Annotated in this window: 44 protein-coding genes, 1 tRNA gene and 1 pseudogene (1 of these 46 only partly in view); 29 read left to right on the top strand and 17 right to left on the bottom strand. The window is 58.6% G+C overall.

Translation table 11 applies throughout. From position 1 onward, the window contains the following. From carA to GC177_04440, 4 genes are all read left to right on the top strand, one after another. The coding region (gene carA / locus GC177_04455) for a glutamine-hydrolyzing carbamoyl-phosphate synthase small subunit (protein ID MBI1275204.1) at positions 1-1,033 on the top strand (1,033 nt) is incomplete at its 5' end. Then, a complete protein-coding gene (locus GC177_04450) occupies positions 1,026-1,445 on the top strand; it encodes a hypothetical protein (protein MBI1275203.1) in 420 nt (139 codons plus the stop codon). The genes carA and GC177_04450, both read left to right, overlap by 8 nt. A gap of 4 nt (positions 1,446-1,449) precedes the next feature. Beyond that, a complete protein-coding gene (carB, locus tag GC177_04445) occupies positions 1,450-4,725 on the top strand; it encodes a carbamoyl-phosphate synthase large subunit (protein MBI1275202.1) in 3,276 nt (1,091 codons plus the stop codon). A gap of 16 nt (positions 4,726-4,741) precedes the next feature. Beyond that, positions 4,742-5,026 (top strand): DUF427 domain-containing protein, encoded by a 285-nt coding sequence (locus GC177_04440; GenBank protein ID MBI1275201.1) that lies wholly within the window; start codon positions 4,742-4,744, stop codon positions 5,024-5,026. 7 nt (positions 5,027-5,033) lie between these two features. Here the strand turns inward: GC177_04440 and GC177_04435 are convergent, their stop codons facing one another. From GC177_04435 to GC177_04425, 3 genes are read right to left on the bottom strand one after another with little or no spacing between them, the layout of a single operon-like run. After that, the gene (locus tag GC177_04435) at positions 5,034-5,927 is read right to left on the bottom strand and encodes a hypothetical protein (protein ID MBI1275200.1); all 894 of its coding nucleotides are present in this window, start codon (positions 5,925-5,927) and stop codon (positions 5,034-5,036) included. Positions 5,928-5,974: 47 nt separating this feature from the next. Beyond that, positions 5,975-7,030 carry a glycosyltransferase gene (locus tag GC177_04430; GenBank protein MBI1275199.1) on the bottom strand — a complete coding sequence of 352 codons (1,056 nt, stop codon included), beginning with the start codon at positions 7,028-7,030 and terminating at the stop codon, positions 5,975-5,977. A gap of 32 nt (positions 7,031-7,062) precedes the next feature. Next, on the bottom strand, positions 7,063-7,338 hold the full coding sequence (locus tag GC177_04425) for a Usg family protein (protein ID MBI1275198.1): 276 nt from the start codon (positions 7,336-7,338) through the stop codon (positions 7,063-7,065). 88 nt (positions 7,339-7,426) lie between these two features. On the opposite strand from GC177_04425, the gene GC177_04420 reads away from it, so the two are divergent. The 10 genes and pseudogenes from GC177_04420 (at position 7,427) to GC177_04375 (ending at position 17,413) form a co-directional block, all read left to right on the top strand. Beyond that, on the top strand, positions 7,427-8,191 hold the full coding sequence (locus GC177_04420) for an ABC transporter substrate-binding protein (GenBank protein ID MBI1275197.1): 765 nt from the start codon (positions 7,427-7,429) through the stop codon (positions 8,189-8,191). After that, the gene (locus GC177_04415) at positions 8,179-9,141 is read left to right on the top strand and encodes an iron chelate uptake ABC transporter family permease subunit (GenBank protein MBI1275196.1); all 963 of its coding nucleotides are present in this window, start codon (positions 8,179-8,181) and stop codon (positions 9,139-9,141) included. Before GC177_04420 ends, GC177_04415 begins: the two co-directional genes overlap by 13 nt. Continuing rightward, positions 9,138-9,893 (top strand): ATP-binding cassette domain-containing protein, encoded by a 756-nt coding sequence (locus GC177_04410; GenBank protein ID MBI1275195.1) that lies wholly within the window; start codon positions 9,138-9,140, stop codon positions 9,891-9,893. Before GC177_04415 ends, GC177_04410 begins: the two co-directional genes overlap by 4 nt. Then, the gene (locus GC177_04405; GenBank protein ID MBI1275194.1) at positions 9,706-11,304 is read left to right on the top strand and encodes a transglycosylase SLT domain-containing protein; all 1,599 of its coding nucleotides are present in this window, start codon (positions 9,706-9,708) and stop codon (positions 11,302-11,304) included. The genes GC177_04410 and GC177_04405 overlap by 188 nt, the downstream gene beginning before the upstream one ends. A gap of 50 nt (positions 11,305-11,354) precedes the next feature. After that, the gene (locus GC177_04400) at positions 11,355-11,537 is read left to right on the top strand and encodes a zinc-finger domain-containing protein (GenBank protein ID MBI1275193.1); all 183 of its coding nucleotides are present in this window, start codon (positions 11,355-11,357) and stop codon (positions 11,535-11,537) included. Between the two features lie 281 nt (positions 11,538-11,818). Further along, a complete protein-coding gene (locus GC177_04395; protein MBI1275192.1) occupies positions 11,819-12,460 on the top strand; it encodes a hypothetical protein in 642 nt (213 codons plus the stop codon). Positions 12,461-12,520: 60 nt separating this feature from the next. Continuing rightward, positions 12,521-15,346: pseudogene (gene polA, locus GC177_04390) on the top strand (DNA polymerase I). A gap of 143 nt (positions 15,347-15,489) precedes the next feature. Beyond that, positions 15,490-16,929, top strand: coding sequence for a nitronate monooxygenase (locus tag GC177_04385; GenBank protein MBI1275191.1), 1,440 nt, complete (start codon positions 15,490-15,492; stop codon positions 16,927-16,929). Between the two features lie 39 nt (positions 16,930-16,968). After that, on the top strand, positions 16,969-17,184 hold the full coding sequence (locus tag GC177_04380; protein ID MBI1275190.1) for a DUF4177 domain-containing protein: 216 nt from the start codon (positions 16,969-16,971) through the stop codon (positions 17,182-17,184). A gap of 10 nt (positions 17,185-17,194) precedes the next feature. Continuing rightward, complete coding sequence (locus tag GC177_04375) at positions 17,195-17,413, top strand: hypothetical protein (protein ID MBI1275189.1); 219 nt, start codon at positions 17,195-17,197, stop codon at positions 17,411-17,413. 63 nt (positions 17,414-17,476) lie between these two features. Here the strand turns inward: GC177_04375 and GC177_04370 are convergent, their stop codons facing one another. The 3 genes from GC177_04370 to GC177_04360 form a co-directional block, all read right to left on the bottom strand. Continuing rightward, positions 17,477-17,803 carry a hypothetical protein gene (locus GC177_04370; protein ID MBI1275188.1) on the bottom strand — a complete coding sequence of 109 codons (327 nt, stop codon included), beginning with the start codon at positions 17,801-17,803 and terminating at the stop codon, positions 17,477-17,479. A 108-nt stretch (positions 17,804-17,911) separates the two neighbouring features. Next, a complete protein-coding gene (locus GC177_04365) occupies positions 17,912-18,454 on the bottom strand; it encodes a DUF2892 domain-containing protein (protein ID MBI1275187.1) in 543 nt (180 codons plus the stop codon). Between the two features lie 43 nt (positions 18,455-18,497). After that, positions 18,498-18,779 carry a metalloregulator ArsR/SmtB family transcription factor gene (locus tag GC177_04360; GenBank protein ID MBI1275186.1) on the bottom strand — a complete coding sequence of 94 codons (282 nt, stop codon included), beginning with the start codon at positions 18,777-18,779 and terminating at the stop codon, positions 18,498-18,500. A 101-nt stretch (positions 18,780-18,880) separates the two neighbouring features. Here GC177_04360 and GC177_04355 point away from each other — a divergent pair, with 101 nt between their 5' ends. Both GC177_04355 and GC177_04350 read left to right on the top strand, forming a co-directional pair. Continuing rightward, positions 18,881-19,243 (top strand): carboxymuconolactone decarboxylase family protein, encoded by a 363-nt coding sequence (locus GC177_04355; GenBank protein MBI1275185.1) that lies wholly within the window; start codon positions 18,881-18,883, stop codon positions 19,241-19,243. Between the two features lie 63 nt (positions 19,244-19,306). Further along, the gene (locus tag GC177_04350; GenBank protein MBI1275184.1) at positions 19,307-19,687 is read left to right on the top strand and encodes a VOC family protein; all 381 of its coding nucleotides are present in this window, start codon (positions 19,307-19,309) and stop codon (positions 19,685-19,687) included. Here GC177_04350 and alkA read toward each other — a convergent pair. After that, a complete protein-coding gene (gene alkA, locus GC177_04345) occupies positions 19,684-21,135 on the bottom strand; it encodes a DNA-3-methyladenine glycosylase 2 (protein ID MBI1275183.1) in 1,452 nt (483 codons plus the stop codon). The two genes, GC177_04350 and alkA, sit on opposite strands and share 4 nt — an antisense overlap. 155 nt (positions 21,136-21,290) lie before the next feature. On the opposite strand from alkA, the gene GC177_04340 reads away from it, so the two are divergent. Next, entirely contained in the window at positions 21,291-21,779 is a 489-nt protein-coding gene (locus GC177_04340; GenBank protein MBI1275182.1) for a methylated-DNA--[protein]-cysteine S-methyltransferase, read from the top strand. Between the two features lie 3 nt (positions 21,780-21,782). Here the strand turns inward: GC177_04340 and GC177_04335 are convergent. After that, positions 21,783-21,872 (bottom strand) — tRNA-Ser (locus GC177_04335). 111 nt (positions 21,873-21,983) lie between these two features. Here GC177_04335 and GC177_04330 point away from each other — a divergent pair. Further along, positions 21,984-22,457, top strand: coding sequence for a VOC family protein (locus GC177_04330; protein ID MBI1275181.1), 474 nt, complete (start codon positions 21,984-21,986; stop codon positions 22,455-22,457). Positions 22,458-22,888: 431 nt separating this feature from the next. Here GC177_04330 and GC177_04325 read toward each other — a convergent pair whose 3' ends face one another. From GC177_04325 to GC177_04305, 5 genes are all read right to left on the bottom strand, one after another. Continuing rightward, positions 22,889-23,116 carry a helix-turn-helix domain-containing protein gene (locus GC177_04325; protein ID MBI1275180.1) on the bottom strand — a complete coding sequence of 76 codons (228 nt, stop codon included), beginning with the start codon at positions 23,114-23,116 and terminating at the stop codon, positions 22,889-22,891. A 390-nt stretch (positions 23,117-23,506) separates the two neighbouring features. Next, complete coding sequence (locus GC177_04320; protein MBI1275179.1) at positions 23,507-23,851, bottom strand: mRNA-degrading endonuclease; 345 nt, start codon at positions 23,849-23,851, stop codon at positions 23,507-23,509. Further along, positions 23,845-24,090 carry an AbrB/MazE/SpoVT family DNA-binding domain-containing protein gene (locus GC177_04315; protein ID MBI1275178.1) on the bottom strand — a complete coding sequence of 82 codons (246 nt, stop codon included), beginning with the start codon at positions 24,088-24,090 and terminating at the stop codon, positions 23,845-23,847. The genes GC177_04320 and GC177_04315 overlap by 7 nt, the downstream gene beginning before the upstream one ends. Positions 24,091-24,223: 133 nt before the next feature. After that, the gene (locus tag GC177_04310) at positions 24,224-24,853 is read right to left on the bottom strand and encodes a DUF1989 domain-containing protein (GenBank protein ID MBI1275177.1); all 630 of its coding nucleotides are present in this window, start codon (positions 24,851-24,853) and stop codon (positions 24,224-24,226) included. After that, complete coding sequence (locus GC177_04305; GenBank protein MBI1275176.1) at positions 24,829-25,500, bottom strand: YqcI/YcgG family protein; 672 nt, start codon at positions 25,498-25,500, stop codon at positions 24,829-24,831. The genes GC177_04310 and GC177_04305 overlap by 25 nt, the downstream gene beginning before the upstream one ends. Positions 25,501-25,644: 144 nt before the next feature. Between GC177_04305 and GC177_04300 the strand changes: the two genes are divergently transcribed. From GC177_04300 to GC177_04275, 6 genes are all read left to right on the top strand, one after another. Further along, a complete protein-coding gene (locus GC177_04300; GenBank protein MBI1275175.1) occupies positions 25,645-25,899 on the top strand; it encodes a hypothetical protein in 255 nt (84 codons plus the stop codon). A gap of 83 nt (positions 25,900-25,982) precedes the next feature. Beyond that, entirely contained in the window at positions 25,983-26,717 is a 735-nt protein-coding gene (locus GC177_04295) for a glutaredoxin (protein ID MBI1275174.1), read from the top strand. A gap of 59 nt (positions 26,718-26,776) precedes the next feature. Then, positions 26,777-28,666 (top strand): heavy metal translocating P-type ATPase, encoded by a 1,890-nt coding sequence (locus tag GC177_04290; protein ID MBI1275173.1) that lies wholly within the window; start codon positions 26,777-26,779, stop codon positions 28,664-28,666. Positions 28,667-28,817: 151 nt separating this feature from the next. Beyond that, positions 28,818-29,897 (top strand): hypothetical protein, encoded by a 1,080-nt coding sequence (locus GC177_04285; GenBank protein MBI1275172.1) that lies wholly within the window; start codon positions 28,818-28,820, stop codon positions 29,895-29,897. A 7-nt stretch (positions 29,898-29,904) separates the two neighbouring features. After that, positions 29,905-30,468 carry a DNA-3-methyladenine glycosylase I gene (locus GC177_04280; GenBank protein ID MBI1275171.1) on the top strand — a complete coding sequence of 188 codons (564 nt, stop codon included), beginning with the start codon at positions 29,905-29,907 and terminating at the stop codon, positions 30,466-30,468. A gap of 88 nt (positions 30,469-30,556) precedes the next feature. Further along, positions 30,557-32,335, top strand: coding sequence for an SLC13 family permease (locus GC177_04275; protein ID MBI1275170.1), 1,779 nt, complete (start codon positions 30,557-30,559; stop codon positions 32,333-32,335). A gap of 5 nt (positions 32,336-32,340) precedes the next feature. On the opposite strand, the gene GC177_04270 is transcribed toward GC177_04275, so the two are convergent. Then, positions 32,341-34,902, bottom strand: coding sequence for a matrixin family metalloprotease (locus GC177_04270; protein ID MBI1275169.1), 2,562 nt, complete (start codon positions 34,900-34,902; stop codon positions 32,341-32,343). A gap of 66 nt (positions 34,903-34,968) precedes the next feature. Then, positions 34,969-35,865: a LysR family transcriptional regulator gene (locus GC177_04265; GenBank protein MBI1275168.1), complete on the bottom strand. Its 897-nt coding sequence runs from the start codon at positions 35,863-35,865 to the stop codon at positions 34,969-34,971. 100 nt (positions 35,866-35,965) lie between these two features. Between GC177_04265 and GC177_04260 the strand changes: the two genes are divergently transcribed. Genes GC177_04260 through GC177_04250 form a run of 3 tightly spaced genes read left to right on the top strand, consistent with a single transcriptional unit; the run spans position 35,966 to position 40,039 of the window. Continuing rightward, on the top strand, positions 35,966-37,018 hold the full coding sequence (locus tag GC177_04260; protein ID MBI1275167.1) for an HlyD family efflux transporter periplasmic adaptor subunit: 1,053 nt from the start codon (positions 35,966-35,968) through the stop codon (positions 37,016-37,018). Positions 37,019-37,040: 22 nt separating this feature from the next. Next, positions 37,041-38,612 carry a DHA2 family efflux MFS transporter permease subunit gene (locus GC177_04255; protein MBI1275166.1) on the top strand — a complete coding sequence of 524 codons (1,572 nt, stop codon included), beginning with the start codon at positions 37,041-37,043 and terminating at the stop codon, positions 38,610-38,612. A 2-nt stretch (positions 38,613-38,614) separates the two neighbouring features. Continuing rightward, positions 38,615-40,039, top strand: a complete 1,425-nt coding sequence (locus tag GC177_04250) for an efflux transporter outer membrane subunit (GenBank protein ID MBI1275165.1) — start codon at positions 38,615-38,617, stop codon at positions 40,037-40,039. On the opposite strand, the gene GC177_04245 is transcribed toward GC177_04250, so the two are convergent. Further along, positions 40,023-41,483 (bottom strand): alginate export family protein, encoded by a 1,461-nt coding sequence (locus GC177_04245; GenBank protein ID MBI1275164.1) that lies wholly within the window; start codon positions 41,481-41,483, stop codon positions 40,023-40,025. The genes GC177_04250 and GC177_04245 overlap by 17 nt on opposite strands. 125 nt (positions 41,484-41,608) lie before the next feature. Here GC177_04245 and GC177_04240 point away from each other — a divergent pair, with 125 nt between their 5' ends. Beyond that, positions 41,609-42,814 carry a Bcr/CflA family efflux MFS transporter gene (locus GC177_04240; protein ID MBI1275163.1) on the top strand — a complete coding sequence of 402 codons (1,206 nt, stop codon included), beginning with the start codon at positions 41,609-41,611 and terminating at the stop codon, positions 42,812-42,814. 152 nt (positions 42,815-42,966) lie between these two features. Then, a complete protein-coding gene (locus GC177_04235; GenBank protein MBI1275162.1) occupies positions 42,967-43,425 on the top strand; it encodes a hemerythrin domain-containing protein in 459 nt (152 codons plus the stop codon). 52 nt (positions 43,426-43,477) lie between these two features. On the opposite strand, the gene GC177_04230 is transcribed toward GC177_04235, so the two are convergent. Further along, positions 43,478-44,933 carry the 3' portion of a hypothetical protein gene (locus GC177_04230; protein MBI1275161.1) on the bottom strand. The gene runs 296 nt beyond the window's last position, so the window shows 1,456 of its 1,752 coding nt (coding positions 297-1,752); its start codon lies off the right edge, out of view; its stop codon occupies positions 43,478-43,480.

Genomic DNA, 44,933 nt, shown 5'->3' with positions numbered 1-44,933 from the left:
CCCATCCTATGCCGGGCAGATCATCACCTTCACCTTTCCCCATATCGGCAATGTCGGCACCAATGGCGAGGATATCGAGGCGAAGGAGCCGCTGGCTTCCGGCCTGATCCTGCGCGATCCCATCACGCCGCCGGACAATTACCGCGCGGTGGATGATTTCAATCAGTGGCTGGTGACGAACGGGCTGACCGGTATTTCCCGCATCGATACCCGCAGGCTGACGCGGCGCATCCGCCTGAAGGGCGCGCCCAACGGGGTGATTGCCTTCCGCAAGGGCGGGTTTGATGATGCCACCATCGAGAAACTGAAGGACAAGGCAAAGAAGCACCCTAGCCTGAACGGCATGGAGCTGGCCAAGGATGCCTCCACCACCGCACCGCTGGACTGGACGGAAACACGCTGGGCATGGAACCATGGCTATCGCAGGCAGGAAAAGCCGAAATATCACATCGTGGCCATCGATTACGGTGCGAAGATGAATATTCTTCGCCATTTCGCCGAGCGTGCCTGCAAGGTGACCGTGGTGCCCGCCGATTATCCCGCGGAAAAGATTCTGGCCTTGAAGCCGGACGGAGTGTTTCTTTCCAACGGCCCGGGCGACCCGGCGGCGACGGGTGAATATGCGCTGCCGATTATTAAAAAGCTGCTGGAAAGCGGCATTCCCATATTCGGCATCTGCCTGGGCCATCAGCTGCTTGGTCTGGCGCTTGGCGGCAAGACGGAGAAGATGAAGCAGGGGCACCGCGGCGCGAACCATCCGATTCAGCAGCTGGATAGCGGCCGCGTGGAAATCACGGCGCAGAATCACGGTTTTGTGGTGAACCCCGACAGCTTGCCCAAAGGCGTGAAGGTGACGCACAAATCCCTGTTCGACGGCACATGCGCCGGGCTGGAAGTGACCGGCAAGCCGGTGTTTGCCGTGCAATATCACCCGGAGGCATCGCCGGGGCCGCATGATAGCGGCTATCTGTTCGACAAGTTCGTGCAGATGGTTTCAGCACATACAAAAACAGGGAAAAAGAACCATGAATAAAGACGAGTTGCTCGCATGTATCCGGGATTCCGAGAATGCATTCGTTCACCGTTATGAAACGGTGATGCGTGAAAAACTCGGGCAAGCCGCCAATGCCAATGAGGCATTGCGATGGATGTATTACCTGGCCAGCATGGAATCGCATACGATGCTGATGGCGGCTGAAAAGCTTGAGCAACTTGGCAATGCCCGCTCCGATGAAACGCTGCGCAAACTGATGCTGGATAACAGTGCCGCCATTGACGAGAGCGTGGAGAACGCCATTGAGAAGCGCGCGGCGGATGGCATGCTGTACCTGCATAATCCCGCCCGTGCCGCACTGGAAGTGCTTGGTGCGTTTGAATACGGCATTATTTTCGACGAAGCCAAACGCTCCGCCACACAGATTCAACAACAGATAAGAGCAGCGTAACACCATGCCCAAACGCACCGACATCAAGAGCATCCTCATCATCGGCGCGGGGCCGATCGTCATCGGGCAGGCGTGCGAGTTCGATTATTCCGGCACGCAGGCATGCAAGGCGCTGCGGCAGGAAGGCTACCGGGTGATATTGGTGAATTCCAACCCGGCGACGATCATGACCGACCCGGAAGTGGCGGATGCGACCTATATCGAGCCCATCCTGCCGGAGTTTGTGGAAAAGATCATCCTGCGCGAGAAGCCGGACGCACTGCTGCCGACCATGGGCGGGCAGACGGCGTTAAACTGCGCTAAAGCGCTAGCGGAAAGCGGCTTTTTGAAGAAGCATAATGTCGAGCTGATCGGCGCTTCACTGGATGCCATCAACAAGGCCGAGGACCGCGAGCTGTTCAACGAGGCCATGAAGACCATCGGGCTGGAATGCCCGAAAAACGCCATCGTCCGCAGCATGCAGGAAGGCTGGGACGTGCTGGAACAGGTGGGGCTGCCCGCCATCATCCGCCCGAGCTTCACCATGGGCGGCGCGGGCGGCGGCATTGCCTATAACCGCGATGAGTATGAGCAGATCATCCGCAGCGGGCTGGAAGCATCGCCTATCGGCCAGGTGCTGGTGGATGAATCGGTGCTGGGCTGGAAAGAATACGAGATGGAGGGGGTGCGCGACAAAAACGACAACGCCATCATCATCTGCTCGATTGAGAATGTGGACCCGATGGGTGTGCATACGGGCGACAGCATCACGGTTGCGCCGGCGCTGACGCTGACGGATAAGGAATACCAGATCATGCGCGATGCCTCGATTGCAGTCCTGCGCGAGATCGGTGTGGAAACAGGCGGTTCCAACGTGCAGTTCGCCGTCAACCCGGCGGATGGGCGCATGGTGGTGATTGAGATGAACCCGCGCGTGTCGCGTTCCTCGGCGCTGGCATCCAAGGCCACGGGTTTCCCGATCGCCAAGGTGGCGGCGATGCTGGCGGTGGGTTATACGCTGGATGAGATCACCAACGACATCACGGGCGTGACGCCGGCATCCTTCGAGCCGACGATTGATTATGTGGTGACGAAGATTCCACGGTTCACCTTTGAGAAATTCCCCGGGTCGGACGATACGCTGACGAGCGCGATGAAATCCGTCGGTGAGGCGATGGCCATGGGCCGCAACTTCCAGGAAAGTGTGCAGAAGGCACTGCGTTCGCTGGAGACGGGCTTGACCGGCTTTAACGAGATTGAGGTGCCGGGTGCGCGCAATGAGCATGGCGAGGTGCAGCTGGATGCCTACCGCGCGGCGCTTTCGCGCCCGACGCCGAACAGGCTGCGCATTGCCGCACAGGCCCTGCGCGATGGCATGAGCGTGACGGAGCTTTGCCGCATCACGCATTATTCCCCATGGTTCATGCACCAGATTGAGGGCATCATCAAACAGGAAGCCCTGTTACGCACGCACGGGCTGCCAAAGGATGCGCTGGAGCTGCTGCGCTTGAAGCAGATGGGCTTTTCTGACGCGCGCCTGGCGCAGCTGACCGGCAGCACGGCGGAGACGGTGATGCACCGCCGCCATGATCTTGGTGTGCGCCCGGTTTATAAGCGCGTGGATACCTGCGCGGCGGAATTCGAGGCGCGGACGCCATATATGTATTCCAGCTACGAAGGTCTGGCGGGTGAGGCCGAGTGTGAATCACGCCCAAGCGACCGCAAGAAGGTAGTAATCCTTGGCGGCGGGCCGAACCGTATCGGCCAGGGTATTGAATTCGACTATGCCTGCGTGCATGCGGCCTATGCCATGAAGAAGGCCGGCTATGAATCCATCATGGTCAATTGCAACCCGGAGACGGTCTCGACCGATTACGACACGTCCGACCGGTTGTATTTTGAGCCGCTGACGGCGGAAGATGTAATCGAGCTGATCCGCAAGGAGCAGGAAAGCGGTGAGGTGGTCGGCGTGATTGTGCAGTTCGGTGGGCAGACGCCGCTGAAGCTGGCGCATCATCTGGAGCGTGCGGGCATTCCCATCGTCGGCACCAGCCCGGACATGATCGATCTGGCGGAGGACCGCGAGCGCTTCCAGCAGCTGCTGCAGAAGCTGAAACTCAAGCAGCCGGAAAACGGCATTGCCCGCGACGCGGAAGAGGTGATTTCCAAGGCGGATGCCATTGGATACCCGGTGGTGGTGCGCCCGTCCTACGTGCTGGGCGGCCGCGCGATGGCCATCATTTATTCCACCGAGCAGCTGAAATCCTACCTGGTGGAGCTGAAAAACCTGTTTGGTGACGGGCCGATATTGCTCGATAGTTTCCTTAACAACGCCATTGAGCTGGATGTGGATGTGCTGGCCGACGGTAAGGACGTGTTTGTGGCCGGTGTGATGGAGCATATCGAGGAAGCGGGCGTGCATTCGGGGGATTCCTCCTGCAGCCTGCCGCCTTATTCGCTGCCCGCCAGACTGGTGGATGAGGTGAAGAAGCAGTCCGAGGCGCTGGCCCGCGCGTTGAACGTGGTGGGGCTGATGAATGTGCAGTTCGCCATCAAGGATGAGGAGATCTACATCCTGGAAGTGAACCCGCGTGCCAGCCGCACGGTGCCGTTTGTGGCCAAGGCAACCGGCGTGCCTGTGGCAGCAATTGCCGCGCGCCTGATGGTGGGCGAGCCGCTGGCCGGCTTTGCGCTGAAAGAGAAGAAGCTTGACCATGTGGCGGTGAAGGAGGCGGTGTTCCCCTTCGCACGGTTTGCCAATGCGGATACGATCCTCGGGCCGGAGATGAAATCCACCGGAGAGAGCATGGGGATCGACCGCGATTTCGGCCGGGCGTTCGCCAAGGCGCATCTGGCCGCAGGCGGCGGGCTGCCGCAGGAAGGTACGGTGTTCCTTTCCGTGAAGGATGGCGATAAACCTGCGGCGGTGCAGATGGCCAAGGAATTGCTTTCACTCGGATTCAATCTGATTGCCACCCAGGGCACGGCGGATTTTCTGCAGTCCAAAAATATCGAGGTGAGCCCCGTCAACAAGGTGATGCAGGGCCGCCCGCATATCGTGGATTACCTGAAGGACGGCAAGGTGCAGCTGGTGATCAACACCACCGAAGGCCCTCAGTCGGTGGCGGACAGCTATTCCATCCGCCGTACTGCCTTGATGGAGCGCATCCCCTACAGCACCACGGTGCCGGGCGGGAAGGCGATCATCGCCGCCGTTCGCGCGATCCAGGAAGATAAGAGCCTGGGGGTGGAATCCATCCAGGGGTATTTCACCAAGCAGAAGGCCAGCAAGGCGGCCTAGCTTACAGGAGCGGCGTATGGTCAAGGCCATCTGGAACGGTGCGGTGATTGCGGAAAGCGATGCCTGCGTGGAAGTGGAGGGAAACCAGTATTTTCCGCCGGAATCGGTGAAGCGCGACTATCTCCAGTTGAGCGAGACGCATACGGTGTGCGGCTGGAAGGGCACGGCCAGCTATTATACGCTGGTGGTGGATGGAAAGACCAATGCGGACGCCGCGTGGTATTATCCCGAGACCAAGGAAGCCGCCAATAAGGTGCGTGGTTATGTTGCCTTCTGGAAGGGCGTGGAGATTCAGAAGTAGCCTCAGTCTACTGCGCTAATCCCGTCATTCGACCTAGTTGCTTGATAACACTCAAGATGCACCCATCCGCTTCAATGCTGCGATTGGCATCATGTATTACCGTGTTTATCAAGCTGGCATCTAGCTTTGAAATTGAAGATGTCAGTTCATCCTTTTCCGCAGCAGTAAACAAATCCTCATACCGTTCGATAAGGAAATTTTTCCTATTTATGATGGTTGTGGCCAATTCGGCTTTTTCCCGGGCATTTCCGGGGCCATATGCCTGTGTGGCCCGAAGAATAATCTCATCGGGAATGGCAGCAATTGCTTTGATGCCGGTTTTGATGTGCTCATCGGTTACGTATTTGAACCAGCGTGATGCCACCCAGTTGACGTTGGGGTTACGGAAATTATCCGGCTCAGTTGAATCATTGCCGAAATAAGGGCCTTTCGGGTCGCCGAAGCCACGGAACAGCAGTGCGCCGCCAGTGTCCATCCGGTAGGCTTTGCCATCCATATCGGCAATATTATCCGCTTCGGGGCCGTCTGAACTGTAACCTCCGATGACGTCCCAGTTGGCTAGCCAGCAATCCACGATAAAGCCGTTCAGGAATTCATCGGCGTGGCCTGATACCACCGAATCCATGTTGAGTTTCCGGATATTGTCGCCCAAATATTCCGCTGCTAATGCCGGGGCATGGCTATCCGGCAGGTTCGTTGCTTCCATTTTAGGCGTGAGAACACCGGCCAGTTCATACAATACCTGCGCGAGATGGGCATTCTGGGTATGCGCCGCGCTACGCATTTCCTTCACCAGATGAAATTTGCCGGTTTCCACATCCCTGCATAATTCCAGGCGCATGTGTTTGGCTGCGTCACGGTTATAGCGGGTACCAAGCGAGCGGATGGATTCAAGTTGCATATCAAGCTCCCTTTTCCTAACGGAGCTTAACATGTTAATGTTACGATTTATTTGTCGGCAATCTGCCTCAACAACGTGATGAGCCGCTGGCCGACCATATCCATGGCGTAGCTGCGTTCCACCGTGTGGCGGGCGTGCATGCCGATTTTTACAGCCATTTCGGGGGCCTGCAGCAGATCATTGAGGGCCGTCATCAGGGCGCGGGCATCGTCGGGGCCGACGACGAGGCCGTCCTTGCCGTGATGGAGTATCTCACGCGGGCCTTCGCTGCTGGTGGAAACCACCGGCAGTCCATAGCTCATGGCTTCCAGCAGCACGATGCCGAAGGGCTCATGCAGCGAGGGCAGGCAGAAAATGTCGATGCTCTGAAAGAAATCCTCTTTATTCTCCACCCAGCCGAGCCAGGTGATGTGCTTGTCGAGTTTCAACGCGGCGGCCTGGGCTTTCAGCTTTTCCAGCTCTGGCCCTTCGCCCCCGATATGGGCATGAAAGGGCGTGCCCTGGGTCACAAGCATGGACAGCGCTTCCAGAAAGCGATGGAAGCCCTTTTTGGTGACCATGCGGCCCATGGTGCCGATGACGGGTGGTTTGTTCCAGGGGCGGCTGCTGAGCGAATCCAGCTCCGGCAGGCGCACCATGTTGGGGGCGTGGTGGAGGCGGTCGGCTTTCACGCCCTTCTGGCCGAGCAGTTTTTTGAGATCGCGCGTGATGGCGATGGCGCCGTCCAGCCGGTTGAAGCGCTTGATGCGGTAATTATGCGCCACGCCGACCACGGGGCAGGGCATGGATGCCAGCAGGCGGACCGGCAGGCTGGTGGTCAGCGCGATGGCGCGGTTGCCGTGGCCGACGATAACATCGGGCCTGATCTGCTGAAGCAATTGCTTGAGGCGACGGGCGGCGCCGATATCCCACGGGCCATGCTGGCGGAGGGTGTGCACGTTCACGCCCAGTTCGCGCAGGTGCTGCAGATGCGGGCATTCGGGATCGGCAATCGCATGCACCTGGGCGCCCTGGCGCAACTCGGCTTCGGCATGGTCGACAAATGCCTGTTCCAGCCCGCCTTTGCCTTTGGCGAACATGAGGTTGGCGATAGTAAAGGGCATGGTCTTCTCCCCAGCGTGTGGGGAGAGTTTAGTTAGTGAATGAGGAACTGTCCATTCGCATAGACGAAATCACTCGGTGACAGATGATCGCAGCGCGTAACGCGGATGGAATGGAGTTTGCCGTCGATGGAATGTTCCCAGAAATTGAGGAAGCGTTTCAGTTCCGGAAAATCCGGGGCGATATCGAGATGCTGCCAGAGGAACCATTGCAGCAGGGAGGGGTGATCGGGCAGGTGATAGAAGATCTGGGCGGTGGTCAGGCGGTAATCCTGAAGCATTTTTTCCAGGTCACTCGTTACCAGATGCATGGTGTGAATCCGCTTGTTTTCCTTGATTTCAGCCTAGCATAGCCGGGTTAATCCATTCTTAAATTTTGCCCGCCATACAGACAGGTTTATGTGGAAAGCTCTCTTGATTGCGACACTGGCGCTGGTGGCTTTTCCTGCCACGGCCAAGCCGCGCGTGGTTTCCTTGAGCCTTTGCGCGGACCCCTGGGTGATGGTGATGGCCGACGGGCCGCAAAAGACGGGTTTCTCCAGGCTTTCCACGGATGCGCGTTACTCACCGGCCTGGCGGTTGTTCCGGGAATATTCCACCGTGCCCGCGGAAATGGAGCCGCTGCTTGCGCTCAAGCCCGACCTGGTGGTGCTGGACAGTTTCGGCCAGTCCGCGCTGGCCGATATGTTGAAGAAAGCTGGAATCGCCACCTACACCATGCCCGTTGTGGAGCATCTGGCCGACGTGCCGGATATGGTGATGGCGCTTGGGCATGTGCTGGAGCAGGATGAAAAAGCCGTGTTTTTTGCCTCCCTCTGGCAGGAGCGCTGGGTGAAGGAGGATAAATGGGGAAATAATGCCCGGCCCGTTCCCGCCTGGTATGTTCAGCCGGGTTATGCCGCCATGCCGAACTGGGTGGGTGAGGCGTTAACGCGCGAAGGGTATGACGCGCAACCCGCTTCCATGGATGTGGAGAGATTTCTGACACAGCCGAAGCCGCTGCTGGTGGTTGGCTATGAGGGGGCGTCCCTGGCACAGGAGTGGGGGCGTCATCCGGCGGTGGCGAATGCGGGAATTGCCATGCGTGGCATCAAAGGGAATGCGGTGCTGTGTCCGCATCCCGACATGATCGATGAGCGGGGGTGGAAGCCATGGGCCGATTGAGTGTGCTACTGGGCGTGGTTGCCGTGCTGGGGCTGGCCGCGGGGCATGGTGGCTGGCACTGGGATTACCTGACCCATGCGGGGGAATGTTTCGCGCCCAGGGAAATCCCCGCGGTCATTCTGTGCGAATTGCGGTTGCCGCGCGTGGTGCTGGCCATGGTTATCGGGGCCGGGCTGGCATTGGCGGGGGCCGCCATGCAGGGGTATGCGCGCACGCCGCTGGCGGAGCCGGGCGTGGCAGGCGTCAGCGCCGGGGCGGCGCTGGGCGGCGTGGCGGGGTTCTATTATCTTTCCGGCTTTATGTGGGCGGTGCCGCTGCTGGCGATTGCGGGGGCGCTGCTGGCGGTGCTGCTGGTGCTGGCCGTGGCGGGGCGCATGCGTGGCGCGGAATATTTCCTGCTGGCGGGCATCGGCATATCCAGCCTGTGCGGCGCCGGGGTGGCGTTGCTGCTCAGCCTTGCGCCGAACCCGTTTGCGCTGGCCGATATCACCTACTGGCTGATGGGCGGCCTTGCCAACCGCAGCTGGCAGCATGTGTGGCTTGCCGTACCCGGACTGACAGTGGGGATGGCGGTGTTGTTCGGTTGCCGCCATGCGCTGGCGGCGCTGTCGCTTGGTGAGGATGTGGCCGCGAGCCTGGGGGTGAGCGAAGCGCGTATGCGCTGGCGGCTTGCGCTCGGCACGGCGCTGGTGGTGGGAAGCGCGGTGGCAGTGAGCGGCATGATCGGTTTTGTGGGGCTGGTGGTGCCGGCGATGGTGCGCCAATGGTATGGGGAACATCCGGCGCGGGTGATGCTGCCCTCCGCGCTTACGGGGGCGGTGCTGCTGGGGCTGGCGGATATGGCGGTGCGTGTGTGGCCACTGGAAAGCGGTGAGATGCGTTTGGGCGTGGTGACGGCATTGCTCGGCGCTCCGGTATTTTTGTGGCTGTTGTTGCGGAGGCGGGCATGAAGATGAAGCTGACGGGCGTGACGGTGCGTCATGGCGCGTTTGCACTGGGGCCGGTATCGGCGGAAGTGCCTGCGGGCATCATTGGGCTGATGGGGCCGAACGGGGCGGGCAAAAGTACCTTGCTGAAAGCCATGGCGGGCGCCTTACCCATGCAGGGTGAGGTGCAGGCCGATGGGCGCGATTGGGCGCGCATGGAGGCGCGCAAACGGGCGGGGCTGGTCGGGTATCTGCCGCAGCATCCGCAGCTGTCATGGGATATGAAGGTTGAGGACGTGGTGGCGCTTGGGCTGTTGCCGATGCACGGCATCGCGCCTGCCGAGAGGCGCCGCTTTGTGCTGGAGGCATTGGCCCTGTGCCAGGCGGAAAGCTGGGCCGGGCTGCGTTACGGCCAGCTTTCCGGCGGGCAGAAACAGCGGGTGATGCTGGCGCGCGCGCTGGTGGGCAAGCCCGCGCTTTTGCTGCTGGACGAACCCTGCGCAAGCCTGGACCCCGCGCAGCAGCTGGAGTTGATGGCGCTTTTTCAGCGGTTGTTTAAGGAAGGCTTAACCCTGTGGGTGGTATGTCATGATCTGGCCTTTGCCAGCCGGTTTTGCCACCATATTTTGCTGTTTGAGGGTGGAAGGCTGGTGGCGGAAGGCCTGCCTAAACAAGTGCTTGATAAGGCTAATCTCAAGCGTTGTTTCGGTATCGAGGCAAAAACAGTTGGAAATGCTTCCGAAAGCTGTATCCTGCCTTGGAAAACCGCCGGTTAAACCCTATTGCGCAGGTGTTTACATAAGTATGGTAGGCAAGCACCTAAAAAAACGCCTGAAACCACTATATCTGGTGGCTATGCTCAGTTGTGTTTCGCCTGCCGCGTTTGCTGCTTCTACCGCGCCCCATGATTTTTCCGAACAAACGGCGCAATGCGGCGCATTGTTTTCACGCTATGAACGGCTGAACGCCATTCCGCACCATCTGCTGCGGGCGGTGGCCATGACGGAATCCGGCCGGTCCAGCCCCGATGACGGGCGCGTGCATCCCTGGCCGTGGGCGGTGAACGCCAATGGCAAAGGCTATTATTTCGATAATAAGGAGCAAGCGGTGGCGGCCGTGCGGTCCTGGATGAAGCAGGGCGTACGCAGCGTGGATGTGGGCTGCATGCAGGTGAGCCTGCTCTATCACGGCCAGGCGTTTGACAGTATCGACCGGGCGTTCGACCCCGAGGCGAACGTGGCCTATGCGGCGCAGTTTCTGCGCAGCCATTACGACCGTACGCAAAGCTGGCGCAAGGCGGTGGCGGCCTATCATTCGCAAACGCCGGAGCTGGGGCAGGATTATGCCTATAAGGTGGTGCGTCACTGGTATGGGCTGGTGGCCAACCGTAATGATGACCGTGCATTGCTTGCCGGTGTTTCTCCGCGTGAGGCGCGGGACGACTGGGCCTATCGCAATGGCGCGGCGGCCGTGCAGGTGGCCAACGCGGCAACCAGGCCGGTGGTGCTGCCGAATGACAAGCCGATAGAGGTGAGCGCGGCGAATGCGGAAAATCGCGTGTTTCAGGATTCCGGCCAGGATCTAGTGAAGGCGGTGCTGGCGGAAAAACGCGGCGCATTTGGTGGCAATGGGGCCGCCACCCTGCAGATGGTGAACGGCAAACTGGTGAATATCGACCATAAGCAGCCGGTGCAGGTGCCGGGCCAGCCCATGGCTACGCCGGCGCAACAGGTGGCGCTGGCGCAGCAAATGCCTGTGCCGACGGCCGGTCAGCCCGCGCAGCCAGACGACCAGCCGCCCGCTGTGGCCGATGCGCCGCATATGGACGGTGTGTGGCAGATTAAAAAGCCGATCCCCGCCGGGGCGGTGCCGCTGCAGGTGATGCAGCCGCAGCAGCCCTATGCCTATGCGGTGCCGATGCAGCCGACCTATCCCGTGGCACCGCGACCCGAGGATATTTACCTCGGCATGCGTGCCATGCCGCAGGTGATGCCGCAGCAGGCGATGCAGCAGCCGCAGGCTGCGCCGCCACAGCAGGCCTATACGATGCCCGTGCCGCAAGCCGCTCCGGCTGAGGCGCAGATGATGCCCGCGGTGGCGCAGTTTGCTCCTGCAGGGGCAGCCCCGGTAAAGCGGCAGGGCTCGCTAGCGTTGAGCCCAAACACCAACATGGTGTTTCGTTATTGATGCTCCCGTTTTACCTGTAGTATAAGCAGGCCGGTAACAGGGAGTTCCGCATGACCACCTATTTCGAAAGTTTCGATGTCGACAGCCCAAGCGTTGCCTGCGATGGCGGCAAAGGGCCGCTCGGGCATCCGATGGTGTATCTGGATGTGGCCAAGCATGGCGAGGTGACGTGCCCTTATTGCAGTCGGCATTATATTCTCAGCGGAAAGCCGCTGATCAAAAAACCGGAATAGTTTTTGGCCTAAAGGTGCCTGAAAAACCGTATTTTTCGCGGAAATTCTTAATTTTCTGCGTGATTCCTTAGGAAATATTAACCTATCGCGTGCTACTATTAACTGTGGGCATCCGGCTGTTTGCCGGGATTTCAGTGATGGTGGCGGCAATGCGTGAAAAGGGTTTTTTAGGAAGTTCATTCATTCTTTTGTTAAGTTTATGCGCGTGTGAAGGGGTTCAATCCTATGCCCCGCCAGTTACCAAGGATAATGATAAAGGCCTGACCTGCTCGCAGCTTGAAATGGAAATCAACGAAGCGGAAACCTATCGCCATCAGGCGGTGGAAAACCGGAGCTTCTCGCTTACCAATCTTGTCAGCCCGTTCCGCTATCCCTCCACGGCCATGAATGCGGACAAGGCGATTACTGCGACCGAGCAGCGCTCGGCCTATCTGAAACAAATTTACGGCATCCGCCGTTGCGGCAGCCCGGAAACCAAGCTGCAGGAAGCACGTATGGCGCAGCCGCCCTATGTGCAGCCCCAACAGGCTTACATGCAGCCGCAGCAGGCACATATGCCGCCGCAGGCGGTGATGCGCGGCTATGCGCCCGCGCCTTATAACCAGGCGCCGTATCAAGCGAATACCTTTAACGGCCAGAATGCGATGCAGATGGCGGCACCCTCCAGCGCCCCTCCTGCCAACTGGCCGGCACCGCCACCGCCGATAGGGGCCTATCCACCCGCCGGGGTGCCGGTGCAACCTGCTTCTCCTCCGCCGATGGCGCAGGCCCCTGTGGCGCCCCCGCCGGTTGAACAGGCGGCCGCCTTGCCCATCCAGCCGGGTGGCAATGCGCCCTCCGCCGAGCTGACGCCGCCGGATGAGGCGCAGCCCGTGGATGGCGTGCCGGTTCTGCGGCAGCAGCCGGGGTATATGGAGTTTTGATTTTAGGGTGACTTGTCAGAGGCAGGTCCTTACACTCATGTTCCCTATCCGGAGCATGAGATGACCGCCTTGGCACAGACGCAACCTCCCCAGACCGATTCCACCGCCGCCCCGCACCTGCTGCTGGTGGATGCGTCGGGTTTCATTTTCCGCGCGTTCTATTCCCTGCCGCCGCTGACGCGGGCTGATGGCACGCCTGTGGGCGCGGTCTACGGCTTCTGCAACATGCTGGTGAAACTGCTGACGGACATGCATGCCGACCATATCGCCGTGGTGTTCGATGCCGGGCGTTACACGTTCCGTAACGAGCTTTATTCCGGCTACAAGTCCAACCGGCCCGAGACGCCGCCGGAGCTGATTCCCCAATTTCCGCTGGTGCGGGAAGCCACAAAGGCATTCAACCTGCCCGCCGTTGAGCTGGAAGGCTTCGAGGCGGACGACGTGATGGCGAGCTATGCCTGCGCTGCGGCCAAACAGGGGTGGAAGGTGACGCTGGTTTCCTCCGACAAAGACCTGATGCAGCTGCTGACCGAATCGCATATCGGCATGTATGACCCGGTGAAGCAGAAGCCTATCGGCACGGCGGAAGTAATGGACAAGTTCGGCGTGGCGCCGGACAAGGTGATCGAAGTGCAGTCGCTGATCGGTGACAGTACGGATGCGGTGCCGGGCGTGCCGGGCATCGGCCCCAAAACGGCGGCGGAGCTGATCAACCAGTTCGGCACGCTGGAGAATCTGCTGAGCCGACTAGATGAAGTGCCGCAGCCCAAGCGGAGGGAGACGCTGAAGGCGAATATCGACAATGCGCGGATCTCTCACCAGCTGGTGACGCTGAAGACAGATATCCAGCCATTGCCGCAACCGCTTGAGGAGCTGAAGCGGCCTGAGAAACCGGCGGAGCATCTGGAGGCTTTCCTGAAGGAAAACCGCTTCAACAGCTTGCTCACACGATTGACGAATAATGGCTTCATGCAGGGGCAGGCGCTTGCGTCCAAGCCTACATTGGCCGCCGTAGAGGCGGTGGAGCAGCCGGTTTCGGCAGCCGCTGCCGTGGTGAATTACACACTGGTGCAGGATGAAGCCACGCTGATGCAATGGATTGCCAGGGCCGTGGCAAAGGGCATGGTGGCGTTCGATACGGAAACGACCTCGCTGGATGCGATGCGAGCGGAGCTGGTCGGCATTTCCCTGGCCGTTGATGAAGGCGAGGCCTGTTACATCCCCGTCGGCCATCGCGGAAAGGGGGAGGGCACGCTGCTGGCAATGGAGCCCGCCGTGCATCAGCTGACACCGGCGAAGGCCATAGCGCTGCTGAAGCCGTTATTCGAAAACCCTGCGGTGCTGAAAATCGCGCATAATATGAAATATGACTGGCTGATGCTGAAACGTTACGGCGTGGAACATCTGCACCCGGTGGCGGACACGATGGTGATGTCGTATGCGCTGGATAATATCAGCGCGCGGCACGGGCTGGACGATTTGTGCCAGCAGCATTTCGGCCATACGAACATCACGTTCGAGCAGGTGATTAAAAATGCCGAGGGCAGCCAGAATTTCGCCGATGTGCCGCTGGATAAGGCGCTGGCCTACGCGGCGGAGGATGCCGACATGGCATGGCGGCTCTATCATCTGTTCGACAAGCGGCTGCAGGCCGAGCATATGAACCGGTTCTATGAAAGCTGTGAACGGCCGCTGGTGGAGGTTCTGACCTCCATGGAATATCGCGGCGCGGGGGTGGACCTTGCACGGCTGAAAGAGCTGACAGAGGATTTTAAAAAGCGCATGCAGGTGCTTGAAAGCAGCATCTATCAGCAGGCCGGGCAAACATTCCTGCTGTCATCCCCCAAGCAGCTGGGGGAGATATTGTTCGACAAGCTCGGCATTCCCGGCGGCAAGAAGACCAAGACCGGGGCTTATCAGACCGGGGCGGATATTCTGGAGGATCTGGCGTCGCAGGGGCATGTGATTGCCAGCGACATCGTGGCATGGCGGCAATTGTCCAAGCTTTGCAACACCTATACGGAAGCCCTGCCGCAGCAGATCAACCCCAAAACGGGGCGGGTGCATACGTCCTATAACATGTCGGTGACATCCACGGGGCGGTTGAGTTCCAATAACCCGAACCTTCAGAATATTCCCATCCGCACGGAGGATGGAAAAGCGATCCGCAGCGCATTTGTCGCCGCGCCGGGGTATATGCTGATTTCGGCGGATTATTCGCAGATTGAGTTGCGACTGCTGGCGCATATGGCCAATATCGGCCCGCTGAAGGAGGCGTTTAAGCGAAATGAGGATATTCACCGGCTTACGGCCTCGCAGATATTCAACGTGCCGCTGGAGCAGGTGGACGGTAACCTGCGCCGCAACGCCAAGATGATCAATTTCGGGATCATCTATGGCATGAGTGCCTTTGGGCTTTCGGAGAGGCTCGGCATCGGCCGAAAGGAGGCCGCCGAGTTCATCGAGGCCTATTTCCGGCAATATCCCGGTATCAAGCATTATATGGAGGCCACCATCGCCGATACGCGCGCCAAGGGCTATGCCAGCACCGTCTATGGCCGCCGCTGCTATGTGCCCGGCATCAATGACCGCAACGGCAGCATCCGCACCAATGCGTAGCGGGCGGCCATCAATGCGCCCATTCAGGGAACGGCGGCGGATATCATGCGCATGGCGATGGTGGCGACCTACCGCGCCTTGAAGGATATTGGCATGGAGCAGTGCCTGCTGCTGCAGGTGCATGACGAACTGGTGCTGGAAGTGCCGGAGGAAAAGGCCGAAGCCATTGGCAAGCTGGTGCAGGATTGCATGCAGCAGGCGGCCAATCTGGATGTGCCACTGCTGGTTGAGGTGGGAACGGCCAGGAACTGGGAAGATGCGCATTGATCTATGTTTGCTTTGTAACGCCAGCGTGACCTATTGTTGCATTCACAGGTGAGGCGGGCTGCGCAATAGCAGAAAACCGTTAATCAGCTTGCGATAATCACCAGAATGCTTATGCTCATGTCCTCGCAGACTTAGAGTATTCAATGGTGCAGACTTTGCTTACAGCCGTGCAGCCTTTCAACGCTACTAAAATCAAACCCGTCATTATTTCCGGCAAGGAAGTGCATCCCCTGATCGAAGGGGGCAAGGGCATTGCCGTGACCAATGGCGAGAGCTCCGGCGCGTTTGCCGCGGCCGGCGCGGTGGGAACGTTTTCCGGCGTGAATGCCGACAGTTACGACGAGCAGGGCAATATCCTGCCGCAGAACTATCAGGGCAAGACGCGCCGCGAGCGCCACCTGGAGCTGATCGAATACGGCATCCGCGGCGGGGTGACGCAGGCGCGGATCGCGCATGACGTGTCCGGCGGCGAAGGCCGCATCCACATGAACGTGCTGTGGGAAATGGGCGGGGTGGAAGCCATTGTCGAAGGCATCATGGACCGCACCAAAGGACTCATCCACGGCATTACCTGCGGGGCGGGCATGCCGTACAAGGTCGCCGAGATCGCCGAGCATTACAATGTCTATTACTACCCGATCGTCTCTTCCATGCGGGCGTTCCGCGCGCTTTGGAAGCGCTCGTTCAGCAAGCGCTCCAAGCTGCTGGGCGGGGTGGTGTATGAAGACCCCTGGAAAGCGGGCGGGCATAATGGCCTTTCCAACGCCGAGGACCCGCTGCTGCCGGAAGACCCTTACCCACGTGTGCTGGAGATCCGTCAGTTCATGAACGAGGTTGGCCTCAAGGACGTGCCGATCATCATGGCGGGCGGCGTGTGGCACATCGCCGAATGGGAGCATTGGCTGGATAATCCGGAAATCGGCCCCATTGCCTTTCAGTTCGGCACGCGCCCGCTGCTGACAAAGGAAAGCCCCATTTCCGACAAGTGGAAACAGCGGCTGCTGACGCTGAAACCCGGCGATGTGGCGTTGAACCAGTTCAGCCCGACGGGTTTTTATTCCTCCGCCGTGCGCAATGATTTCATCGACGAGCTTTATGCCCGTTCCGAGCGGCAGATTCCCTTCGTTACCGAGCAAAATGCCGAATTCAGCGAGACGTTGCTATTCGGCCCGCGCAAGCGGCCCATCTATGTGAAGCCCGAGGATAAGCCGAAGACCGAGGCATGGATTGCGGCAGGTTTTGACCATATGATGAAAACGCCGGACGATACCGTCATTTTCATTACCGAAAGCAAAGAGAACCAGATCGTTACCGACCAGATCGAGTGCATGGGTTGCCTCAGCATGTGCCGCTTCAGTAACTGGGCGCAGAACGAGGAAGGCACCACCGGCCGCAAGGCTGATCCCCGCAGCTACTGCATTCAAAAAACGCTTCAGCACATCGCGCATTCCGACAAGGATATTGAGGATCAGCTGATGTTCTCCGGTCATAATGCCTTCCGGTTTGCGGATGATCCGTTTTACGCGAATGGTTTTATCCCCACGGTGAAGCAGCTGGTCGACAGGATGATGACGGGCTATTAGCGCCTGCGCGGCGATGCGCATTGTGAGCGAGAATGCATGATGAAAGAATACAGGGTGATTATCTACCGCGAGTCGCTTCTGGGATCGATCATCCTGCGGGAATCGAAAGTGAACCCGGAGCGGTTTTCCGAATTTCTCAATAACCATGCAAGGCAGGGTTGGCGTGTGGTGACCATGGAGCGTGAGCGCCGAAGGGAATTGCTGTTTTTCGCGCGTGAGGCATTCATGGTGATTCTGGAGCGCGACGCGGCTTAAAGGAGGGGGTATGCTCAAGCGTTATTGCATGTACAGTATCATCGGCATTGCCGCGGTGGCGGCGCTGACGTTCCTGGCATCCCTGTGGTTTGACCTGTTCACAGATGCGACGGTGTGGAAAATCCTCATCAGCTGCTTCGTGCTGGCCGCGCTGGTGGGCGTGGTGGTGGCCGTGAAGGAACACCTGCAGGAAGAAGAGCGCCAGCGTAAGGACGGGTTGCTTAATTAGGCAAAAAAAGGGGATGCGCGAAGCATCCCCCAATTCTGTCCTGTTATTTTTTAGTCGTGGTTTTTAGTCGCGGCGGTCATGGCCGTATTTATGGCCTTTGCCATTCATGCTGTGGTAGCTTTTATTTTCCACCGTCGTATCGGAGCGTGCAGCCGCTGCGCTATTGTCCGCATCGACCGAGGTTCTTACATCCGTGGTGGCGGTGTTATCGCCAGTGGAAACGGACGCATGGGGAAGGACCTTGGCCTTACCCGACAGGGAAATGCCCGAATCCTGCGAGGTGTTTACACCGGTGGAGACATCGGTGTTCGTTGTGGCGGTTGCATCGATTGCGAAAGCGGGGGCGGCAACGAAGGCTGACAGCGCCAGCATGCTGATGAGTTTTTTCATGGTAGGTTCCTTGTGTTTACGTTTTCAAACACATGGAACCTAGGGAAATGCGTGTAAGGCAGCGATAGGCAAAGGCGGCTTTAACCTAACTTCGCCGTCATGTTCGGTTTAGGTTGCGCAGCAGCGGTTGCTTCTGCCCTGCTGGTTCCAGGGCATTCTGGCCATGATCATGGCCAGGCCACAAAAGCCGGTAAGGCCTGCAAAGGTGAGGCCCGCGCCGAAAAAACCGGTGAACAGGAAAAAGAGCGGACTCACGACATACCCGAGGATGCTCCCTGTTAATACGCATAGGCCGATGGTGAGCTGAACCTGTCTGTCGAGCGGCAGGATACGCCTGCCCGAGGTTTTTATCGGCAGACCGGCGCTCTGCCATGCCTGGATGCCGCCTTCCAGATTATAAATCTCGAGCGAAGGGTCTTCCGCCAGCAGCCTCTCGCAGGCGGAAGTGCCGCGCCCGCCGCGCTGGCAATGGATGACGAGGCGTTGTCCTTCTTTCAGGTTCAGGCTTTGTTTGCTGAGTTTACCAAGTGGCATCAGGTGTGCGTTGTCGATGCAGCAGGCGGCATGTTCCGCTGGCTCGCGCACATCCAGCAGCAGGGCTTCCCCCTTGTCGAGCCATTGTTTGAGCGTGGCGGCGTCGATGGTTTTCATGGGCATGGTTAACTCCTGATTTATTAGGTATTTCTAATATATTCTATTCATTGCAGAACATGAGATACAGGGTGGAGAGCAGGGCCTGAGCCTCCACGCTGCTGATGCGATAATAAACCTGCTGGCCTCGCTTTTCAGCATTCACCAAACCAGCGGCACGCATTTTGGATAAATGCTGAGACAGGGCGGATTGAGATATACCCAGCATTTCCATGAGCTCTGAAACGGTTTTTTCCCCCGTAACAAGGTTGCACAGCACCAGCAGCCTGTGACGGTTGGCCATTTGCTTGAGCATGGCTTCCGCCCTGGCGGCGTTGCGCTGCATGGTTTCCAGAGGCATGGAGGTGTGTTTGCTGTTCATGTTGACAATATATTAGATTATGCTAATATAAGCAAGTGGAATTCACATGTTTACAGGAGAAAAAGATGAGCAAGAGCTATCCCGAAATTACCGCAAGGATTTCCGCCAACATGAAAGCGCTGCGCAAGGATATTGCCGAGACCATGCAGGGTTTTTCCGCCATGGCGCAGGCGGCCACCAAGGATGGGGCGCTGGATAAAAAAACCAAAGAGCTGATCGCGCTGGCTATCGGAGTATCCACCCGTTGCGACGGCTGTATCGGCTTTCATACCGAAGCCCTCGTGCGCCTTGGCGCAACACGTGAAGAGGTGGAGGAAACCCTGGGTATGGCGGTGTATATGGGGGGCGGGCCGTCGCTCATGTATGCGGCCGACGCCATCATGGCCTATGAGCAATATAAAACGAAGGCCGATGCGGCCGCGGCCTGAGGCGCTTTGTATGGCTAATTTATTCACCCAATGTTTTGATGCGGTTTTTGACAGGAGAGCGGGATGCTGGGAACAGAGGATGCGGTAGCTAACATCGCAGTGAAGGACCTGGACAGGGCGCGCGATTTTTATGAAGGAAAGCTGGGTCTCAAACTGCTGGAACAGGTGAAGGATACGGTGCTTGTGTTTCAAAGCGGAGGCACCAGCATCTTCGTGTATAAATCGGCTTATGCAGGCACGAACAAAGCCACAAATGTGAGCTGGCCGGTGAAGGACGTGGAAAAAACCGCGAAGCAACTGAAGGCCCTAGGGGTTGAGTTCAAGCATTATACCATGCCCGGATTGACCTTGAAGGGCGATGTGCATGTGGCGGATGACGACCATATGCAGATTGCCTGGTTCACAGACCCCGAAGGCAATATCCTCAGCCTGGTGAACGGCTAGGCGGTCATGCTTTTCCAGAGGTGAAGCACGGCATAGCTTCGCCATGGGCGCCACGGCTGAGACCGTTCCTCCGCCTGTTTCGCCGTCATGCCGCCCAGGCCCTTGCGCAGGGCGATGTCTTCCTTAGGAAAGGCATCCGGCCAGCGCAGGCCGCGCATGGCGATGTAATGCGCCGTCCATTGGCCTATGCCGGGCAGGGTGGTCAGGTAACGGATGGCGTTATCCGGGTGAATGCCAGCTTCCAGCCGCACATGGCCAGCCAGCTGTGCTTTGGCCAGGGCAATGATGCTTCTGGCGCGGGCACCGATGATGCCAAGGGAGGTGATTGCCTCTTCCGAGGCAGCGGCCATGCGTTCTGCCGTGGGGGACAGGCGAGACAGTTCCGGCCATGGGGTTTCAGCCCTTTCGCCAAAGGCTTCAGCCATACGGCAAGCGATGGTGGTTGCCGCTTTCACGGTTATCTGCTGGCCGAGGATGGCGCGCACGGCCATTTCAAACCCGTCAAACGCACCGGGCACGCGCAGCCCCGGGTGGGCCATCACCGTGTTTTTCAGCAGGCTGTCTTTCATGAGATGCGCGGAAATGACATCCGGCCGCGCGTCCAGATCAAACAGGTTGCGCAGACAGCGAAGGAGGTTGGGCAGCACCGGCAGCAGGGAATGGGTGAATTCCACCATGAGCGCATGTTTCTCCGGCTTGTGCGTCACCTTGATCCAGCCTTTGTGCTCGCCCACCCTGACGGTGCGCGCATAGCTTTGCCCGGTGATGTGCTCAATGCCCCTGAGCGCGCGTGCCTGAAGAAATTCCAGCATGGAGGCCCAGTCATATGGCGGGCGGTAGGTGAGTTGCAGGGTGGAGCTGTTCGTTGTGCTTGAGGGCGCGTGGCTGGCGGCTTCTTTTCGCAGCCGCGTGGGGGGCATGCCGTAATGCGTGCGAAAGGCATCGTTAAAGCGCCGCAGGCTGGAAAAACCGCTGGCAAAGGCGATTTCCGTAACGGGCAGGCCTGTTTCGGTGAGCAATTGTTTGGCCAGCAGCAGGCGGCGGGTCTGCAGCAGTTCGATGGGCGATACGCCAAGCTGGCTGGTGATGATGCGCCGAAGCTGGCGTGGGCTCAGTTCAAACTGGGCGGCGATTTCCTCCAGCCTGCCGGTGCCGTCCATCATGCCCTGGTTCACACGGTGAGCAAGAAGATGGGCGATGCGCATGGCATCGTCCACGGGGGCGACGCCGGGGGCGAGTTCCGGCCTGCAGCGCAGGCAGGGGCGAAAGCCCGCTTTCTCAGCGGATTCGGGCGTGCTGAAAAAGCGGCAGTTTTTTTGCTGCGGGGTTTTGACCGGGCAAACCGGGCGGCAGTAAATGCCCGTGGACGTAACGCCGACAAAGAAGATGCCGTCGAAGCGAGGATCGCGCGAGGTCAATGCGTCATAGGCAATGGCTGGCTCTATCATGGGGGTTCCTGAATCTTTTGGCCGGTTTAGCAGGGGGTGCGGCCTTCGCTCGCCATTTTCGGACATGGGGTTAATCTAATGGCCATGTCCGAAAATGGCGAGTAATGTTTGCCCGGGCTGGCATGGATGGTGCGAACCGTCTGAAAGGAAACGCCATGGGTTATCGATTCAACAGGATGCAATCCCCCGTGGGGGAATTGAAGCTGATTACCGGCGACAACGGCCTGGCCGCTATTTTATGGGAGCAGGACGCGCCCCAGCGCGTGCCCCATGTGCAGGCCGCGCGGGAAGACCGGCACCATCCCCTCCTGCTGCAAGCGGAAGCGCAGTTGAAGGAATATTTCGCCGGGGAGCGCAAGGCGTTCGACCTGCCGCTGGATTTCACCGGCAATGAGTTCAGCCGCCGGGTGTGGAACGCGCTGCTCGCCATTCCTTACGGCGAAACGCGCAGCTATGGGCAGATTGCCCGGCAGATGGGCCAGCCGAACAGCGCGCGCGCCGTGGGTATGGCCAATTCCAGAAACCCCATTTCCATCGTCGCGCCGTGCCACCGGGTGATCGGCGCCAATGGCAGGCTCACCGGTTTTGCGGGCGGGCTGAAGGCCAAGGCCTATCTGCTGGAGCTGGAATCGTGCAGAGCTTAACTATGGCGGATGGGGTGGGATTCGAACCCACGGTGAGCTTGCACCCACGCCGGTTTTCAAGACCGGTGCCTTAAACCACTCGGCCACCCATCCTTCCGTTACGGGCGCTTTATAGCGGATGGCACGGCCCGGGGCTAGTGTTTGATATTGGATTCATGGACGAAAGCAGCTAGCCTGCGCTACCGGTGTGAAAAGGAGACCGCCATGAACAAGAACACGCTCTGCCTTTGGTACAACCATGATGCGGAAGAGGCGGCGAATTTTTATGCCGGTGTGTTCCCCGACAGCAAGGTGGTGAAGGTACACCGCGCGCCGGCGGATTATCCCGGCGGCAAGGCGGGGCAGGTGCTGACGGTGGAATTCACCGTGTGCGGCGTGCCCTGCATAGGCCTCAATGGCGGGGATATCTTCAAGCATAGCGAGGCATTCTCCTTCCAGATCGCCACCGAAGACCAGGCGGAGACCGACCGCTACTGGAACGCCATCGTGGGCAATGACGGGCAGGAGAGCCAGTGCGGCTGGTGCAAGGATAAATGGGGCCTCTCCTGGCAGATCACCCCCCGCGTGCTGACCGATGCCATGGCGCAGGGCGGCGAGGTGGCCAAACGGGCGTTTGCGGCGATGATGCCGATGAGGAAGATCGATGTGGCGGGGATTGAGGCGGCGGTTAGGGGGTAGGGCTGTCAGTACAGTTATAAACATTAGCCATGGTGAAGCCCTACTTTTCTAATTTGCCAAGACGCTCCGTTAACGTGCGAATCTGCTCTTGAATATGCTTTTTATCAGAAAGGTAAGCGTATCCAGCAACGAGAACAAGTAAGCCTCCAAGCGCCTGAGCTAAGTGAAAGTGCCGGTGGACTTGTAAGCTGGTCTGTATGTTCATAAATGGCCAGAGACGGCTAACTTTTCTAGTCGTCATTCCAGCGAAGGCTGGAATCCAGTTTCTTAGCTTATGAGCCTCTGGTTTTCTTGCTTCCTGAATTGGGTTTTGGGCAGCAATAGAGGCTAGTTTCTGTTGTCACCCCAGCTAAGCTGAGGTGTAGTTATTGTGAAAGGACTGGATTCCAGCCTTCGCTGGAATGACGGCGGGGGTGTGGCTGGGGCGAGGGCTATATCATGAGCCCTTGGGTTTCTATTTGTAGGACGCAAGCAATCTTGAGCATCTCATCCAGCCTAATCTCATTCTTCCCCAGCTCATAATGGTCCAGCAGCCGCTCCGGGATACCGGTTAGACGGGAGAGTTTGTGGAGGGGCATTTTTTGTTGGGTGCGGTGGTGGCGGATGTTTTGGCCGATGGTGGCTCGCATGTGGCGCAGCAGGTGGGTGGTGTAGTGCATGTTTTCCTCCTCAAGTGTCGGGAGTCTAGAAAACACGGTATAACGCGTGTGTGATGGTTTCCCCTTGCGGGTATTGTATCGCACCACACTCCCGACATAGGAGATTTTGCGCCGGGCGCAGCCTAAGCTGCGGGCACAAAAAACCCGCCCTGTCGTGAGCGGTGGACGGTTATACTTGCGTTTTCTAGACGCAGGGGCAGGGTAGCAGAATGCGGGGCTTTTGCAATCGGGCAGGATGGGTGCGCGTGGGTGGGGGAGTGGTCACCCCAGCTTTGCCGGGGTGTGGCTTTGCGAAGAGACTGGATTCCGGCCTGTGCCGGAATGGCGGGGAGGGGAGGGCTGGATTCCAGCTTTCGCGGCAATGGCAGAGGGGTGGGTGATGTAGAGGGATTATGCCTCGAACAACAGGGCCTGCACGTTATCCAGTACGGCTTGCAGGGTTTTTCGGGGGGCTTTGGCGATGAAATCCGCTTTGCGGATGTGCCAGTCGAAGGATTTTATCTGGTCGGATTTGATGCCCCCCCTTTTTTTATCGATGGCAACCGGGATTTCAAAATCATGCCCCTTGAGTTGTGAGGTGATGGGGCAGAGAAGGCAAAGGCCGGAGATGCGGTTATAAGCTTTGGGTGTCAGCACCAGAGCGGGCCTGCGCTTCATGATTTCTTTGCCCGATTGGGGATCGAAATCGATCCAGATCAAATCGCCCTTATCGGGGCAATGGGGCTGCTTTACCATTCAGCCGCCTCGTTACCCATTTCACCCCCAGCTGGGATTTCCTGTTCCTTGCCGGTGGTTTTCATGGAGGCAAGCAAATGCTTCAGGCTGGGTTTGCGTTTTGCCGGAGTGACGACAATACGACCGTTATCCAGCGTAATATCCGCAAGGCTTCCCTGCGAGATGCCCAATTCCTTCGCCATCTGGCTGGGGATGCGAATGGCCAGGCTATTGCCCCATTTGTTGAGTTCGGCTTGCATGATGACCTCGTGTTTATACAATGTATAAACGATAGCAGCGATGGATGCAAGTTATATCCAACAGAGGGGCTGGATTCCGGCCTTCGCCGGAATGACGGGGATGGTGGCGTCCTTTACGGGAATGACGGTGGTGTTAGAACGGGGCGGCCTTGGATGTGGTGTAGCCGATGGGTTTGAAGCGGCCATTGTTGGATTGTTCGGCGGAGCAGGCGGTGAGGCCGACGATCAGGTCCATCTCCGCGCGGAGGGTGAGGCTGTCGCCTGCTTTGCTTTTGGGGGGCAGCACCTTGATGCGGCCGGTCTCGCCGTTCACATCCACATGCATGAAGACGTTGAAGGTGACGGGAATGTCGTCGCTTTCGATGCCATAAGGGGCGAGGGCCTGGCACAGGTTGCCGTGGCAGCCCCGGTGCGGGTGCTCGTGGCCGTAGATGATGCGGAACGTGTCCCTGCTGCAGGGGGTGAGCAGGAAATCATGCCGGCCCACATCGTCCCGCACGATGGTGAACATGATGTTGCTGCGGTTGGAATAAAGAGGGTGGCCGGTGGTGAGGAAGAGCGTCTCGGCATAATCCAGCGTGCGGCCGGAGGAGAGGTATTCCCCCGTGTCGTCGGCATTGTAGCAGAGCAGATCGGCCACCTGTTCGCCCTCGATATCCGTGATAGTGAGGTATTCGCCCTTTTTCAGCGTGAGCGATGCGCCGCTGCGCGGGGGGATGATGGTGAGGGCGGGGGATTCTAGCGGTTGGGCTTGAAGGGGCATGTCCAGGTTTCCTTGTCGAAATGGCGGCCGCTATATTGCGCGGCTTCGGAGGAGGCGCCGAAATCCTCCAGCATGGGGTTGGTGCTGCCGGAATAGGCGACGTCACGCGCGCGGATTTTATCGCGCACTTTGGTGTAGGTGCCCATCTGGCGGAGCTTTTCGAACTGCGAGTGCAGGTTGAAGACGAGGGTCGGCTTGTCCGTCCGCCGGGCCTTGCGGCTGGCCAGGGGGTGCATGCCGATGATGTAGAAAGCTTCCTCATGCAGGCTGAAGCTGTAACCCGCGGAGTGGGGGTCGGATTCCACGGTGGAATCCCATTGGTAGGTTTTGCTGTCCATATCGTGCAAGGCCTGGAGGTAGGCCCATAGCAGCGTCTCGAACTGATGCTCGCAACGGATGGCGGGCGTGGCGAATTCCAGGATGATGCTGTGGTAGCCGCGCGTTTCGCCCTTGATCGCTTCCAGCGCGGTGTAGATGCGTTGCAGGGTATCGGCAATGGCAGGGGTGGAGAGGTCCGCCATATCCGCGCAGGCAATGCGGTGGGCATGGTTGTGGCTGAACACGGTCTTGGCCATCATGCAGGGGAAATCCGGCAGGGCGACCATGTGCTTAATCGAATCGGGCGAGATGTGTTGGGTGTGTTCCATCCGCCCACTATGGGCAGGGAGCGGGTTTTTTAACGATGTTCCGACAGGGCAAAAATCATAAATTGATGGTTAGAGCGGTTCTAATAAAGCAGGCTTTCGCAGCTAGGGTGATGATGTTAGGATTCAGGAAACCAGAGGTTTTGCATGATTGCAGCCGGTACCGTTCATTCCATGCCAGATGATTTGCGCGATAAGCTGATGGGCGACCCAGCCGCGCTGAGCACATGGAAAGATATTACGCCGCTGGCGCGCAACGAATGGATCTGCTGGGTGACATCCGCCAAAAAGGCGGAGACCCGAAACAAACGAGTGGAATGGGCGCGCGAGAACCTCGCCGACGGCAAGCGGCGGCCCTGCTGCTGGCCGGGGTGCCCGCACCGGGAAAAGAACGGTGCCTAGCCCGGCTGGTAGGTGGGTTATCCCGAACGGCATCCTTACATAAGAACGGGTATGCTCCTGTTTTTGCAGCGCAGGAGGTGACGATGAGCAAGCTGGCGACGCTTTACCGCATGGTGATGGAAAAACACATCTGCCCCTATGGCATCAAATCCAAATACTGGCTGAAAAAGGAAGGCTACGAGGTGGAGGACCGCTGGCTCACCACACGAGAGGAGACGGATGCCTTCAAGCAGACGCATGGGGTGGAAACCACGCCGCAGACCTTCATCGACGGGGAGCGCATCGGCGGGTATACGGATGTGCGGCGGTATTTCGGCAAACCCCTGCCGGATGCCGATGCCACCCGTTACCGCCCGGTGGTGGCCGTGTTTGCCATGGCGGCGCTGCTGGCGCTGGCGGTGAGCCATGCGATGTTCGGAACCTTCCTCACACCCCGCGCGGTGGAGTGGTTCATCGCCTTCAGCATGTGCATGCTGGCGATGCTGAAGCTTCAGGATGTCGAGACATTCTCCACCATGTTTCTGGGCTATGACCTGCTGGGAAGAAAATGGGTGCCCTATGCCTATCTCTACCCCTATCTGGAAGGGCTGGCCGGGGTGCTGATGGTGGCCCACGCGCTGACGTGGCTTTCCGTGCCCGTGGCGCTGTTCATCGGGGCGGTGGGGGCGGTGTCGGTGTTCAAGGCCGTTTATATCGACAAGCGGGAGCTGAAATGCGCCTGCGTGGGCGGCGGCAGCAAGGTGCCACTGGGTTTTGTGTCGCTCACCGAAAACCTCATGATGATCGGCATGGGGCTTTGGATGCTGATGAAGGCCTAACAGGTTTTAGGCACAGGTTTTAGGCGTTCATTTTTCGCAAAGCGGTGTAAGCTGGGCGGATGGAAAGGTTCCGTTCGTTTGCTGCTTGCGCCAGAGGGGTTGCCGTTCGTTGGGAATGGTGGCTGATGGCGCTTTCGCTGCTGGCTATTGCGCTGCATTTTCTGCTGCGCTGGGCCGGGTGGGAAAACTCATGGCCGCTGCTGCTGGCCATGGTGGTGGGCGGCGTGCCGCTGGTTGCGCAGATCATCCGCAAATTGCTGCGGGGCGACTGGGGGGCGGACCTGCTGGCCGCGCTGGCGCTGGTGACGGCCGCATGGCTCGGGGAATATCTGGCGGCGGTGCTGATTGTCCTCATGCTTTGCGGCGGGCAGGCGCTGGAGGGCTATGCCATGCGCAAGGCGTCCTCCGTGCTGCATGCGCTGGCGGAGCGTATGCCCAGCATCGCCCACCGCAGGCTGGCCGACGGCAGTATGGAGGATGTGCCGCTGCGTGCCATCGGCATCGGGGATGAGGTGGTGGTGTTTCCGCATGAAACCGCAACCGTGGACGGCGTGGTGCTGGAAGGTAACGGCTCCATGGATGAATCCTACCTGACGGGGGAGCCGTATCGCATGTCCAAGGCGCCGGGGGCGGAGGTGCTTTCCGGCGCCATCAACGGCGAGGCGGTGCTGGTGATCCGCGCGGAAAAGCTGGCGGAGGATTCCCGCTATGCCCAGATCATGCAGGTGATGGGCGAGGCCGAGCAGAAGCGCCCCACCATGCGGCGGCTGGGGGACATGATCGGCGCGGTGTTCGCCCCGCTGGCGCTGATGCTGGCCATCGGCGCCTATTGGCTGACGGGGGATGTAACGCGCTTTCTCGCCGTGCTGGTGGTGGCCACGCCTTGCCCGCTGCTGATCGCCATTCCCATCACGCTTATCAGCGCCATTTCCATGGCGGCCAGGCGGGGCATCGTCATCCGCGACCCCACGGTGCTGGAACGGCTGCCCACCTGCCGCACCGCCATTTTCGACAAAACCGGCACCCTGACCTATGGGCGGCCGAAGCTGACGGAAGTGATCGTGGCCGCTGGGGAGAATGAACAGGACATCCTGCAACTGGCGGCGAGTCTTGAGCATTATTCCAAACATCCGCTTGCCAGCGCCATCCTGCAGGCGGCGGAGGCCAAGGGGCTGGCGGTGATGGAGGCCGTTGAGGTTTCCGAAAAGCCGGGGCAGGGGTTGAGTGGCAGGGTTAACGGGCACGAGATCCGCGTGACGCATCGGAGGAAATTGCTGCAACAGCAACCGGCGCTGGAGGCTATCCTGCCCCCCAATGCCGCAGGGTTGGAATGCATCATTCTTAAAGATGGGAAATATGCGGCGACGCTGCGGTTTCGCGATGCACCGAGGGCGAACGGAAAATCCTTCATCCACCATCTTGCGCCTTCGCACCAGTTCAGCAAGGTGATGCTGGTTTCGGGCGACAGGGAATCCGAGGTGAAATACCTGGCGGAGCAATTGGGCATCCGAGAAATGCGCGCATCCCAAAGCCCGGAGCAGAAGGTGGCGATTGTGCGTGAGGAGGCGGGCAAGGCGCCGACGCTCTTTATGGGGGATGGCATTAATGACGCGCCCGCGCTGGCCTCCGCCACGGTGGGCATCGCTTTTGGGCAGCATAGTTCCGTTACGGCGGGGGCGGCGGGGGCGGTGATCATGGAGAACTCGCTGGTGAAGGTGGATGAACTGCTGCATCTTTCCGCCGCCATGCGGCGCATCGTGCTGCAAAGCGCGATTGGCGGCATGGCGCTCAGTGTGGTGGCCATGCTGTTTGCCGCGGCGGGGGTAATCACCCCGGTAATGGGGGCGCTGCTGCAGGAGCTGATCGATGCGATGGCCATCGCCAATGCCTTGCGCATGACGCAGGCTAAGGGTATCGACGCGGACCTGAAGGAGCCCGACCATGAGTGAGAAGACACGCTGCGCGTGATTAGGTGTATTACCTAATTCCCAGTCAAGTTTTGCTACCGCTTGTTTAGGTTTGGCGTTAAATTGTTTCCAAACAGATAGGTGGCATATGAAAAGAAGTTGTTGGTTGTTTGCCATTTTGAGCTGCGTGGTTATGGCCAGTTCTAAGCCGGTTGAGGCCGAGCAAGATCGCATAAAAAACATGATGGCAATCATTAATGCCTCAGAAGATAAAGAGGCAAAAGAACAAACGGAATTGGAGAAAGCAAAAAAAGATCCGAAAAATTTGTGTAATCGGATTGCTCATGACCCAGAGCTAGAATTATTTTTTGCAGAAAATCAAAAACAAAAAATTGAAGTGCAAACGCCTGATAAGAGAGTCGCTACTATCGAAGTGGTTCCTGATGATGGAAGGGGAACATGCCATGGTTATGATGTGGTCTATAAAGAGGGTGATAAACCCGCGAAGCCCTATTCATTTAATTGCAGCTATAATGGCTGCACCTTTGGAAGCGGCATTTCTATCGTTCAACGAGGAAGCAAGATTTATTTTCTGACAAAACGTCAGTTAGATATTGAGGATGATTTTCCTGCCTGGAAAGGAATGTCTGCCCATGAGAAGGCAAGGTTAAGGTTTCGAAACACTGTGACGGAGCTTTATGAAGCGCATCCCGGTGGAACCGCAATTAGCGTATGTGAATCTTATGGTGTTTATCCTGAGAAATATTACTCAAGATATGCTGTAGCCAACTCGACCGCATGCAAAAGATTAAACGATATGAAACTTACCAGTGTTTTTCCTGAACGCCAACGCAATGGTAGCCCAAACTCTCTTCCTATCGGATCACAATCAATTCGCGGTGGCACTTACAATGCCGACCTAAATCGGGCGGTTGATCTAGATATTGGCGGAGGTATCAGGGTTGCGAAAGGTTCTGCAGATTCTGGAGCGGGGTGTGGCTGTAGTATTAACACTATTAATTTGCTTGATAAAGAGAACCGAGAAGCCATTCCTGCCAATGATTTTCAAAAACAACTAGCTAATTTATTAAGCAGTGCAAATTGCGGCGATCATCTTGATATCCTAACCGCTGAAGGGCAGTATTACCTGGAAAGAAAGAAAAACAGAGGAGCAATTCGTGAACTTTTCCCTTTATCGGGTGATAAGCCGTTTAAAACTGTCTGTTCTTATATCAATAACGCTACGCTAGGCTGGTATCCTGTATTGCCATGAGCGCTATATGACCAAAACCCGCTGCGCCTGGTTGCCGCAAGGCAAGGAGGATTATGCCCATTATCACGATACGGAATGGGGCGTGCCGGTGCATGACGACCGGGTGCTGTTTGAGATGCTGATCCTCGAAGGGGCGCAGGCGGGGTTGAGCTGGTATACGATCCTGAAGCGGAGGGAAGGGTATCGCGCGGCGTTTAAAGGGTTTGACGTGGCGAAGGTGGCGGCGATGACGGATGCGGAGCTGGAGGAGGTGCTGGCGACGGGGGATATTATCCGCAACCGGCTGAAGGTGTTTTCCACACGGAAGAATGCGCGGGTGTTTCTGGAAATTCAACAGGAGTTCGGCTCATTCGATGCCTATCTGTGGCGGTTTGTCAGCGGTAAGACAAAGGTGAACCGGCCGCAAAGCATGAAAGAGGTGCCCACCCGCACGGCGGAATCCGACGCGATTTCCAAGGACCTCAAGAAACGCGGGATGAGCTTTGTCGGCTCCACCATCATCTATGCCTATATGCAGGCCATCGGCATGGTGGATGACCATATGGCCGGGTGCTTCAAGGCCAGGGGCTGAAGGCCGTTTATCCAAACACATTGCCCGCTTATGTGCGCCTCTGTATCCGCTTGGTTGCATAAACCATTGGAAAAGGGCGCAGACTCTTATGACCACCGAGCAGATGATTGTTTTCGGGATAATCGGACTGGCGATCATCTTGTTCATTTGGGACAAGTGGCGGTATGACATCGTAGCATTGCTGGCGCTGTTCCTCAGCGTGGTGACGGGCGTGGTGCCCGTAAAAGAGGCTTTCAGTGGGTTCAGCGATCCGGTGGTGGTGACGGTGGCGGCCATTCTGGTGATCAGCGCGGCCATCAGCCGGTCGGGCTTTATCGATTACGCGCTTTCATTGCTTTCGCGCTTTGCGGAAAAGCCGTCCTTGCAAATCACCGTGCTGGTGCTGATGGTGATGGTGCTTTCGGCCTTCATGAACAATGTGGGGGCGCTGGCGGTGTTTCTGCCCATTGCCATCAGCTTTGCCCGCAAGGTGGATAGAAAGCCGTCTGAATTGCTGATGCCGCTTTCGTTCGGCTCGCTGCTTGGCGGGCTGGTGACACTCATCGGCACACCGCCTAATCTGCTGATTTCACGCATCCGGGCAGAGATGGTCGGCGCGCCTTACCATATGTTCGATTTCGCGCCGGTCGGGCTTGGCATTTGTGCACTTTCGCTGATCTATCTCAGTTTCGGCTGGCGGCTGCTGCCCAAGGACCGGCGCGGCAAGCCCTCCGCCGAAGACCAGTTCGCCATTCAGGATTATGTGAGCGAGCTGGCGGTGCCGGAAAAAGCCGCCATCATCGGCCAGACCGTGCAGGAGGCGGAAGCCATGGTGGAGGAGGAAGTCTCCATCGTCGGGTTGATCCGCAATAGCTATAAACGGCTGGTTCCTTCCTTTCGCATGAAGATTGCCGAGGGGGATGTGCTGCTGGTGGAAGGCGACACGGTGGCGCTGAAGGGCTTCATGGATAAATCCGGCACGGAACTGGTGGGAAGCGAAGAGACGGAGACGCTTTCCGTCACTTCCGACGAGGTGGGGATTGCCGAGGCGGTAATCCGGGAGGATTCAGAGCTTATCGGCATGAATGCGAAACGGGCGAGGCTGCGCTCCCGCTTCGGCGTCAACCTGCTGGCCATGCGCCAGGCGGGCACCAGCCTGAAGCACCGGCTGAACGAGGTGCGCTTTCGCAAGGGCGATGTGCTGGTGCTGCAGGGCAACCTGGATGCGATGCCCGAGACCCTGAGCGAACTGGGCTGTCTGCCGCTGGCGGAGCGCAGCCTGCAACTGGGAAGGCAGCGGCAGACCTTCATGCCCGTTGCGATTCTGGCGGCGGCGGTGGCATTGACGATCATGAATGTTGTGCCGATCTCCATTGCGTTTCTGGGAGGCGTGCTGCTGATCGCACTGCTGCGCATCATGCGGCCGAATGAGATGTATGCGGCCATTGACGGGCCGGTGCTGATATTGCTTGGCGCCATGATACCGGTGACGGCGGCGCTGCAATCCACCGGCGGGACGGAGATCATCGCCGGGGCCATTGCCGCCATCACGGGTGGGCTCTCCGCGCCGATGATGCTGACGGTGATTCTGGTGGCCTCCATGCTGATCACGCCGTTTTTGAACAATGCCGCAACCGTATTGCTGATGGCGCCCATTGCCGTAACGCTGGCCCATAAGCTTGGGCTGCAGCCCGATCCGTTTTTGATGGCGGTGGCGCTTGGCACTTCATGCGACTTCCTAACGCCGATCGGGCACCAGTCCAACACGCTGGTGATGGGACCGGGGGGATATAAGTTCAATGATTACTGGCGGCTCGGGCTGCCGCTCAGCATCCTGGTGGTGCTGGCGGGGGTGCCGCTGATCATGCATTTCTGGCCGCTGCGTTAGGCGGTCTAGAAATAGAAATCGCTGTTATGCAGCGCAATGTTGCCGGTGAGGTAGAGGGCAAAATCGGTGCCTGGGCCATCGGTGATGATGGTGAGGTTGAAGGCGGCGTTATAGACATAGTTCAGCAGGGTGCCTACGGCGGCGGCCGTTGAAATGCCGGTATAGCCCAGCCCGGTGAGGTCGATATGGTCCTGGCCGACGATGAAATCCTTAATGGTGTCGGTGGAGCCGACTTTGGAGAAATTGATGTTGTTGAACAGGAACACGTCGTTACCCTGGCCGCCGATCAGCATGTCCACACCCAGGCCGCCTACGAGCGTGTCGTTGCCATAATAACCCCAGATGGTGTCGTGTCCGTCGCCACCGACGAGGTAATCGGCGCTGCCGGCAACGTCGTTAGTGGCTTCGCCGTAGAGAATGTCGTTGCCGTTTTCGCCATAAATGGTGTCGGAACCCTGACCGCCGATCAGCGTGTCGATGCCGTCGCCGCCATACATCAGGTCGTTGCCGAGGCCGCCTTCGAGCCAGTCATTGCCGAGGCCGCCGTTCAGGATGTCGTCCCCGCGCAGGCCGTAGAGACGGTCGTTGCCGTCGCCACCCATGATGGAATCGTTGCCGCCCGTAAGGTCGGTGCCGAGTTCGCCCAGCAGAATGTCGTCGCCATTGCCGCCGATGAGCGTGTCCTGGCCAAGGCCGCCATAGAGGCTGTCGGCGCCGTCGCCGCCGTCGATGGAATCGTTGCCGAGACCGCCTTCGATGGAATCGTTGCCAAGGCCACCGAGGAGGGTATCATCTCCTACTAGGCCGAAGATGCGGTCGTTGCCGTCGCCGCCGTCGATGGAATCATTGCCGGGGGTGGTGTCGTTATTTAGCTCACCCATGATGTAGTCGTTATCGGCGCCACCAAGGAGGGTATCCGCACCGAGACCGCCATAGATGCTGTCGGCGCCGATGCCGCCGTCGATCCAGTCGTCGCCGGCCTCGCCTTGCAGGTTGTCGTTACCGGCATCGCCGGAGAGGCTGTCATTGCCGACACCGCCATAGATGATGTCGTTGCCGTCGCCGCCGAAGGCCGTGTCGTCACCGATATAGCCGTAGATAATGTCGATGCCGCCTTCGCCATACATCAGATCATGGCCGAGGACGGTGTCGCTGGCAAAGTCACCTACGATGGTGTCGTTGCCATCGCCGCCCCAGATGGTGTCGGTACCGGCCGCGCCGCGCAGCGAATCGTTGCCGATGCCGCCGTAGAGCAGGTCGTTATCCACGCCGCCGTCAAGCCAGTCGTTGCCATCGCTGCCGTTGATGGTGTCGTTTCCGATATGGCCGTATATGGTGTCGTCGCCCGTGTTGCCCATCAGGCTGTCGGCGCCGCCGATGGTGGCGGCGAGGTTGTCGCCATAGATCACGTCGGCATTGGTGCCGCCGTCGATTGTGTCGTTGCCCGCCGCGCCGTAGAGCGTGTCGTTTCCGGCATAGCCGTTGATGACGTCATCGCCGCCGTTGGTGTTGATGTTGTTGGCCAGGTCATTGCCCTGAACCGTATCATTGCCTTCACGCGTGACGGCGTTTTCGATGTTGGCGTTGTAAGCGGTCCATACGTCCGTCTGGCCAAGGTGAGTACGGTTATCGAGACCGGCGCGCAGGTCGATGGTGACGTTGCCGACATAGTTCTGCGCAACGGAATACGTGTCCACCCCACCGCCGTCCCAGATGGTCTTTTTGTACATTGAGCCGTCGAAAATGTAGAAATCATTGCCGGAATGGTAGGCGGTATTGGCGCCATAGACCGATTGCAGCGCGGCGATGTCCAGAATCTGATAGCCCTGCGGAGCGCTGTTCTGATAGGCGCCGTTGACAATGCCCTCGCTGGCATATTGGCCACCATTGTAGGACATGACGGTGCCGTCCATGGTGTAGGCGGGGTTGTCGCCCACATTGCCGGGGTGGCTGAGGCCCATGGCGTGGCCGATTTCATGCGTCATCACCGCGTAGTTGAAGCTGCCGATGGCATAATCCGTACGGCGTTCGGCCACGTTGTCCATCGTGATGTCGGTACCGCTGGAGCTTGGGAAATAGGCAACCCCGATGGTGCCCCACTGTGAGCCGTAATTATCCAGGTCGCCGGTCCAGAATTTCATGGCCGCGGTGTTGGTGCCGGTTTCCACGAAATGAACGTTGATGATGCTTTCCAGCTGGGCGAGCACGGAGCGGGCAGCGGCCTCCTGCTGGGCGGTCATGACCGTGCGGCCATGCGCGGCGATTTCGGTGTCGTAATTGGCCTGGTTGGTGGTAGTGGCGTCGAAACTGTAAGTGATGTTGATTTTGCCGCTGGAGGAGGTGACGCCAGGCATGCCGACGGTCCATTTGTTACTGTACATCCGCAATGCGGCGATGTCGTCGCTCAGAGAAAATTGCGGGCTGTTGCTCCAGTTGCCGTCGTTTGTGTCACGGTCTGGGGGCGTGCTGGTGGATGGTGACGTGGTCCCCGTGCCTTCAGAGCTTACTAGATTATAATATGGATTTCCCGGGCCATAATGGTTGTTTTTACCACACAAAATGCACATTTATCCGGTTCCCTGTTTTATTCCGGTTTATCCTTAATGTTTTCATAAAGATGTTAATAAATGATTTTATGAGGACGCTGCCTTCAAAAACTCGCTGAAAAGCTTGAGCGGCACGGGCAACTGGTGGCGGCTGGCATAGTAAAGATAATAGCTGTGGTGGGCGGATGACCAGTCCAGCAGCAGGGGCACCAGAATACCTCTGGCAATATCCTCGCGGATATAGGCCTCCACCATGTAGGCAATGCCCAGACCATCGCGCGCGGCCTGCATCATCAGGCCCACATCGTTGACGATAAGGGGGCCGTCTACGGCAATTTCCACTTTCTTCTTATGCCGCTCAAACTCCCAGTGCATGGGTTGCGACTCATCTCCGCGGCGGAAGCGGATGCAGGCGTGGCGCTGGAGATCTTGCGGGGTTTGCGGCGTGCCGTGCGTGGCGAGATAGGCCGGGGAGGCCACGGCGATCACGCGGGATTCGGGGCTGGCGCGAACCACCACCATGTCCTGCGCGATGCGGCGGCCGTAATGGATGCCCGCGTCAAACCGCCCCGAGACAATGTCACGGATGTTGTTATTGACTTCAATATCCAGGGTAATGGCAGGATAGGCTTCCATGAAACCCTTGAGCATGGGGGCGATGATCATTTGCGCGGGAATGGTGGAGATGCTCAGGCGCAAGGTGCCGGTGGGGGTATCACGAAAGTAACTGATGGAATCCACAGCGCTTTGCACCTCGGCAAAGGCAGGGCGAATGCGCCCCAGCAGGCGTTCGCCCGCTTCGGTCAGGGAGACGCTGCGTGTGGTGCGGTGAAACAGGCGAATGCCGAGCCGGTCTTCCAGCGAGCGTATGGTCTGGCTCAAGGTTGAGGGGGCAATGCCCAGTTGCCGGGATGCCTTGGCAAAGCCGCCCGTGTCCGCAATGGCGATAAAAGCGCCCAATTCGGCGTATTCGCTGCCGCGCATTATTCGTTCCTGACGAATAGTTCATGCGCATTATATGGTATTATCAATGGAACCGCAAGCGGTTACACTGGCTGAAACATTAAGGTAGACGAGTTGTGCCATGAAAAATGACAAAAACAACTGGCTGAAGCGTAACCGCCGCGGATTGCTGATTGGCGGGCCCGTGTTGTTTTTGCTGATTGCGGGCGTGATCTATTTTACCGGCGGGCGTTACATTTCCACCGACGATGCCTATGTGCAGGCCGCAACGACCCAGGTAAGCGCAAATATCAGCGCGCGTGTGGTGGAGGTTGCCGTGCATGACAACCAGAAGGTCAGAAAGGGCGACCTTCTGTTCAAGCTCGATGACCGGGAATTTGTCATTGCCGTGGCGGATGCCCAGGCGAAGCTGGCCAGCGCCAAGCTGGATGTGGGCGCCATGAAGGCAACCTATCTTCAACGCGTGGCGAACGCGCAGGCGGCGAAGGACACGGCAGCCTACCAGCAGCGCGAACTGAACCGCCAGGAGAAGCTGGCCAAACAGGGGATTTCTTCCAAGGCGCAACTGGACCAGGCGCGCCATGACCTCACCCATGCGCAGCAGGAACTGGCCGCGGCCGAGCAGCAACAGGCCAATGCATTGGCGGCATTGGGGGGCGCCCCGGAAATCGCCGTGGATGACCACCCGACGGTGCAGCAGGCACAGGCCGCGCTGGACCGGGCCGAGCTCGATCTTTCCTACACGGTGGTGACGGCGCCATCGGACGGTATTGTGGCCAAGGTTGAGCAGTTGCAGGCCGGTAATTACGTCAATGCGGCCAAACCGCTTTTTTCCCTGATGTCGGACAGCGATGTGTGGGTGGAGGCCAATTTCAAAGAGACCGAGCTTGTGCATATGCGCCCCGGCCAGCATGCCGTGGTGAAAATAGACAGCTATGCGGGCAAGGAGTTCAAGGGCGTGGTGGAAAGCACCAGCCCGGGAACGGGGTCGAGCTTTTCGCTTCTGCCGCCGGAGAATGCCACCGGCAACTGGGTGAAGGTGGTGCAGCGCGTGCCGGTGCGCATCCGGCTGGATCAGGTGAACCGGGATGTTGCGCTGCATGCCGGGCTGAGCGCCAAGGTGGAGGTGGATACGGAATATTCGCGTCTCGGGGGCGGCAGGCATGACCGGTAAACCAGAGGAATCCCTCGAGCAGATGATGGAGGATGAGGGCATCGGCGCCCTTCCGAAGCAGCCGCCGCGCAGCCCGGTGGAGATGCCTGAACTGAACCACCGGCTCATCACTTTCTCCGTTATGGCGGCCACCGTGATGCAGGCCATCGACAGCACCATTGCCAATGTGGCATTGCCGCGCATGCAAGGCACGCTTTCGGCCACGCAGGACCAGATGAGCTGGGTGCTGACCTCCTACATCATCGCCGCGGCCATCATGATTCCGATGACGGGCTGGCTGGCGGGGCGCTTCGGCCGTAAAAAGGTGTTCCTGATTTCCGTGGTGGGGTTCACCGTGGCTTCCGCCCTGTGCGGTATGGCCGGTAGCATTGGCGAGATTGTGCTGTTCCGGCTGTTGCAGGGAATCTCCGGCGCGGCGCTGGTGCCACTTTCGCAGGCGGTGATGTTTGATATCAACAAGCCGGAGGATTACGGCAAGGCCATGGCCATGTGGGGCGTGGGCGTGACGATGGGGCCCATCCTCGGCCCGGCGCTGGGTGGCTGGCTGACGGAGAATTACAGCTGGCGCTGGGTGTTTTATATCAATGTGCCCATTGGCATTCTGGCGTTTCTTGGGCTTTCTGCCGCTATGCCGGAGACGAAGAAGCAGATCAGCCGGTTCGATTTTTTCGGTTTCATCACCTTGAGCCTGGCGCTGGGGGCGTTGCAGCTGATGCTTGACCGGGGCGAACTGAAAGACTGGTTCAGCTCGCCGGAAATCGTGATCGAATGCATGGTGGCCTCCATCGCCTTCTATCTTTTTGTGGTGCATATGCTGACGTTTCAAAAGCCGTTCGTCAGCCCCGAGTTGTTTGCCGACCGCAATTTCCTGACCGGGAATGTGCTGATTTTCGTGGTGGGGGTGGTGCTGTTCGCCACGCTCGCGCTGCTGCCGCCGATGCTGCAGCATGAAATGGGGTATCCGGTGGTGCTGACAGGGCTGGTGACCGCGCCGCGCGGGGCTGGCACGATGATTGCCATGATCCTGGTGGGACGGTTGACCGGCAAGGTGGATATGCGGCTGGTGATGGCCACCGGCCTCAGCCTCACGGCATTCTCCCTTTGGCAGATGACGCATTTCAATTTGCTGATGGATGAACGGATGGTGATAAGCTCCGGCATTCTGCAGGGGTTTGGCATCGGGCTTTCCTATGTGCCGCTTTCCACGCTGGCATTCGGCACCTTGCCCGTGCATTTGCGCAACGAGGGCACGGCATTTTTTAACCTGTTGCGCAATATCGGCAGCGCCATCGGCATTTCCGTGGTGCAGACCATGCTGACGCAAAAGACCCAGAGCATGCATGCCTACATGGCGGAGCATATCACGCCCTATAATCTGGGCGATATGGCATTCGATGCCCACCATATCGATACCGGCAGCCGGGCGGGCATGGCCATGCTGGATGGCATGATCACCAAGCAGGCGGCCATGATCGCCTATCTGAACGACTTTAAATTGATGATGGTGATTACCATTGCCGTCATCCCCCTGTTGCTGCTGCTGCGCCGTCCCGCGCGCAAGCCGAATGCGCAGCATGCCGCCGTGATGGAGTAGTTATGAAACATGCTGTTGTCATAAGCCTTGCCGCCTTTCTAAGCGCTTGTACCGTCGGGCCGGATTTCAAGGCGCCCGATGCTCCGGCAACGGAGCGCTACACCGTTGAGACCGACCTGCTGACGGCGGACCAGCATGTGACCATGGGTAAGCAGGTGCAGGCGGAGTGGTGGACGTTGTTTGCCTCGCCGCAACTGGATGAGGTAATGGCCAGGGCGATGAAGGAGAATTACAGCATTACCGCAGCGCGTGAAGCCATGGCACAGGCCGAAGAGGCCGTGAAGGCGGAGCAGGGTGGGCTGTTGCCTCAGGCCAGGCTGGATGCCAGTGCCGGGCGACAGAAATACGGCGTGGCGATGTTTGGTTCGTCCAATTTTTCCATTCCACCTTTCACCTATTATGAAGCGGGGCCGGCCTTCAGCTGGGATCTGGATTTGTTCGGCGGAAAGCGCCGCAGCGTGGAGCGTCAGCAGGCGATGGCGGAATATCAGGCGCATGAGCTGGGTGCCGCTTATGTGGAACTGACGGCGAATGTGGTGACGCAGGCCCTGGCCATTGCCGCTGCGCAAGCTGAAATCGACGCCACCCAGCGCATCATCGAAGAGGATGAAAAAACGCTGAAGCTGGTAAAGGCGGCATTCGAGATCGGTACGGAAACCAGGGTGAGCATTCTGACCACGCAAAGTCAGCTGGACAATGCGCAGGCGGAGCTGCCAGCACTGCGCCAACGGCAGAGCGTGGCACGCCATGCCCTGTCCATTCTGGCGGGCCAGGCCCCGGCGGACTGGACGCCGCCGGAATTTGCGCTTTCGCAGTTTGCGCTTCCCAGCGAATTGCCGGTAAGCCTGCCGTCTGAGCTGGTGCGCCGGCGGCCGGATATTCGCGCGGCGGAAGCCAACCTGCATGCAGCCAGCGCGGCTGTCGGCGTGGCGACGGCCAATCTTTATCCGAATATCCGATTGTCGGCTTCAACGATGCAGGAGGCTCTGACGCCGGGTGACCTGTTCAAGAGCGTGAGCAATGCCTGGTCGCTGGCGGCGGGGCTGACCGCGCCGCTTTTCAGCGGAGGAACGTTGAGTGCGGAAAAGCGCGCAGCCGAGCATGCCTACCAGCAGGCGCTGGCGCAATATAAGCAAACCATCCTGACGGCGTTCGGCCAGGTGGCGGACGCGCTGACGGCGCTGGACCATGATGCTGCCGCCATCGCGGCACAGCAGCAGGCGCTGGATACGGCCAAGGCATCGCTTGCGCTTTCGCGCAAAAGCTACGAGGCAGGCAATACGGGCGTGCTGCAGATACAGGATGCGCAGCGTCAGCTGGCGCAGGCGCAACTGGGCCTTAGCCGCGCCATCAGCCAGCGCTATATGGACACGGCCGGATTGTTTGTGGCGCTTGGCGGTTCGCCCGTCTCTAGTCAAACAAACTGAAGGTGAGCTCCAGATAGAAGAAGTGCGACGGCTCGTTGCGGCTGGTGTTTTCGGTAAATTCACCGGGCTCGAAATAGGCATAGCCGGTGGTGGCCTCGACATGGGGCATCAGCTTCTGCCGCAGGCGCATGTCGAATTCCTGGCCGATGAAATCGCCGCTTTGACCGCTGGAATCACGCAGGTTGGCATTGTTCCAGCGGTCGGTATCGCTGGCCAGCCAGTAGAGGCTGTAACCGGCATCGAATTTCGTGTCCCTGGCGGGTTGCAGTTCCAGGCGTGCTTTTGGGGTGCTGATATTTTCCCACTGGAAATAATCGTTGGCCGACCAGGGGCGGCCAAAGCCGTAGAAGCGCTCAAAGCGGTTGCTCTCATCGTCGGTGGGGTCTTCATCGCCGCTGCCGTAGCCGTATTTCATGCTGAGGCGAGGCTTCCACGGCATGTCGAACCGGTATCCGATTTCCGCAACGGCGCCCAGTGCCTCAACGTCATCGCCGTCGCTCTCGCCGAACTGATAGATCAGGCTTGCATCGTAATCAAAGCCGCTTTTGCCGAAATAGCCGTAAGCGCGCAGGCCCGGTGAATGGATGGTGCGTTCTGGCAGCCCGTTGTCATCGCCCTGGTCCAGACGAAAATAGAAAGGCTCCAGGGTGATGGTATCGGAATATTGCCGCCAATGGCCGATGGCGCCGGTGAACCAGACATCCTCGTTGCGACGGTCGACGGAGTAAAGCAGGCGGCGCATGGGTTGCAGGGCGAAGAGCTCAAGCTCCCAGTCGTTGCTGTCCTGCCCGAGTAGGGCGCGCACGCCCTGAAAGCTGTTGGTGGTGTTGCGCCATTCGTTGCGGGCGATGAGGCGGCGGTCCAGCGTCTCAAATGCCATGCGACCGGCGCGGATGCTGAGCGGGCGGTCATCGCCGAGGGCGTCCTTGAAATAGAGTTCACCATAGGCCTGGATGAATTCCGCCTGGTTCACGTCGCGGTCGTCGCGGGCAAATTGGCTATGCGTGCGTTCGGAATCGGTGAATTCCACGGTGAGGCGAAGCGGATCGGCGATGTTTTTGACGCCCAGATAGGCGCGTGTACGGAACAGGAAGGGATCGTCGACGCTTTCCGCGGGGCGGCGGTAGTCATTGTCGCGGTGTTCGTAGCGCATGCGGTGCACCAGTCCGGCATCCAGCCAGTCAAGATTCTTGAAAGCATCCATGCCGGTGTCGCTCAGGGTGCGGACATAGCGCGGCGGGTCGCTTTCCCGTTGCGTGCTGTAGCTTGGGCTTTCGACATAGTAATTTTTTTTATCGTCGCCGGTGGCGGCGGTTTCCTCCGCCCACAGGGGCATGGGCTGCAACAGGAAGATCAGGGTGGCGGGCAGCAGGCGTTTGGGCATGGTGGCTCGTGTTTTATGGAAAACATATGCCGGGGGAGTGCGGTCACCTGACCCTGCCATGGCAATCTGGCATGAAGCGCAAAGGCTTGCAAGGATTAGAAACGCAACGCGCTTGGCAAATAAGGGGCTATGCTGGCGGGGCGTGTTGCGCTATAAGGCTTGCCCTTTTGCTTGCAGGAATCGCCGTGGCACAACGTCCGTCCAATCTTTTCATCATCTTCCTGCTGGGCGCCATGAGCGTCATCAGCCCCTTTGCGATTGATATGTATCTGCCGGCTTATGGGGTGATTGCCAAAGACTTCGACGTGCCGAGCGCGGTCATTGCGCTGACGCTGTCGAGCTATTTCATCGGCATGGCGATCGGCCAGGTGTTCTATGGCCCGCTGCTGGACCGGTTCGGACGGAAAAAGCCCCTGATCTGCGGGCTCGGGCTTTTTGTGCTGGCATCAATTTTGTGCGCGTTCGCGCCGAATATCCAGGTGCTGATCGTGCTGCGCTTTCTGCAGGCGATTGGCGGCTGCGTGGCGGGGGTGGCATCGCTGGCGATGGTTCGCGATGTATTCCCCGTTAATGAAGGCGCGCGCATCCTTTCGCGCCTGTTCCTGTTCATTTCCGTTTCGCCTCTGCTGGCGCCGACGGTGGGTGGGGCCATCATTCTGGCTTTTGGCTGGAAGGCCGTGTTTGTTGCGATGGCGCTGATCGTGACGGCGATCGTGGCGCTGATCTGGTTCCAGCTGCCGGAGACGCACCAGCCGGATGCGGACATCTCCCTCAAGCCGATGCCGATTCTGCGCGAGTATCTGGCCATTCTGCAACATCCGCGTTTTGCGACCTATGCCCTGTCCGGCGCGTTTTCCTTTGCGGGGCTGTTCACTTATGTGGCCGGGTCGCCCATTATTTTCATGGAGAATTTTCATTTGAGCGCGCAGGCTTACAGCATGGTATTCGGCCTGCTGGCAATGGGGTTTATCGGCGGCAGCCAATTGAATGCTCACCTGCTGAAAAAATATGATAGCGAGACGATCTTCAACCGTATCCTGTTCTTACAGGCGGCAACGGGCTGCGTGTTCATGCTTGGAATGGCGGCCGGCTGGTACGGGCTGGCGGGCACGCTGGTGCTGTTTTTTATCTTCCTGTCCTGCACGGGGCTGACCTACCCGAACGCAGCGGCGATCGCCCTTGCGCCTTTTTCCAAAAACGCGGGCAGCGCATCGGCCCTGCTCGGCTTTTTGCAGCTTGGAACCGGCGCAGTGATTTCCACCGGCATCAGCCTGTCCGATTCACGCGATAGTTTTCCCATCATCGCCATTCTAGGTGTAACGTCGTTGCTTGGCCTTATTACCGTGCGGCTTGGCCGCAGGCGCGCCATGGCCAGCCCGGTCAGCGAATAGCAGCCATTTGATTTTTCTGGAAGAAAGCTCAGTTGCGAATAATTCGCAACATGCTGTGTTTTAGTGATTTTTTACCTGTAGCACCAGGCTTGGCCATTTTTTGCTGATGCCGGATGTGGGACAGTGAGCCTCCATACCCATAGGAGAGAAACATGGATATTTACAGCTATCTCAAGAAAGACCACCGCGCCGTTGCCAAGCTCATGGAAGAGCTGCTGGCCACCAAGGATGTCAAAACCCGCCGCCTGATCTTTACCCAGATCAAGCAGGAATTGACCCTGCATGCCGATTCGGAAGAGGCTACGTTTTATAACGCCATTGAAAAAGCCACCCGTGCGCAATCCGTCCAGGAGCAGATGGAACATGCGGACGAAGAGCATGACGAAATTCGGGAATATCTGGAAAAGCTCAGCAATGAGCCGATGGAAAGTGAATCCTGGATTGAAATGTTTGGCGAATTCAAACATTCCGTGACGCACCATGTGGATGAAGAAGAGAATGACGTGTTTGAAAAGGCCAAAAAATACCTCTCCGATGAGCAGGCCACCCAGCTTGCCAAAGAGATGGACGCCATGAAAAAGCAGATGATGAAGCAGAAAATGGCGGCGTAATGCCGTTTGTCCCTGAAAGCCCGGCCGGTTGCGGCCGGGCTTTTTTTATGGCTCAGGAAAAAATGAAATCGGTATTATCCAGCGTGAGATGCCCTGCAAGGTAGAGCACGAAATGCCTGCCATAGTCGCTTACCTGCGTCACGCCGGATGCGGCGAGGTAGGTGTAGTTCAGCATGGTGCCGAAAGCCGCCGCCGTGCCGATGCCCGTATAGCCGAGGCCGACCGTGTTGATGCGGTCATCGGCGGGGTTGAAATCCATCAGCCAGTCGATGCCATTGACCGGATTTGAGAAGGCCTTGCTGTTATACACAAACATATCGTTGTCGGCGCCGCCATAGAGCACGTCGCTGCCCAGCGCGCCGTTGAGGCTGTCATTTCCGGCATAGCCCCACATGCGGTCGTTACCGGTGCCGCCTACCATGATGTCGTTACCGCCGGTCAGGTCGGTTGCGGCTTCACCATAGAGAAAATCGTTGCCGTCGTCGCCTTTGATGGTGTCGTCGCCTGTGCCGCCCACCAGCGAATCGGCGCCTGAGCCACCGCTGATGGAGTCGTTATCGGCATTGCCTTCCAACCAGTCATTGCCGTCGTCGCCGCTGAGGGTGTCGTTGCCATTCATGCCATAGAGGCGGTCGTTATCGTTGTTGCCACTCACGGTGTCGTTACCGCCATAGGCGTAGATCGTGTCGTTGCCGGCATTGCCGATCAGCCGGTCGTCGCCATTAAGGCCGCTATTGTCATCGCCAAAGATAAAATCGTTGTTATTGCCGCCGTCCACCCAGTCGTCGCCCAGCCCGGCATAGATGGAATCGTTACCGTTATAGGCATAGACCGTATCGTTGCCCGCATTGGTGTTGATGGTGTTGTGAAGGTCGTTGCCGAAAACCGAATCCGCCCCGCCACGGGTGATGGCATTTTCAATGTTGGCGTTGAAGGCGGTCCAGACATCCGTCTGCCCCAGATGAGTGCGGTTCTCAAGTCCTGCGCGAAGGTCGATCGTTACGGCCCCGGCAAAGGCGGGGGCTACGGAATAGGTGTCGATGCCGCCGCCATCCCAGACGGTTTTTTTGTACATCGAGCCGTCGAACTCGTAGGTGGTATCGGTTGCGTTGTAAGCACGGTTGGCTCCGTAAACGGACTGAAGAGCGGCGATATCGAATATCTGATATCCCTGGGGAGCGCTGTTGATGTAGGAACCGCTGACATAGCCATCGGTGGAATAATGGCCGTCATTGTAGGACATGACCGTGCCATCGCTGTTATAGGCGGCATTCGGCCCGTAACCGCCGGGATGGCTCAGCCCCATGGCATGCCCCATTTCATGAATGAGGGCGGCATAGTTGAAGCTGCCCGCGGCATAGGCTGTGGCGCGTTCGGCCACATTATCCAGCGTGACATCCGACCCGCTGTTGCTTGGGAAGTAAGCAATGCCGATGGTGCCCCATTGAGAGCCATAGGTGGGAAGATCGCCCGTCCAGAATTTGATGGCGGCGCTGTTGGTGCCGGTT

It is taken from the genome of bacterium (assembly GCA_016124905.1).
In the GTDB taxonomy this organism is placed as follows: domain Bacteria; phylum Pseudomonadota; class Alphaproteobacteria; order Rickettsiales; family RI-342; genus RI-342.
Note: the sequence above shows the minus strand (reverse complement) of the source record. Positions and strands in the feature narration are given on the sequence as shown.

Excerpts from the sequence above, each read along its gene's own strand:
- GC177_04320 (MBI1275179.1), bottom strand. The coding sequence starts at position 23,851 with ATGGTAAAGCAGCCCCATTGCCCCGATAAGGGCGATTTGATCTGGATC.
- GC177_04375 (MBI1275189.1), top strand. The coding sequence starts at position 17,195 with ATGCTCAAGCGTTATTGCATGTACAGTATCATCGGCATTGCCGCGGTG.
- GC177_04410 (MBI1275195.1), top strand. The coding sequence starts at position 9,138 with ATGAAGATGAAGCTGACGGGCGTGACGGTGCGTCATGGCGCGTTTGCA.
- GC177_04380 (MBI1275190.1), top strand. The coding sequence starts at position 16,969 with ATGAAAGAATACAGGGTGATTATCTACCGCGAGTCGCTTCTGGGATCG.
- GC177_04435 (MBI1275200.1), bottom strand. The coding sequence starts at position 5,927 with ATGCAACTTGAATCCATCCGCTCGCTTGGTACCCGCTATAACCGTGAC.
- GC177_04405 (MBI1275194.1), top strand. The coding sequence starts at position 9,706 with ATGATCTGGCCTTTGCCAGCCGGTTTTGCCACCATATTTTGCTGTTTG.
- GC177_04340 (MBI1275182.1), top strand. The coding sequence starts at position 21,291 with ATGGGTTATCGATTCAACAGGATGCAATCCCCCGTGGGGGAATTGAAG.
- GC177_04350 (MBI1275184.1), top strand. The coding sequence starts at position 19,307 with ATGCTGGGAACAGAGGATGCGGTAGCTAACATCGCAGTGAAGGACCTG.
- GC177_04280 (MBI1275171.1), top strand. The coding sequence starts at position 29,905 with ATGACCAAAACCCGCTGCGCCTGGTTGCCGCAAGGCAAGGAGGATTAT.
- GC177_04360 (MBI1275186.1), bottom strand. The coding sequence starts at position 18,779 with ATGCAGCGCAACGCCGCCAGGGCGGAAGCCATGCTCAAGCAAATGGCC.
- GC177_04315 (MBI1275178.1), bottom strand. The coding sequence starts at position 24,090 with ATGCAAGCCGAACTCAACAAATGGGGCAATAGCCTGGCCATTCGCATC.
- GC177_04365 (MBI1275187.1), bottom strand. The coding sequence starts at position 18,454 with ATGAAAACCATCGACGCCGCCACGCTCAAACAATGGCTCGACAAGGGG.
- GC177_04275 (MBI1275170.1), top strand. The coding sequence starts at position 30,557 with ATGACCACCGAGCAGATGATTGTTTTCGGGATAATCGGACTGGCGATC.
- GC177_04425 (MBI1275198.1), bottom strand. The coding sequence starts at position 7,338 with ATGCATCTGGTAACGAGTGACCTGGAAAAAATGCTTCAGGATTACCGC.
- GC177_04250 (MBI1275165.1), top strand. The coding sequence starts at position 38,615 with ATGAAACATGCTGTTGTCATAAGCCTTGCCGCCTTTCTAAGCGCTTGT.
- GC177_04330 (MBI1275181.1), top strand. The coding sequence starts at position 21,984 with ATGAACAAGAACACGCTCTGCCTTTGGTACAACCATGATGCGGAAGAG.
- GC177_04285 (MBI1275172.1), top strand. The coding sequence starts at position 28,818 with ATGGCCAGTTCTAAGCCGGTTGAGGCCGAGCAAGATCGCATAAAAAAC.
- GC177_04420 (MBI1275197.1), top strand. The coding sequence starts at position 7,427 with ATGTGGAAAGCTCTCTTGATTGCGACACTGGCGCTGGTGGCTTTTCCT.
- GC177_04255 (MBI1275166.1), top strand. The coding sequence starts at position 37,041 with ATGATGGAGGATGAGGGCATCGGCGCCCTTCCGAAGCAGCCGCCGCGC.
- GC177_04355 (MBI1275185.1), top strand. The coding sequence starts at position 18,881 with ATGAGCAAGAGCTATCCCGAAATTACCGCAAGGATTTCCGCCAACATG.
- GC177_04325 (MBI1275180.1), bottom strand. The coding sequence starts at position 23,116 with ATGCACTACACCACCCACCTGCTGCGCCACATGCGAGCCACCATCGGC.
- GC177_04450 (MBI1275203.1), top strand. The coding sequence starts at position 1,026 with ATGAATAAAGACGAGTTGCTCGCATGTATCCGGGATTCCGAGAATGCA.
- GC177_04310 (MBI1275177.1), bottom strand. The coding sequence starts at position 24,853 with ATGCCCCTTCAAGCCCAACCGCTAGAATCCCCCGCCCTCACCATCATC.
- GC177_04430 (MBI1275199.1), bottom strand. The coding sequence starts at position 7,030 with ATGCCCTTTACTATCGCCAACCTCATGTTCGCCAAAGGCAAAGGCGGG.
- GC177_04245 (MBI1275164.1), bottom strand. The coding sequence starts at position 41,483 with ATGGCAGGGTCAGGTGACCGCACTCCCCCGGCATATGTTTTCCATAAA.
- alkA (MBI1275183.1), bottom strand. The coding sequence starts at position 21,135 with ATGATAGAGCCAGCCATTGCCTATGACGCATTGACCTCGCGCGATCCT.
- GC177_04270 (MBI1275169.1), bottom strand. The coding sequence starts at position 34,902 with ATGTGCATTTTGTGTGGTAAAAACAACCATTATGGCCCGGGAAATCCA.
- GC177_04295 (MBI1275174.1), top strand. The coding sequence starts at position 25,983 with ATGAGCAAGCTGGCGACGCTTTACCGCATGGTGATGGAAAAACACATC.
- GC177_04395 (MBI1275192.1), top strand. The coding sequence starts at position 11,819 with ATGGAAATCAACGAAGCGGAAACCTATCGCCATCAGGCGGTGGAAAAC.
- GC177_04385 (MBI1275191.1), top strand. The coding sequence starts at position 15,490 with ATGGTGCAGACTTTGCTTACAGCCGTGCAGCCTTTCAACGCTACTAAA.
- carB (MBI1275202.1), top strand. The coding sequence starts at position 1,450 with ATGCCCAAACGCACCGACATCAAGAGCATCCTCATCATCGGCGCGGGG.
- GC177_04400 (MBI1275193.1), top strand. The coding sequence starts at position 11,355 with ATGACCACCTATTTCGAAAGTTTCGATGTCGACAGCCCAAGCGTTGCC.
- GC177_04235 (MBI1275162.1), top strand. The coding sequence starts at position 42,967 with ATGGATATTTACAGCTATCTCAAGAAAGACCACCGCGCCGTTGCCAAG.
- GC177_04300 (MBI1275175.1), top strand. The coding sequence starts at position 25,645 with ATGATTGCAGCCGGTACCGTTCATTCCATGCCAGATGATTTGCGCGAT.
- GC177_04440 (MBI1275201.1), top strand. The coding sequence starts at position 4,742 with ATGGTCAAGGCCATCTGGAACGGTGCGGTGATTGCGGAAAGCGATGCC.
- GC177_04290 (MBI1275173.1), top strand. The coding sequence starts at position 26,777 with ATGGAAAGGTTCCGTTCGTTTGCTGCTTGCGCCAGAGGGGTTGCCGTT.
- GC177_04265 (MBI1275168.1), bottom strand. The coding sequence starts at position 35,865 with ATGCGCGGCAGCGAATACGCCGAATTGGGCGCTTTTATCGCCATTGCG.
- GC177_04415 (MBI1275196.1), top strand. The coding sequence starts at position 8,179 with ATGGGCCGATTGAGTGTGCTACTGGGCGTGGTTGCCGTGCTGGGGCTG.
- GC177_04260 (MBI1275167.1), top strand. The coding sequence starts at position 35,966 with ATGAAAAATGACAAAAACAACTGGCTGAAGCGTAACCGCCGCGGATTG.
- GC177_04370 (MBI1275188.1), bottom strand. The coding sequence starts at position 17,803 with ATGAAAAAACTCATCAGCATGCTGGCGCTGTCAGCCTTCGTTGCCGCC.
- GC177_04305 (MBI1275176.1), bottom strand. The coding sequence starts at position 25,500 with ATGGAACACACCCAACACATCTCGCCCGATTCGATTAAGCACATGGTC.